Origin of the sequence: Tsukamurella sp. 8F (genome assembly GCF_029167375.1) — a bacterium.
GTDB lineage: Bacteria > Actinomycetota > Actinomycetes > Mycobacteriales > Mycobacteriaceae > Tsukamurella.
Genome location: NZ_JARFTP010000015.1, coordinates 56,853 through 108,472, shown reverse-complemented (window position 1 = coordinate 108,472; position 51,620 = coordinate 56,853). Strand labels below are relative to the sequence as shown.

The 51,620-nt window shown below is 66.9% G+C and carries 56 protein-coding genes (1 of these 56 only partly in view); 21 read left to right on the top strand and 35 right to left on the bottom strand.

What is annotated here, in order from left to right:
* The first annotated feature begins 363 nt into the window (after positions 1–363).
* A complete protein-coding gene (locus P0W64_RS13515; protein ID WP_275480642.1) occupies positions 364–1,053 on the top strand; it encodes a class I SAM-dependent methyltransferase in 690 nt (229 codons plus the stop codon).
* Between the two features lie 151 nt (positions 1,054–1,204).
* Positions 1,205–2,002, top strand: a complete 798-nt coding sequence (locus P0W64_RS13510; protein WP_275480641.1) for an alpha/beta hydrolase — start codon at positions 1,205–1,207, stop codon at positions 2,000–2,002.
* Between the two features lie 149 nt (positions 2,003–2,151).
* Here the strand turns inward: P0W64_RS13510 and P0W64_RS13505 are convergent, their stop codons facing one another.
* Positions 2,152–2,775, bottom strand: a complete 624-nt coding sequence (locus P0W64_RS13505; RefSeq protein WP_275480640.1) for a TetR/AcrR family transcriptional regulator — start codon at positions 2,773–2,775, stop codon at positions 2,152–2,154.
* A gap of 47 nt (positions 2,776–2,822) precedes the next feature.
* Here P0W64_RS13505 and P0W64_RS13500 point away from each other — a divergent pair, with 47 nt between their 5' ends.
* Entirely contained in the window at positions 2,823–3,227 is a 405-nt protein-coding gene (locus tag P0W64_RS13500) for a hypothetical protein (protein ID WP_275480639.1), read from the top strand.
* Between the two features lie 216 nt (positions 3,228–3,443).
* Here the strand turns inward: P0W64_RS13500 and P0W64_RS13495 are convergent, their stop codons facing one another.
* The gene (locus P0W64_RS13495) at positions 3,444–3,995 is read right to left on the bottom strand and encodes a PadR family transcriptional regulator (RefSeq protein WP_275480638.1); all 552 of its coding nucleotides are present in this window, start codon (positions 3,993–3,995) and stop codon (positions 3,444–3,446) included.
* Between the two features lie 106 nt (positions 3,996–4,101).
* Between P0W64_RS13495 and P0W64_RS13490 the strand changes: the two genes are divergently transcribed.
* The 3 genes from P0W64_RS13490 (at position 4,102) to P0W64_RS13480 (ending at position 5,726) form a co-directional block, all read left to right on the top strand.
* A complete protein-coding gene (locus P0W64_RS13490) occupies positions 4,102–4,497 on the top strand; it encodes a nuclear transport factor 2 family protein (RefSeq protein WP_275480650.1) in 396 nt (131 codons plus the stop codon).
* Between the two features lie 67 nt (positions 4,498–4,564).
* The gene (locus P0W64_RS13485) at positions 4,565–5,182 is read left to right on the top strand and encodes a class I SAM-dependent methyltransferase (RefSeq protein ID WP_275480637.1); all 618 of its coding nucleotides are present in this window, start codon (positions 4,565–4,567) and stop codon (positions 5,180–5,182) included.
* Positions 5,183–5,312: 130 nt separating this feature from the next.
* Positions 5,313–5,726, top strand: coding sequence for a VOC family protein (locus P0W64_RS13480; protein WP_275480636.1), 414 nt, complete (start codon positions 5,313–5,315; stop codon positions 5,724–5,726).
* Between the two features lie 106 nt (positions 5,727–5,832).
* Here the strand turns inward: P0W64_RS13480 and P0W64_RS13475 are convergent, their stop codons facing one another.
* The 5 genes from P0W64_RS13475 to P0W64_RS13455 all read right to left on the bottom strand — a co-directional run bounded on the left by P0W64_RS13475 (position 5,833) and on the right by P0W64_RS13455 (position 10,545).
* The gene (locus P0W64_RS13475; protein ID WP_275480635.1) at positions 5,833–6,453 is read right to left on the bottom strand and encodes a TetR/AcrR family transcriptional regulator; all 621 of its coding nucleotides are present in this window, start codon (positions 6,451–6,453) and stop codon (positions 5,833–5,835) included.
* A gap of 85 nt (positions 6,454–6,538) precedes the next feature.
* Positions 6,539–8,461, bottom strand: coding sequence for an alkyl sulfatase dimerization domain-containing protein (locus P0W64_RS13470; RefSeq protein ID WP_275480634.1), 1,923 nt, complete (start codon positions 8,459–8,461; stop codon positions 6,539–6,541).
* A 69-nt stretch (positions 8,462–8,530) separates the two neighbouring features.
* Complete coding sequence (locus tag P0W64_RS13465; protein ID WP_275480633.1) at positions 8,531–8,839, bottom strand: DUF202 domain-containing protein; 309 nt, start codon at positions 8,837–8,839, stop codon at positions 8,531–8,533.
* Positions 8,836–9,192: a DUF202 domain-containing protein gene (locus tag P0W64_RS13460; RefSeq protein ID WP_275480632.1), complete on the bottom strand. Its 357-nt coding sequence runs from the start codon at positions 9,190–9,192 to the stop codon at positions 8,836–8,838. Before P0W64_RS13460 ends, P0W64_RS13465 begins: the two co-directional genes overlap by 4 nt.
* Before the next feature lie 171 nt (positions 9,193–9,363).
* Positions 9,364–10,545, bottom strand: a complete 1,182-nt coding sequence (locus tag P0W64_RS13455) for a helix-turn-helix domain-containing protein (protein ID WP_275480631.1) — start codon at positions 10,543–10,545, stop codon at positions 9,364–9,366.
* A gap of 180 nt (positions 10,546–10,725) precedes the next feature.
* Here P0W64_RS13455 and P0W64_RS13450 point away from each other — a divergent pair, with 180 nt between their 5' ends.
* From P0W64_RS13450 to P0W64_RS13440, 3 genes are all read left to right on the top strand, one after another.
* On the top strand, positions 10,726–11,319 hold the full coding sequence (locus tag P0W64_RS13450; RefSeq protein WP_275480630.1) for an HdeD family acid-resistance protein: 594 nt from the start codon (positions 10,726–10,728) through the stop codon (positions 11,317–11,319).
* 49 nt (positions 11,320–11,368) lie between these two features.
* On the top strand, positions 11,369–12,247 hold the full coding sequence (locus P0W64_RS13445; protein WP_275480629.1) for a 3-hydroxyacyl-CoA dehydrogenase family protein: 879 nt from the start codon (positions 11,369–11,371) through the stop codon (positions 12,245–12,247).
* Between the two features lie 108 nt (positions 12,248–12,355).
* Positions 12,356–13,648, top strand: a complete 1,293-nt coding sequence (locus P0W64_RS13440) for an amidohydrolase (RefSeq protein ID WP_275480628.1) — start codon at positions 12,356–12,358, stop codon at positions 13,646–13,648.
* An 89-nt stretch (positions 13,649–13,737) separates the two neighbouring features.
* Here P0W64_RS13440 and P0W64_RS13435 read toward each other — a convergent pair whose 3' ends face one another.
* The 3 genes from P0W64_RS13435 to P0W64_RS13425 all read right to left on the bottom strand — a co-directional run bounded on the left by P0W64_RS13435 (position 13,738) and on the right by P0W64_RS13425 (position 16,958).
* Positions 13,738–14,769 (bottom strand): iron-siderophore ABC transporter substrate-binding protein, encoded by a 1,032-nt coding sequence (locus P0W64_RS13435; RefSeq protein ID WP_275480627.1) that lies wholly within the window; start codon positions 14,767–14,769, stop codon positions 13,738–13,740.
* A gap of 268 nt (positions 14,770–15,037) precedes the next feature.
* A complete protein-coding gene (locus P0W64_RS13430; RefSeq protein ID WP_275480626.1) occupies positions 15,038–15,697 on the bottom strand; it encodes an alpha/beta fold hydrolase in 660 nt (219 codons plus the stop codon).
* A 349-nt stretch (positions 15,698–16,046) separates the two neighbouring features.
* On the bottom strand, positions 16,047–16,958 hold the full coding sequence (locus P0W64_RS13425) for a MerR family transcriptional regulator (protein WP_275480625.1): 912 nt from the start codon (positions 16,956–16,958) through the stop codon (positions 16,047–16,049).
* A gap of 104 nt (positions 16,959–17,062) precedes the next feature.
* Between P0W64_RS13425 and P0W64_RS13420 the strand changes: the two genes are divergently transcribed.
* A complete protein-coding gene (locus P0W64_RS13420; protein WP_275480624.1) occupies positions 17,063–17,605 on the top strand; it encodes a PaaI family thioesterase in 543 nt (180 codons plus the stop codon).
* Positions 17,606–17,677: 72 nt separating this feature from the next.
* On the top strand, positions 17,678–18,190 hold the full coding sequence (locus P0W64_RS13415; RefSeq protein ID WP_275480623.1) for a hypothetical protein: 513 nt from the start codon (positions 17,678–17,680) through the stop codon (positions 18,188–18,190).
* Between the two features lie 489 nt (positions 18,191–18,679).
* Here the strand turns inward: P0W64_RS13415 and P0W64_RS13410 are convergent, their stop codons facing one another.
* The 5 genes from P0W64_RS13410 to P0W64_RS13390 form a co-directional block, all read right to left on the bottom strand.
* Positions 18,680–18,904, bottom strand: coding sequence for a hypothetical protein (locus P0W64_RS13410; RefSeq protein ID WP_275480622.1), 225 nt, complete (start codon positions 18,902–18,904; stop codon positions 18,680–18,682).
* A gap of 784 nt (positions 18,905–19,688) precedes the next feature.
* Positions 19,689–20,651, bottom strand: a complete 963-nt coding sequence (locus P0W64_RS13405; protein ID WP_275480621.1) for a DUF1254 domain-containing protein — start codon at positions 20,649–20,651, stop codon at positions 19,689–19,691.
* 77 nt (positions 20,652–20,728) lie between these two features.
* On the bottom strand, positions 20,729–22,036 hold the full coding sequence (locus tag P0W64_RS13400) for an MFS transporter (protein ID WP_275480620.1): 1,308 nt from the start codon (positions 22,034–22,036) through the stop codon (positions 20,729–20,731).
* A gap of 368 nt (positions 22,037–22,404) precedes the next feature.
* Positions 22,405–23,643 (bottom strand): fatty acid desaturase, encoded by a 1,239-nt coding sequence (locus P0W64_RS13395; RefSeq protein WP_275480619.1) that lies wholly within the window; start codon positions 23,641–23,643, stop codon positions 22,405–22,407.
* Positions 23,644–23,651: 8 nt separating this feature from the next.
* On the bottom strand, positions 23,652–24,764 hold the full coding sequence (locus tag P0W64_RS13390; protein ID WP_275480618.1) for a ferredoxin reductase: 1,113 nt from the start codon (positions 24,762–24,764) through the stop codon (positions 23,652–23,654).
* 330 nt (positions 24,765–25,094) lie between these two features.
* On the opposite strand from P0W64_RS13390, the gene P0W64_RS13385 reads away from it, so the two are divergent.
* Positions 25,095–26,054, top strand: coding sequence for an aldo/keto reductase (locus tag P0W64_RS13385; protein ID WP_275480617.1), 960 nt, complete (start codon positions 25,095–25,097; stop codon positions 26,052–26,054).
* Complete coding sequence (locus P0W64_RS13380) at positions 26,051–26,425, top strand: MerR family transcriptional regulator (protein ID WP_275480616.1); 375 nt, start codon at positions 26,051–26,053, stop codon at positions 26,423–26,425. Before P0W64_RS13385 ends, P0W64_RS13380 begins: the two co-directional genes overlap by 4 nt.
* Before the next feature lie 23 nt (positions 26,426–26,448).
* Here P0W64_RS13380 and P0W64_RS13375 read toward each other — a convergent pair whose 3' ends face one another.
* The 14 genes from P0W64_RS13375 to P0W64_RS13310 all read right to left on the bottom strand — a co-directional run bounded on the left by P0W64_RS13375 (position 26,449) and on the right by P0W64_RS13310 (position 40,979).
* Entirely contained in the window at positions 26,449–26,745 is a 297-nt protein-coding gene (locus tag P0W64_RS13375) for a GlsB/YeaQ/YmgE family stress response membrane protein (protein ID WP_275480615.1), read from the bottom strand.
* A 232-nt stretch (positions 26,746–26,977) separates the two neighbouring features.
* Positions 26,978–27,424 carry a GNAT family N-acetyltransferase gene (locus P0W64_RS13370; protein ID WP_275480614.1) on the bottom strand — a complete coding sequence of 149 codons (447 nt, stop codon included), beginning with the start codon at positions 27,422–27,424 and terminating at the stop codon, positions 26,978–26,980.
* Between the two features lie 37 nt (positions 27,425–27,461).
* Complete coding sequence (locus P0W64_RS13365) at positions 27,462–28,073, bottom strand: response regulator transcription factor (RefSeq protein ID WP_275480613.1); 612 nt, start codon at positions 28,071–28,073, stop codon at positions 27,462–27,464.
* Positions 28,070–29,191, bottom strand: a complete 1,122-nt coding sequence (locus tag P0W64_RS13360) for a sensor histidine kinase (RefSeq protein WP_275480612.1) — start codon at positions 29,189–29,191, stop codon at positions 28,070–28,072. Before P0W64_RS13360 ends, P0W64_RS13365 begins: the two co-directional genes overlap by 4 nt.
* A 25-nt stretch (positions 29,192–29,216) precedes the next feature.
* Positions 29,217–30,005, bottom strand: coding sequence for an ABC transporter permease (locus tag P0W64_RS13355; RefSeq protein WP_275480611.1), 789 nt, complete (start codon positions 30,003–30,005; stop codon positions 29,217–29,219).
* Complete coding sequence (locus P0W64_RS13350; protein ID WP_275480610.1) at positions 30,002–30,958, bottom strand: ABC transporter ATP-binding protein; 957 nt, start codon at positions 30,956–30,958, stop codon at positions 30,002–30,004. Before P0W64_RS13350 ends, P0W64_RS13355 begins: the two co-directional genes overlap by 4 nt.
* Before the next feature lie 81 nt (positions 30,959–31,039).
* Positions 31,040–32,530: a glycosyltransferase family 39 protein gene (locus P0W64_RS13345; protein ID WP_275480609.1), complete on the bottom strand. Its 1,491-nt coding sequence runs from the start codon at positions 32,528–32,530 to the stop codon at positions 31,040–31,042.
* A gap of 23 nt (positions 32,531–32,553) precedes the next feature.
* A complete protein-coding gene (locus tag P0W64_RS13340) occupies positions 32,554–33,342 on the bottom strand; it encodes an SDR family oxidoreductase (protein WP_275480608.1) in 789 nt (262 codons plus the stop codon).
* Between the two features lie 81 nt (positions 33,343–33,423).
* Positions 33,424–33,999 carry a TetR/AcrR family transcriptional regulator gene (locus P0W64_RS13335; RefSeq protein WP_275480607.1) on the bottom strand — a complete coding sequence of 192 codons (576 nt, stop codon included), beginning with the start codon at positions 33,997–33,999 and terminating at the stop codon, positions 33,424–33,426.
* A gap of 80 nt (positions 34,000–34,079) precedes the next feature.
* Positions 34,080–34,808, bottom strand: a complete 729-nt coding sequence (locus P0W64_RS13330; protein WP_275480606.1) for a beta-phosphoglucomutase family hydrolase — start codon at positions 34,806–34,808, stop codon at positions 34,080–34,082.
* Entirely contained in the window at positions 34,805–37,162 is a 2,358-nt protein-coding gene (locus P0W64_RS13325; RefSeq protein ID WP_275480605.1) for a glycosyl hydrolase family 65 protein, read from the bottom strand. The genes P0W64_RS13330 and P0W64_RS13325 overlap by 4 nt, the downstream gene beginning before the upstream one ends.
* Positions 37,159–38,160 (bottom strand): PfkB family carbohydrate kinase, encoded by a 1,002-nt coding sequence (locus P0W64_RS13320; RefSeq protein WP_275480604.1) that lies wholly within the window; start codon positions 38,158–38,160, stop codon positions 37,159–37,161. The genes P0W64_RS13325 and P0W64_RS13320 overlap by 4 nt, the downstream gene beginning before the upstream one ends.
* Positions 38,161–38,184: 24 nt before the next feature.
* On the bottom strand, positions 38,185–39,678 hold the full coding sequence (locus tag P0W64_RS13315) for a sugar porter family MFS transporter (protein WP_275480603.1): 1,494 nt from the start codon (positions 39,676–39,678) through the stop codon (positions 38,185–38,187).
* Between the two features lie 119 nt (positions 39,679–39,797).
* Positions 39,798–40,979, bottom strand: coding sequence for an ROK family transcriptional regulator (locus P0W64_RS13310; protein WP_275480602.1), 1,182 nt, complete (start codon positions 40,977–40,979; stop codon positions 39,798–39,800).
* A gap of 258 nt (positions 40,980–41,237) precedes the next feature.
* Between P0W64_RS13310 and P0W64_RS13305 the strand changes: the two genes are divergently transcribed.
* The 3 genes from P0W64_RS13305 to P0W64_RS13295 all read left to right on the top strand — a co-directional run bounded on the left by P0W64_RS13305 (position 41,238) and on the right by P0W64_RS13295 (position 42,319).
* Entirely contained in the window at positions 41,238–41,441 is a 204-nt protein-coding gene (locus P0W64_RS13305; protein WP_275480601.1) for a cold-shock protein, read from the top strand.
* A 331-nt stretch (positions 41,442–41,772) separates the two neighbouring features.
* Positions 41,773–41,958, top strand: coding sequence for a hypothetical protein (locus tag P0W64_RS13300; protein WP_275480600.1), 186 nt, complete (start codon positions 41,773–41,775; stop codon positions 41,956–41,958).
* A 145-nt stretch (positions 41,959–42,103) separates the two neighbouring features.
* The gene (locus tag P0W64_RS13295) at positions 42,104–42,319 is read left to right on the top strand and encodes a hypothetical protein (protein WP_275480599.1); all 216 of its coding nucleotides are present in this window, start codon (positions 42,104–42,106) and stop codon (positions 42,317–42,319) included.
* A gap of 3 nt (positions 42,320–42,322) precedes the next feature.
* Here the strand turns inward: P0W64_RS13295 and P0W64_RS13290 are convergent, their stop codons facing one another.
* Together P0W64_RS13290 and P0W64_RS13285 are read right to left on the bottom strand one after the other, a co-directional pair.
* Positions 42,323–42,730 (bottom strand): DUF5313 domain-containing protein, encoded by a 408-nt coding sequence (locus P0W64_RS13290; protein ID WP_275480598.1) that lies wholly within the window; start codon positions 42,728–42,730, stop codon positions 42,323–42,325.
* Positions 42,731–42,788: 58 nt separating this feature from the next.
* Positions 42,789–43,103 carry a metalloregulator ArsR/SmtB family transcription factor gene (locus P0W64_RS13285; protein ID WP_275480649.1) on the bottom strand — a complete coding sequence of 105 codons (315 nt, stop codon included), beginning with the start codon at positions 43,101–43,103 and terminating at the stop codon, positions 42,789–42,791.
* Positions 43,104–43,226: 123 nt separating this feature from the next.
* Here P0W64_RS13285 and P0W64_RS13280 point away from each other — a divergent pair, with 123 nt between their 5' ends.
* The 5 genes from P0W64_RS13280 to P0W64_RS22540 all read left to right on the top strand — a co-directional run bounded on the left by P0W64_RS13280 (position 43,227) and on the right by P0W64_RS22540 (position 47,619).
* The gene (locus P0W64_RS13280) at positions 43,227–43,898 is read left to right on the top strand and encodes a YoaK family protein (protein ID WP_275480597.1); all 672 of its coding nucleotides are present in this window, start codon (positions 43,227–43,229) and stop codon (positions 43,896–43,898) included.
* 67 nt (positions 43,899–43,965) lie between these two features.
* Complete coding sequence (locus P0W64_RS13275) at positions 43,966–45,171, top strand: CoA transferase (RefSeq protein WP_275480596.1); 1,206 nt, start codon at positions 43,966–43,968, stop codon at positions 45,169–45,171.
* On the top strand, positions 45,168–46,112 hold the full coding sequence (locus P0W64_RS13270; RefSeq protein WP_275480595.1) for a hydroxymethylglutaryl-CoA lyase: 945 nt from the start codon (positions 45,168–45,170) through the stop codon (positions 46,110–46,112). Before P0W64_RS13275 ends, P0W64_RS13270 begins: the two co-directional genes overlap by 4 nt.
* Positions 46,109–47,095, top strand: a complete 987-nt coding sequence (locus P0W64_RS13265; RefSeq protein WP_275480594.1) for a D-glycerate dehydrogenase — start codon at positions 46,109–46,111, stop codon at positions 47,093–47,095. Before P0W64_RS13270 ends, P0W64_RS13265 begins: the two co-directional genes overlap by 4 nt.
* A gap of 290 nt (positions 47,096–47,385) precedes the next feature.
* Complete coding sequence (locus P0W64_RS22540) at positions 47,386–47,619, top strand: excalibur calcium-binding domain-containing protein (protein ID WP_343232858.1); 234 nt, start codon at positions 47,386–47,388, stop codon at positions 47,617–47,619.
* Between the two features lie 98 nt (positions 47,620–47,717).
* Here P0W64_RS22540 and P0W64_RS13255 read toward each other — a convergent pair whose 3' ends face one another.
* The 4 genes in view from P0W64_RS13255 to P0W64_RS13240 are tightly spaced (each overlapping or abutting the next) and all read right to left on the bottom strand, a layout consistent with a single transcriptional unit that may run on beyond the window.
* The gene (locus P0W64_RS13255) at positions 47,718–49,079 is read right to left on the bottom strand and encodes a TerD family protein (protein ID WP_275480593.1); all 1,362 of its coding nucleotides are present in this window, start codon (positions 49,077–49,079) and stop codon (positions 47,718–47,720) included.
* On the bottom strand, positions 49,067–49,912 hold the full coding sequence (locus P0W64_RS13250) for an HAD family hydrolase (RefSeq protein ID WP_275480592.1): 846 nt from the start codon (positions 49,910–49,912) through the stop codon (positions 49,067–49,069). Before P0W64_RS13250 ends, P0W64_RS13255 begins: the two co-directional genes overlap by 13 nt.
* Positions 49,909–51,021 carry a cysteine protease StiP family protein gene (locus tag P0W64_RS13245; RefSeq protein WP_275480591.1) on the bottom strand — a complete coding sequence of 371 codons (1,113 nt, stop codon included), beginning with the start codon at positions 51,019–51,021 and terminating at the stop codon, positions 49,909–49,911. The genes P0W64_RS13250 and P0W64_RS13245 overlap by 4 nt, the downstream gene beginning before the upstream one ends.
* Positions 51,018–51,620: the 3' portion of a phosphoribosyltransferase family protein gene (locus tag P0W64_RS13240; RefSeq protein WP_275480590.1), read on the bottom strand. 576 nt of this gene lie beyond the right edge of the window; the window shows 603 of its 1,179 coding nt (coding positions 577–1,179); its start codon lies off the right edge, out of view; the stop codon is at positions 51,018–51,020. The genes P0W64_RS13245 and P0W64_RS13240 overlap by 4 nt, the downstream gene beginning before the upstream one ends.

Below are 51,620 nucleotides of genomic sequence, written 5' to 3'. Positions count from 1 at the left end.
GCGATCGCTACTTCTGCTCACGGTCGTCGCCCTTCCGATCGATGGGTCGACCTCATGGTCGAGGACCTGACTCGACGCTATTGCACAGCAGTAAAATAGTCAACGGAGCCGTACCAGGGGCCGTATCATCGGCATAAGGCGACACAGGCGGCGACCGCGCCGACCAGCGACGACATAGCGGCCGGTACCGCGGATCTGCCCGCCGTCTGTGGCGTATCGGTCGACGACGCCCGCCGTAACCAGCCGAGACCTCAGTATCCGGCCGTGCATGAGAGCGTGCCGTAGGAGAGGAACGAGATGAGCCCGCATATCGCAATCAATGCCCGTGGCACCGACATCTTGGATGGTCGCCAAGTCCGCGCAATGGCCTTTGCTCCCGCCCGTAGGCAGCTGCTCGATCAGACCATGCACGACCGCGGCCTCGACGGCGCGGGAAGCCGCGCACTGGTCGTCGGTGGCGGATACTCACCGATCGCCGCCGACCTGCGCGATCGCGGTTTCGACGTCACGGCGGTCGACCCCTCCCCAGCCGCCACCGAGATCGCCCGCGCGGATACCCCCGGCGTTACGTTCCGCACCGCGCCTCCAACCGCTCTGGGCGTCGACTCGACATCCTTCGATCTCGTTTACGCGGCCGACACGCTGGAGATCACCGACGACCTCGACACCGTCCTGGCTCAGCTCTCCGACGCCGCCCGACCCGGTAGCACCGTCGTGCTGGATACCGTCACCGACACGGTCATCGCGAAACTGGTCTACCTGATCGCCTTCCCGAGATTGCCTTTCACTCGCATCATGCCCGCGGACCGGTATGTCTCGTCACGGCTGCGCAACCCGCGCGACCTTAAGCGGGCCTGCCGGCGTGCAGGCATGAACGTGGACAGCATCATTGGTTTCGAGCCGGCATCTCTCGCATCTCTCGTGCGCGCTGTGCTAGGCCGCCGCGCAGGCAGAATCACCGACGATGACCTCCCCGGCGTGGCCGGCTTCCATCTCGGGGAACGCGACCACGCACCCGTCGTAACCTACTTCGCTATCGCTACTGCGAGCTGATATCGATTGGGGCGCTGCGATACTCAAGGCGGCTCGACTCCGACGAATGTAACGCCACCTCGGTTCGTCCTCTCGGAATCGACGTCCTTGACCGCGCTATTTTACATGTGTCAAGCTAGTTGTGAGTTCAGTCGAGGCGAGGGAGTCGGCCGTGATCGCAACTATCGAGCGGGGAGAACCCAGCCCCGATCTTCCACCGCTGCTGTTCGTGCATGGCGCCATGCACGGAGCATGGGCGTGGGACGAACACATCCTGCCGTACTTCGCCGAACGTGGCTGGCACACGGTCGCGCTCGACCTGCGGGGGCATGGTGGCAGCCCCTCCGACAAGCCGGTGACGTGGGTGAGTATCGAGGAGTACCTCGCGGACATCGCGGAGGTGGCGGACCGACTCGAGCGGCCGCCCGTCCTTGTCGGACATTCGTTGGGCGGGTTCGTTGTTCAGCGCTATCTGGAAAGTCACCACTCGGTCCCGGCCGCTGTTCTGATCGGATCGACACCGCCGACCGGGGCGATGCGCCTGACGCTCCGTGCCACCCGGCGCGACCCGCTGAGAGCGGCGCGGGTGTTCACGACTTTCAAACTGCTACCGCTGTTCGGTCGGCCCGAGGCGGCGAGCTATTGGTTCTTCTCCGATGCCGCACCAAGCGACGAGATGAGCGGCTACATCGATCGGCTGCAGGAGGAGAGCTTTCGCGCGGTGCTCGACACCCTGGTGCGGCCGGTCCGCACCGGCCGTGTGGCAGCACCGCTGCTGTTGGTCGTCGGGTCGGACGATCGCACGGTTCCTCCCTCGGATCAGGAGATCGCAGCACGTAAGTACGGCCTCACCCCCGTCGTCATCGACGGTCTACCGCACGACCTGATGCTCGTTCCAGGCTGGGAACGGGCGGCCTCATGCATCCTCGACTGGCTCGAGACCGTGTGCGCCGGCGATCGGCGCGGCTGACAGTATCGACGGGCCGGTCAAGGATGCCGGAGTCGGCCGATCCAGTAACCTCTCCGCACGGCTCACGGACGGCGCCGCGGCAAGTCGCGGGCGTGAGCGATCGTGCCGCCCTGCGCGGTGCACCGACGCACGTTCTGCTGTTGCGCCCCTTATTCGGAGCTGGAGATGGCGTGCGCCACCCGTGCGATGGCTCTGCGGTGAGCCTCGGTGAGTTCCTCGGTGCGCCCGGTGGCTAGCCACTCGAGCTGGAGTCCACGGTGGATGGCGACGATCTCCGATGCGGTGAAGTCGGCGTTCGTGGCGTCCACCCCGGCGCGCTCGAGCGCGTCGCGGATCGCCTGTTGCGCCTCGGCGGACAGCTGGTCGAGGAGCTGTCGGAAAGTGTCAGGCTTGCGCAGGCTCATGACGTACGCCTCGTAGAACAGCAGCAGGAACGGCCTCGCCGTATCTGCGAGCGACGTCTGCCAGAGCGCGGCGGCGAGTCCTTCGACGAGCTCGCCGATAGATCCGCTTCCGCTGTCGCGCGCCTCGTCGCCGCCAGTCCCCGTCAGCAACGCCGCGACGTCGGCCAGGCCCCGCTCTCGTGAGCGGCGGATAACCGCGATGATCAGTTCCTCGCGAGAACCGAAGTGGTACAGCAGCGTACGCGGCGACACCCCGACCCCTTCGGCCATCGGCCGCAGCGTCAGGTCGCCGAGTCCAGTGCGCTCGACATAGTCACAGCACGCGTCGAGCAGTTCCCTCGTGCGATCGGGGTCCTTCGTACGGGCCATCCACACGTCCTCTTTCTTGACACGATCGTTTCAAGTATTCTCGGGTCATGACTACACGCACCATCAAAGCCCTCGCCACCGGTGTTGCGGTGTGGGTCGCCGCGACCGCCCTGCTGATCGTTCTCGGCGACACTCTCGTCCCCGCGGCCGGCACCCTACCGGTCCCGCTGTTCGTGGTCGCCGCAGCCGTTGCCGCATGCGTCGGCGCATGGCAGCTGTCGATCCTGTTCCAGAGAGCACACGACACCACACTCACGACGCGCCTTCTGTTCGGGGTCTGCGTCACCGGTATCGGCCTGCTGCTCGACGGCATTCTCATCGGAGCGTTCGGGGCGCACTACCCCCGGCTCGACCAGGCGCGGCAGGGCGTCCTCAGCACCGGACTCTACGTCGCCTACGCCGGCCTCCTCGCCGGAGCGCTCATCCCTGCGCAACGGAGTCACACCGAATAAGCGGTCCCCTACACCATCATCGACAGGTCTAGTGACGATGGCGCCGTTCGTCGTGGCGGGCTGCGGTCGTTGCTCGTGGTCCCCACTCGACGAGCCGATCCGGATGCGCGAGTTGGCGACGCAGCTGGGTTGCGACAACTCCTACGTGACGCTGGTCGTCACTCGGCTGGTCCTGCCGAGACGTCCACTGAACGTCCGGTAGGGCTCGGGTCGAGTTCAGGAGCGTTGATCGAGGATGCGGAGTGCGAGTGTGCACCAGCGGATGTTCTCGTGTTCGAAGGCGATGCCGCGGAGCAGGGTCAAGTAGGGGCCGATCCGATCGGAGCGCTCGAAGTAGGTGTCCTCGTCGCGGCCATCGAGCAGAACATCGCGGATGCGTTCGTATCTGTGGAGCTTGCCGCGGGCCAGGGTCGATCGTTCGTCGATAGCGTGCCGCACGGCGGCCGCGTTGCCTGCGTCGAGAGCCTGGACCATCACGAGGAGTTCGTCGCGGATGGCGGTCGGCCTGGGTGTGCCTTCGGTGAACGTGGCCAAGGCCTGCCCACCGCGAGGGGTGAGCCGGAAGACCCGCTTGTTGGGGCGCCTCTCCTGCTCGACCACCCGGGCCTCGATCAACCCGTCCGCCTCCAGCTTGTCCAACTCCTTGTAGAGCTGTTGGGGGGTGGCCACCCAGAAGTTCGCGACCGAGGAGTCGAAGCCTTTCGCGAGGTCGTAGCCCGATGACTCACCCTCGAGGAGAGCCGCGAGGATCGCGTTCTTCAAAGCCACCCACGCAGCATATTCGCAAGGTCCGGCACCAGTTTCTGGACATCGTCAGCCCCACCGGCACATACTCAACCACGCACCTATTCAACTATTTGATTATGGAGAGATGATGCGCGAGTTCCGAGAGGCCGTCGAATCCGGCGACCACGCACGGATCGAGGCCCTGCTCGCCGACGACGTCCGGTTCACCAGTCCCGTGGCCTTCAAGCCCTACGAGGGCAAGGCGATCACGGCCGCGATCCTGCGTGGTGTGACCCGTGTGTTCGAGGACTTCCACTACGTCCGCGAGATCGTGGACGGCCCCGAGTCCGCGCTGATCTTCAAGGCCACGATCGACGGCCGCGAGGTCAACGGCTGTGATTTCCTCCGCCTCGACGAGGACGGCCGGATCGAGGACTTCCTCGTCATGGTCCGGCCGTTGTCGGCCGCCAATGCACTGGCGGCAGCCATGGGCGCTCAGTTCGACCGGATCGCCGAAGAGGCGCGGGAGGCGATGGGCGCATGAACGACGGCCCCAGCGCATCCGTGCGCGGTAGGTAGGGCCGAACGCCCGGCCATGCGAGAGTGTTGGTATGACGCCGCAGCAGGGTTATGACGCGATGGCGGACCTCTACGCCGAGGCGGTGCCGACGGCCTACCAGTACCCCGTAGAGCGGCATGCGGTGGAGGCGTTTGCGGAGCGTGTGCTGACCAGTGGGTCCATGGGGGTCGTCGTCGATGTGGGCTGCGGAACGGGGCACGTCGCTGCCGACCTGACCTCGCGAGGACTCGACGTGATCGGTATCGATCCCAGCGTGTCGATGCTCGGCTATGCCCGCAGTGCCTATCCCGGCGTCGCCTTCGCAGAGGGCGATGCGTCCCTGACCGCCCTGCCCGATGGGACGGACATCGCCGCGATCATCGCTCGGTTCAGTCTGATCCACATCAGCCCAGAGCAGGTCATGGAGACTTTGCGGATCTGGGCTGCTCGCACGCACCCTGACACCCCCGTTCTCGTCGCCGCGCAAGCCAGCGACGCGCCCGGTGTGCCGTTGCCGTTCGACCATGCGGTTGCTCCCGCCTGGCGTTGGCACCCAGACGAACTGTCCCGTGTGCTCGACACGAACGGCTTCGCGGAGGAATGGCGAATCGTCTACCGCGACCAGAGCTATCGATTCCCGATGGTGCAGTTGCTCACCCATCGGCGGTGAGCATGCAGGTGCGGCAGCGCCGACTGGGCGTGACGGCGTGGCCGGGTCGTCGACCGTGCACATCGGCGGCTTGTAACGCGATCTCCCAGACCCTTGACCTCAATCGCGGTTGATGCCCCAGGCTGTCGCCATGACCTGCCGAATCTCGCCCACCGCCGCGCTGCGGATAGCGCGCCCGGTCCGTGACCTTGCCGTATCCGAACGGTTCTGGGTAGATGGCGTGGGAATGCTCGTCCAGTGCCGCATCGCCCCCGAGGCCGAGGGCGATCACGCGTTGTCGATGGTAGGGCTGCCTGGCGCGTCATGGCATCTCGAACTCGTCCACGACCCCGAGGCGGCGGAGGCGAACCCGCCCGGACCGGAGGACCTGCTCGTGCTCTACCTCGACGGCGCGGTATCTGATGAGCTGGTGGATCGGATCGTCGCGGCGGGCGGCACCGCGGTCGAGGCACGAAACCCGTACTGGAACCGTTGGGGCGTCACCATCGCAGACCCGGACGGATGCCTGCTGGTACTGAGCCTCCGCGGCTGGAGTGTCGATTAGCGGGCGCGCGGGCGGAGGCAACCGGTGGCCCGTAGGGGCCGCCGTACTCGGTGACGTGTACGTCACGGATGTCGGGGTGCCGGCTCTGTGGCGTCTGCTATTCGCTTCAAGCGCTCCCGTCGTCGGGTTGTGGCGGCCCGAGGAGAGACATGAGTATGCGGGTGATGGTCGCGTGTGTCGCGGCACGCGAGAGGCGTCGGCGTTCCTCCAGGTAGTGATGCGTGGACCATCCGATGGCCACGTCTATGCAGTCGAGTAGCTGGCTGTCGACGCCACGGTCGCTGGCGAGTTCCGCGGCGAACGTCCGTGTCAGTGCATCGCGGATCTTGTTCTCGCTGACGCGCATCCGCTGGTCTATCGCTGTCAGCCGGTGCATCTCGATCAGGCCCGCGAGGCGCGGGTTGCGCTGCAGCTCGAATATGTCGGCGCTCTGCCGGACCACGGCGTCGACCCGTTGGGGGAGGGGCAGGCTGGGGTCGATGTCACGGATCGTCCGTTCCACGCGTGTCGCCTGCTCGTCTGCGACCGCTGTCCGCAGATCGTCCAGAGTCGGGAAGTGAACGAAGACGCTGCGTTCGGATGTGCCGGCCCGAGCCGCGATTTCCTTGGTGGTCGGTGCGATCCGCCCTTCGCCTACGCGGCCTTCGGACAGCGCGTCGAGTGCGGCCGTTATTATCGCTCGGCGGGTCGCAACCGGATCACGTCGACGCGTGGCCCCGGGGCTCATTGCACCTCCATTTGGACGTCGTCGAGTCGAGTCTAGCGGTGGCACATACCGCTTCCGCCACGGGCGGACGGCCTCCTCGCGTCCGTTACGTCTCGGGCAGGGGCTGCCTCGGGGTGACGATGTCGAACGCGCGGTCGGGCCGGTCGAGCATGCTGAGCAGGTGCGGCAGTGTCGCCTCGTCTCCGTCGATCCGGATCTCGCCGGACTCCGTCGCCGCTGCGAGATCGGGCCCGGGGCGCAGGGCGCCGAACAGCGCCGGGCGGGTGCCGGTGACGGTTGTGTCCGGGCTCGGGAGGCCGTCGTCGTCGAATCGGTCGTGGTGGATCAGTACGCCGTTGCGCAACTCTGTGCGGTACGTCCGGTCGGCATCGGTGAAATGCCAGTCGATGACGATGTGTGAATGCCATGAGCGTGGGCCGTCGATATTGAGCGCGAGCGCGTCGAAGGTCTGCTCGACGGTCAGTGCCGATACGAAGGCGGTCGAGTTGCCCTGCGTCGGTGTCCCGCCGTTCCCGTGTCGGAGTTCGTGGGCACCAGTGAGGTAGAAGTTGCGCCAGGTGGCGTTCTCGGCGCCGTATCCGAGCTGTTCGAAGGTATTGGCCTGCAACGCTTTCGCGTCGGCGTTGGTGGGATCTGCGTACACGACGTAGTCGACGACCTGCGCGACCCAGCGATAGTCGCCTGCGTCGTACGCGGTGCGGGCCTTGCGCAGCACCTCGTCGGCGCCGCCCATGAATTCCACATGCCGCCGTGCGGATTCGATCGGTGGGTGTTGCCAGAGGTGTGCGGGGTTGCCGTCGAACCAGCCCATGTAGCGCTGGTAGATCGCTTTGACGTTGTGGTTGACCGAGCCGTAGTACCCGCGCGCGTGCCAGGCGGACTCGATCGCCGGCGGTAGCTGTATCGTCTCGGCGATCTCGATGCCGGTGTATCCCTGGTTCAAGCGACGCAGGGTCTGGTCGTGGAGGTACGCGTAGAGGTCGCGCTGGACGGACAGGTATTCGACGAGTCGGTCGGTGCCCCAGGTGGGCCAGTGATGCGAGGCGAACGCGACCTCCGACCGGCGCCCGAAGAGGTTGATCGCCTCGGTCAGGTACGTCGACCACACGTGTGGGTCGCGGACCAGCGCGCCGCGCAGGGTCAGCAGGTTGTGCAGAGTGTGAGTCGCGTTCTCGGCCACGCACAGTGCGCGGCGGTCGGGGAAATAGAAGTTCATCTCCGCGGGTGCCTCGGTGCCGGGGGTGATCTGGAAGACGATGCGGACTCCGTCGAGGGTCTCCTCTTGACCGGTGTGCGTGATATGGAGTGTCGGCGGGAGGAGACTGACGGTGCCGACCGACGTCGTCTGTCCGAGCCCAGCGCCGACCTGGCCCTTCGGCCCTCGCGGCAGGGCGGCGCCGTACATGTACCCGGATCGTCGTGCCATCGCGGTGCCGGCGTACACGTTCTCGGCTACTGCGTGCTCGAGGAAGCCGGTGGGGGCGAGGACAGGGCACCTGCCGGATTCGACGTCGTCGCGGGTGGTGACTCCCAGCGCTCCACCGAAGTGGTCGACGTGCGAATGGGTGTAGATCAGGCCGGTCACCGGCCGATCGCCGCGGTGCGTGCGGTACAGGGCCAGCGCGGCGGCCGCGGTCTCGGTGGAGATCAGCGGGTCGATCACCACGATGCCGGCGTCGCCCTCGACGATGGTCATGTTCGACAGGTCCAGTCCGCGTACCTGGTAGATGCCGTCGGTCACCTCGTAGAGACCCTGCTCGATCACCAACCCGCACTGCCGCCACAGGCTCGGGTGCACAGACGAGGGACAGGCATCCCGGAGGAACGCGTATGAGTCGTTGTCCCACACGGTGTTCCCGTTGCCGTCGACGACGGTGCCGGGTTCGAGTGCGGCGACGAACCCACGCCGAGCGTCGTCGGCGTCGCGGGTGTCGTCGAACGGCAGGGACGCCTTGGCGGCTTCAGCGGCTGCAACGACGTGCTCGCTCGGCTCGGTCGAACCTGTCATGTTCATAACTCCTTCGTCTTCTCGATGAGTTCTCGGTACGGGTAGGCAGATAGTCGGCAGGAGCTGCGGTCAGACTCCCGGCGCACGCAGGGTGACTGCTGCCGCGATCAGACAGACGAACACCGTCACCGCGCTGGTGATCCGTGTCGCGTTCCGCGCCGAGACCAGCTCGGCACGACGCAGATGCGTGCTTCGTCGAAGTCCCACGACGGCCACGGTCAGCAGGAGGACACCGCCGGCGAGCACGGCCGCCGATGCGGATGACCACCTGGCGTTCGCGACGTGGTTCACGAGGAGCAGAGCCGCGCCGGTCGCCGACAACACGGTCCGGCGCCATGCCAAAGCGGTGCGCTGCGCCGCCTCGAACGTGGCCGTCATCGGAAGATCACCGCGATCGCCGCGAACACGGAGACCACGGCCACACCGACCGTCAGCACACGCATCAGAGGGGTGCGCGGAAGGGGACGATCAGCCTCCATCGCTGCCTCCGTCCGGCTCCAGTGCCGGTAGGCGCCGCCAGCGACCGCCGCCGCCAGTATCACGCAGGTCACCGCTATCGCCCGCCGCAGGCCGCCGAGGTGCAGGGAGCCGACCAAGGTGTGCACCGCCACACCGCCTGCAAGCAGCGTCAGCGACGTTCGGATCCACGACAGGAACGTTCTCTCATTCGCCAGCGAGTACCGATAGTCGACGTGTGTGCGCGACTCACGGCCTTCCGCCTCGTCCGACAAGCCTGCGCTCCTTCGCTGGGGGCAACCGTTCGCCGCGCTGAATGGGGCCCCACCACATCGGTCCGATCGACGGTATGCGGCCGACGCACTATTGCATAGCCACTGTAATAGCGTGTGCCCCGTCGCCACAACACTTCGGGGTTCGCGCCCCTGCGGGGGCCGCCGAATCGGTCAGGTTTGCGGCAGACGCCTGTGGGCCTCGACCGCAAGAAGCAACTCGGCAAGGTCTCGTGGTCGGTGGATGTCGCGGTGGGTGTAGTCGGTGATGCGCCGGAGTCTGTACCTGATGGTGTTCGGGTGGCAGCGCAGTGCCTGAGCAGTCGAGGGGACCGACCCCGCATGTGCCGTCCACTGCTCGAGGGTGTCCAGAAGCACCTGTTGCGCGGGAGAACTCAATTCAAGGAGCTCGCCGAGCACCTGCTCGACGTAGCGATGCAGGACCGGAGGAGCGCTGACAGCGACGACTGCGTACGGAGAGGTGTCGAAGGCGATCACGCGATCGTTCGATGTGGTCGCACGTAGAGCCATGCCGGCGTAGTACAGCCCATCGGTGCCGGGGAGCGGACTCTGATAGATGGGGCTGACGCCGACGCGGCCGGTGGTGTGCCGTGTGAAGGCCCGGGTGACGGTCTCGACATCGGCGCCCGGGCAGAGAGCGACGATCCCCAGACTCGTGTCGCCGTCCGCACACCATGCGGTCGCGAGACCCTCGGTCCTCATGCGCCGTTCCCAAATCCACGGTTCGGGGCCGCCTGAAGCCGAGGCGACGACGAAGGGACCGTCGTGGGGTAGGCCAAGGGACTCGGCTGCGGACACGGGTGTGACCTCGGGTGGGAGCCTACCGTCGAGGAGCGCGCGTACCAGAGCTTCGCGCCGGTGCCGGTCACGCATGAGCATCTCGGTCGCCGATTCCGTGTACCCCTCGGTCATCGCGTCGGTGTACAGGGCCTGGTTCTGCCATGCTTCATCGGCTGCGCGTAAGAGGCCGTCGCGAGCTATATCGGTGTCGACGACCGCGGCGGCGATGCGATCCCACCAGAACCGGCTTCCCGTTCGGTAAGCCGCCATCACATCCGCGAGTGGCACGCCCTGCTCCGCTCGCCTACGACCCACGTCGTACGCCGGCGAAGTGTCGGGCAGGCCGGTGCCCATCGCTATCAGCGTGAATTCGGCTTGAGCTTTGCAGGATTGGAACAGGTCTGCGTCGGGTATCAATGCGCGGTTGCGATACACCGGCAGTACATCGCGGATGAGGGCCGCCTGGTCTGCGCAGAGCTGATCGAGCCGGGCGAGTAGTCGTGTTCCGATAGCGGCGAGCTTCTCCGACGAGGAGGCTGATCGCGGTGACGTCACCCGGGTGAGCGTAGAGGAGGCAGATGAGACCTGAGCGAATTGTTCGCAGGGACAGTCCCGCGTCGCCGGATTTTGTGTGTACGGACGTAGACCCGGAGCCGCCGCCCGCGGAATAGTGACGTTCGGATCCCGGCCGTCCGTGTCGGGTGTTCTGTAACCACCGAGCCAGGAGATCCGCATATGACCACTCCCCAGCAATTGTTCGAAGGCGGACGGCGTGCCGCTCCGGCACTCACTCGATTGGCCGCATCCGGATGGAAATGGCTATTGGCCCTGGGAATCGTCAGCGTACTCACCGGAGTGTTGGCACTCGTATGGCCCGGCGTGACGATCTTGGTGGTAGCGACGTTCTTCGGCGCCTACCTGCTGGTCAGCGGGATCCTTCAGTTGGTGTGGACATTTGCACCGCATCTATCCGCTGGTACCCGGCTTCTGTCGCTGGTAGCCGGTCTTCTTTCCATCGTTCTGGGCGTTATCTGCTTTCGCGACGTCCTACAGTCGATCGTCCTGCTGTCGATCTGGATCGGTGCGGGCTGGCTGGTCACAGGGATCTCACGGATAGTGCTCGCAGCGGACACGCCTCCCGGCACGCCCGGTAGAGGATGGGCCGCCGCGTTCGGGGTCATAGTGGCCCTCGGGGGATTGACGCTTATCACGGTCCCGCTGAATTCTATCGTGACACTCACCGTGGTCAGCGCTTGTTTCCTCGTCGCCGGCGGAGTCGTCGAGATCATCGAAGCATTCCATGTGCGCAAGATATCGTCGGCGCTATAACCGAGTGGCAGCGGCGGGGATCGTCTGACACAGAAGGGAGTCTCGAAACATGAAGTACGTACACACCTTCGACCGGATCGCCCGCCGGCCGGTGGCGGTGTTCGGCGCCGGGACACTCGGCCGCCGCATCGCGCTGATGTTCGCGACCCGCGGCGGCGAGGTCCGGATCTACGATCCCGATAAAGCGCAGGCCGAGTCGGCCGTCGAGTACGTCGCCGCCACATTGCCAGAGGTGATCTCCCAGCGTGGATCCGGTGAGCCGGGCGGTGCCGTGGCACACGACTCCATCGCCGACGCGGTCGCCGGCGCGTGGCTTGCGGTCGAGGCCGTGCCTGAACGCCTGGACATCAAGATCCCGCTGTGGGGTCGGATCGATTCCGTCGCACCGCCGGACACGATCTTCGCGACCAACTCGTCGTCCTATGCATCGCGGCTGATGGACGAGAACATCGAGGACAAGTCGAGGTTCTGCAACATGCACTTCTACATGCCGCCGGGTTCCAACGCTGTGGACCTGATGTCCGACGGTGAGACCGCGCGGGAGGCGGTGGATTCGTTGCTGACCATCTTGCCGGAATTCGGTGTCTACCCGTTCGAGGCGCGGAAGGAGAGCACCGGTTTCATCTTCAATCGGGTCTGGGCCGCGATCAAGCGTGAATCCCTGGAGGTGGTCGCCGAGGGCGTCGCTCGGCCCGAGGACGTCGACGCGATGTTCAGGATCAACTGGCATATGCCCGTGGGCCCGTTCCAGATGATGGACTCCGTCGGCCTGGACGTGGTGCTCGATATCGAGAACCACTACGCCGCCGAGAACCCGGACCTACCCGAGGGGCCGCGGCGGTTGCTGCGCCAGTACGTCGACGCAGGCGAACTCGGCCGTAAGTCCGGCCGGGGCTTCTACACCTACGATGAACCGAGTTCGACTTGATCATCAACATCGTTGGCGGAGAGGGCCTGCCAGCATTCATCGACTGGGACCAGCGACGGGACGGGCCACTACCGCTGCAAGCTCGAATCGTGAGAAGGGCGGTACCCAGTGACTGATCAGAGCATCTACGACGCGTTCGATGAGGCCGCGCGCGCCACCGCCGACCAGGTGATCGCGTGGCGCCATCAAATCCATCAGAACCCGGAACTGTCCAACCGCGAGGAGCAGACCTCGGCGTTGATCGCGGACCACCTGCGCTCTCTAGGGCTCGACGAGGTGCGTACGGGTATCGCCGGCCATGGTGTCGTGGGGGTGTTGAGAGGCGGGCAGTCGGGCGAGCGTGTCATCGCCCTGCGTGCCGACATCGATGCCCTGCCGGTCACCGACGAATCGGGTGTGTCGTTCGCCTCCACCGTGGTCGACGAGGACTACCCGGGAGGCCCGTTCCCGGTCGCGCACGCGTGCGGCCACGACTGCCACGCCGCCACGCTGATGGGCGCCGCGACGGTCCTCGCCGGACGGCGCGCAGGCCTGCCCGGCACCGTGCTGTTCGTGTTTCAGCCGGCCGAGGAGGGACCGCCGGTCGGCGAGCCGGGTGGCGCGCAACAGATGCTGGTCGAGGGCGCGCTCGACGACCCGCGGCCCACGATGGCGTTCGGTTTCCACGTCACGCCGTATCCCAAGGGCTCCATCGGCTACCGCGCGGGCAACCAGTTCGGTGCATCGTGTCTGATCAAGATCGTCGTCACGGGCATGCAGGTACACGGGTCTACGCCGTGGATGGGTGTGGACACCATGCCGGCCGTCGGTGCGATCCTCACCGGAATCGGCCAGCTCTACCGACAGATCAACGGCTTCGACCCGATCACCGTCAGCATCGGGCATATCGAAGACGTCGGGCGGTTCAACATCATCGGCGAGACCACTACGCTCTGGGGCACCATCCGCTGCGCGGTCGAATCGGACATGCCCGAGGTGCAGCGCCGTCTCACGACCCTGGCAGAGCACACCGCGCAGGCATACAACTGCACAGCCACCGCCGAGTACCTGCAGGACGTGCCCGCCGTGCACAACGCACCCGAGTGGGTCGAGGCCGGCCTCCCCACCTTCGAGCGCGTCGTCGGCGCCGACAGGGTGGCCCAGACCAGCGCGACCCTCGGCTACGACGACGTATCCGAATTCGTCAACAAGTACGGCGGGCTGTACGTGACGCTCGGTGTGCAGGACACCACGCTCGACGAGAACGGCAACCCGGTCCCGATCGACGGCGGCCGGGGCCTGGCGTTCAACCACAACCCCCGCTTCTACGCCGACGACGAAACTCTCGTCGAGGGCGTCCGGTTGCACTGCCACGTCGCCTACGACCACCTGAGCGGCATCCTCACGCCCGCTTCGCAGTGATCGCGTTGTCGCTCCCAGCCCACCGCAGGGGTCATCTCTGCGGTGCGGCCCCGAGCGTCGGTGACCTCATCGCAGGCCGAATCGCTCTGTCAGCCTTCGTTCTTTGCCGCCGCAGACAGCTGGGGCACGTACCTGTCCAGCAGCCACGACATGTCGAGTACGTTCGGCGAGCTGACCGCGATCACCATTGCCTTGTCAGTGATGGGGACGAACGCCTTTCGTCGCACCGAGCGAAGTGCGGTGAACGCGGTGCTCGCCTCTGTCGCTTGTAGTTTCGCCGTGTTGGGAAACCATGCGGTCAACACATCGGGGTCGTAGCCTGAGATGTTCTCCCACGACACGAGGGATGAGAACTTGCCGGGACCGGCGGATTCTCCGAGCTTTGCCACGGCGGGAAGAAGTGTGAACCCCAGACTCGTCAAGATCCGCACGCGGGAGTCCTCGCCGAAGTAGTAGCCCAGCCCGCCGTCTGCGATGCCGGTAGCGACTGCAACGGTCTTGCCGGTGAATTCGGGATGCTTGGCCTTGGTTTCGGCGACGAGCGCGTGCGTGCTGTCGACCAGGCCCTTCGCCTCGGTCTCCTTGCCGAGGGCTTTGCCGACCAAGGTGGCCTGGTCCTCCCACGACGTCAGCCAGTCCTTCCCCGGCTGCGCAACCGTGGGGGCGATCTTCGATAGCCGCTCATACTGTTCGGTCGTCAATCCGGAATTGACCGCCAAGATCACGTCCGGCTGCAACGCCGCGATCTTCTCCATGGGTATCGCATTGGAGTTGCGTGCCAACATCTCGGGTTTCGAGTCGCCGAGCTTGGACTTGACCCATGGGGTGATGCCGTCCGGGTCGTCTACGTCCGCATCCGGCATGCCGACGGGAATCGTTCCGAGGGCGATCGCCGCCTCGGTGCTGCCGGCTCCCAGGGTGACTACCCGCCGCGGCTTACTCTTGATCTCCGCTACGCCGCGTACCGACTTGATAGACACCGGAAAACCCGGGTCGGCGCCTGCCGATTCGGCAGCACCGCCGGGGTCGCTGGAACCGCAGGCGGTGGCGACCAAGGCTGTCGCGGCAACAGTGGCGATGAAAGCGACCGAGCCTCGCGCTCGACGGAGACGGGGTGTCACGGTTCATTCCCTTTCTCGAGTCCGCTGGACGGCGAACTCACTCCGCGAACCCTACTAGTGTGGTTAGGCTATCCGATCCGATAGCGGATAGGAGAGGCGCACCGCGATCGATTCCTGAGCGGGAAAAACGCTTCCGGTCACACGCCTTGAACGCCAGCACGGGTAGGACCACCGGGGGTGCAAGTCCTTCGCCTCAATCGCACGGGGATTCTGTGATCGGCAGGTCGAGTCGGCCGGAGGTGGTGGCCGGGGTAAGCGCCCCGGGTCGTCATAGGTCCGCGATCAGCCCCAGCACACGGTCCGGGCCGTCGTGCATGACGTTGTGGCGGGTCCGCCACGCGAGGTGCTCGATATGCGGGTCGGTGACGGCGCGGTCGATGGAGGTGCGCATCGGCGTGGGCGTCGGCCACTCGGTGGCCTCGACGTAGATCGCGCGGGGGACTCGGCGCCAGGCGCCGGTGAGTCGGACCGACTGGAACAGGGTGCCGAGCGGGTGCGGTCGTGCTCGGTCGTCGAAGAAGGGGAGCGGATCGACCACGTCTCCGCCGCGAGTGGCGGCGCCCGCGTACCAGTCGCGCTGTTCGTCGTTGGCGAGCGACCAGGCGTTGTCGCCGTCTTCGGGGAGGAAGGCGTCGAGGTAGACCAGGCAGCCGACCGCCTCTGGGCGCGCGTCGGCGGCGGCCGTGATCAGGAGGCCGGCGTAGCTGTGTCCGACCAACACCACGCCGGACGAGGCCGCGTCTACGGCCGCGACCACTTGGTCGATGTGGGTGTCGAGCACGATCCGCCGGTTCAGCACGGGTTCGTTCTCCAAACCGGCCGGTGTTATCGCGGTCGCCCGATGGCCACGGTCCTCGAGCGCCTCTACCAGCGGGTCGTACCACCATCCGCCGTGATTCATTCCCGGGACCAGGACGTAGTCGGTCACTGTGATGCTCCTTATCGCATTGCCTGAGTGCCTCCAGCGTGTGCAGTCCGCGCGCAGAAGTCCAACAGCTGGAGCGCATGGCGGTCAGAAGCAACGGTGATACTCGGCTCGGCTGTTCTACGCGCCGTAGACGTTCCTCGGGGAGCGACGGGCGCGTGTCTCGCCTGGTCCGATGGCCATCGATGCGCCGGCGCGACCACCTTTGGGGAACCGAACGAAGACGAGGTTCCGTTGCGCTTCGCGAGTCGAGGTCGCGACGTCCGCATCGCGGAGCCGGCGTTGCTCGCCTTTCTGGGTGGCGTGGGTCCCGAGAGTGATTGCAGAGGAGGATGTGTCTCCCCGCGAGCGATCAGGTCGGTGAACTCAGTGCGGTGAGGATCCATTCGTGGGTCTGGTGGGCCGTGATCGTGGATCCGAGTAGCCGCCGAGTGAGGATCCAGTACCGCCGTGCATCGCGGTCGAGGGCTGGTTGTTCGGCGAGGTGTTTCCGGAACGCGGGCGTGTCTCGTACCCCGCGCGCGTGGGCATGAGCATCCACGAACATGTCGAGTTCCGGACCGGGCGACGGAGCATTGCCTGCGAGTACGCGCGCGGCAGCCCGGTCGCAGGCATCCGCGATCCCGGTGATCAGAGCCGTCTTGTCTCGGACCGATTGTAGGTCTGAGCGCCAAATCCGCTGCGATGCAGTGGTTATCACCGCGGGGCGTGCGGCGAGTTCGACGAGTTCGGCGAAGTCGAGCACCGTTACCGGTGCGGCATCGACGGGCAGCGTCGGTACGTTCGCAGCAAGGAACCGTGCGAACACGGAGGGTGGTATCGCGGGCAGAACTCGCTGCCAACAGCCGGTCAGGGTGGTGTGGGCCGAGCGGTTGTCACGCACGGTGGCGAGAGCGGCCAGTCGCGTCGAGGACTCGACGGCCGGGGCCTGCTCCGCGGCGAGCAGGAGTGCGCGTCGCCACACCATGGTGTCGATGTCGGCGTCCACCGCCGCGCGCTGCTCGGTGATCGCCTCCGCGAGAGGACGTTCGCCGCGGACTACCGGCACGATCGCCGCCAGGCCGAGCCCTAGCGCTCGTAGGTGACGCACAAGCAGGAGTTGGTCCACGGCAACGGTCGGGTCGAACACCCGGTGGCCGCCGGACGTTCTGCTTGACTGCAGGATTTCGGTATCGCAGTAGAAGCGGATCGTTCGCACGGACGTGCCCGTTCGGCGTGCGAGGTCGCCGATCCCGATCGTCGCAGGTGGTGTGATGTCAGTCACAGTACGTTGAATCTCCACTCGACTGGAGCTCCTACGGTACCGGGCGGAGGATCGCCGTCCGGCGATTTCGGAACACGAGATATCAGACGGTTGAGAGGTACATGATGGGCGAGTACGTCGATGCTGTGGTGGACTTTGCCGATGGTTCGCGCGGTGTGGAGGTCCGTTGGCTACCTCCGATGGGTGCCGGCGGCATCGCGCGGATGAGCCCAGAGGAGAGGATCGCCGCATTGTCTTCCGGCGCCGTTCCGAATGCGCCGTTCCCGCAACTGCTCAATCTGCGCGTGACCGATGCCGGAGTGGGTACGGCAGTCGTAGAGCTGTGCCCGGACGAGCGACACACCAGTCCGGTCGGCCTGGTGCACGGTGGAGCGATCGCAACGATTCTCGACTCGGCGATGTGGTGCGCTGTTCAGCTGGCCGTAGACGACGACTCGGTGCTGTCCACAGTGTCGATCAACATCACCTTCCTCCGACCCATCGGAGTCGGACTCGGCGCAGTCCGCGCCACCGCTGAGACGATCCGGGTCGGGCGATCCGTCGCCGCGGCGCAGGCGCGGCTCGCCGACGCTCGTGGCCGTCTGTGCGCGCATGCTACTGCGAGTTTCGTGCGCTCGAATCACTTGCGGCGCTATCCATTCGGCTGACCTGACTAACACACCGCCGCGGCTCGAACGAACTCGCCGCGGCACTGGCGTGCTTCCACAGATGCTTGGTCTGTGGACGTGGACAGGTCGGCGATAGCGGCGGCGGCGAGTCGGGCCCTGGGCCTGCCCGAAGCGATCGAGGGCGGCTCCGGTTGGCTGGACAAGTACCTGTTGCAAACGGACCCGGTCGTGCTTGCCGGAATCGCGGAACTCATCGCAGCGCGGCTCCCGACCGATACCGAGGTCATCGCCGGAGTGGAGGTGGGCGGCATCGGTGTCGCCGCCGCGCTGGCGCTGCGGACCGGCCTGCCGTGGTCCGTCGCCCGACGGGGTAGCGGTGAGATCGGGATCTCCCGGGTGGTCGGGACCCCTGTGTCGGGCCGGCGCACCGTAATGGTCAAGGATGGCGTTCTCGGTGGCGGGTCGTTGCCGCCGTTCGCCCGGTCGCTCGCGGGTCTAGGTGCGGTTGTCACGCACGTAGCTGTCGGACTGTCGTGTCGACCGGATCTCGAGGAGGTCCTAGCGGTGCGGGGCGTCGCATCGATCGTCGCGTTGACCATGGAGGACCTGCGCGCTAGCTGGTGACGTGCGCCGGTGGGGTTACAAGCGTCCGCATGAGGGTGTTGACGCGATCGAGTCTTGCTCGAAGCTTGTGCGCGATGTCGAGGACTCCGAGTCGGAGGCGGCGCACAAGGCACGTCCGGCGTCGTGTTGGTCTCGGGGTGCAGATCATGGTGAATCGCGACTCGGCGCCACTGTGTTCTGCGCGCTCGGCGCGCTACTGGTGTTCTATGTTCTTTGCTTGGACAGCCCGCGCGTAGGTAGCTTCGGCGTCGCGTCCTCGCGGAGCGTGACGCCCCTCCCGTTGAGGGGACGAGGCGGCGGTGGCATTAGGTCGTGATCAGGTCTGGCTGGGGACGGTGGGCGGGCAAGCGGTATGAGGATCGTTGTCTTGTGGATTGGCGGCCTTACCGATGCTTATCCGCCCCCGACGCGAACTTTCGTGAACACGCCTGAATAACTATCACGCCGTACGTGGCAGGGTCTGCTGTCGCGGGGCCGCAGGCCGAGCCGTCAATTCCAACTCCCGCCGACGCCGCCGTCGATGTTGGTCGGGCCGACGTCCACGGAGCCGCTATATTCCGGCTCAAATCTGCGGCGCCACCGCCACTTCCGGCCGTGCCGTCGTCGGTCGATCTCCGCGAGCAGGAAACCGATCGGTACCACGACAGCGCCTGCGGCCAGAACCTGCGCACCGTACTCCGCGATCCTCAGCAAGTCGATCAGCAGGGTGTGCATGGCGCAACCTCCTCGGCGTCGGCCCGTAGCGCCGCTCCGGGCCCAGCTTAGACCGCCGCTTCGCCGTGGGCGACCGTCACGTCGTCTACCTAGCAGTCGGCGCGGATGATCGCGAGACGTTTCGTGCGCTCGATCCGGTGATGAGGTTATCGCCGGTGGGGTACCGACATACCGGGATCCTCGTTGTGACGTACGACGTCGACGGAGCCGTCGGGACCGCTCCTGACGGGAACCTGGCCGCCGACGGCGTAGATCCGCGAAGGTGTATCGACGAAGAAGTGCGCCCAACCCGGTCGTGGCGATATAGGCGCGCGCGGAGTAATCGGTCCCGTATGTGCCCGTCGGCGCGGTGGTCCAGCCGTCGACGGACACCGCATTCGGGTTCCACCCAGCTTTGCGACGACACGAGAGGGATTGGATCCGCGCTGCGACGCGTTCATCACGACGCTCTCCTCCGTGGCAGCGCGGTCGGCTCGCCACGCACTCAGTGGCGCCAGTGTCACCTCGTTCTGGATCGCGCGTACCGACGCCACGCCCTCGGGTCCCGTTCGCTGGTGCGGTCGAGCCATGCGCTCGTATACAAGGTGTCGACGTTCAATCGGAGCACGACGGTCGGCCGCCGATGGCAGCCGTCCGGCGTGGACCAGACGATTGCCTGGGCCGCTCGCCTGTCGCGTCGCGTCCATGAGCACAAGCGGATAGCCGACGAACACGTAGGCGTCGGCGGCGATCGACACCGTGATGGCATCGGGGCGGTCGTTCTCGTGTCGGTCGGTTCGCGTGCTCACGTTGCGGGCGGCTGTGCTCGGGTGTCGGTATCGACGGCCGGGAAGCTCCAGGTGCCGTCGAGGATCTCCGCGCGGGGCCGGTAATAGCGGATCAGGTAGTTCCAGCCTTCGGTCAGGGCCAGTCGGTTGGGCTGGTCGGGCGGCCCGCCGAATACGACGGTGACCGTGCCGTCTGAGTCGGGTACCGCTGTGACGCTGTTGACGGTGACAGGACCGTCGGAGTCCGGGTCGAAGTATCCGTCGGGCTGGTAGACGGAGACCGACCAGAATGCGTCCACCGGTACGTCGCGGACGCTCAGCGTGTACCGGCCGATCGGCAGATTCGGGTAGACGGCCTCGTAGAACGCCTCCTGTTCGGGCAGGCCACCCCATCCGACGGCCGCGCCTAGCAGGTGGCGTACCGGATCGACGGCATCGTGGCTACCGAATGCTCCACGTGAGCCGCCGCGACCGTACCTGGCGAGTTCGAGCAACGCGTTGCGGACGGCGTCGAGTGATTGCTGCTCGTAGTCGGGGCTGGTGAACGGACGGGCTGAGTCGGCCCGGATGCGCAGCCGATCCTGCAACGCGTTTGCTGCGGCGACGTCGTCGGGGTCGCCTGGATCGACGAAGATCCGCGCGAGCACCGCCGCGAACCGGCTGCCGACCTGGTCTTCGGTGATGGTGTATTCGCCGCCGTCGTGGTAGAGCCCGACGATGTAGTGGTCCTGGCTGATCACGGCGACGGACAGGTATCTCCCGCCACTGCCTGGCAGCGTCAGCGTGGCACCGTCGGAGACGTCGATGATCGCCGAACTGTAGAGGGTGTCGCGGTTGGTCCTGATGACCCGCTGGTCGTCGAGTGCAGCGAGCCCACGCCGGTGAACCCAGCTGTTGATGCCGGCCCCGACGAGCTTGTTCGCGAAGTAGCGGTCGCTTTCCGCTCGAACGAAGTTGTCGAGGTGAACGGGCACGGTCATATTCGCCTCCTGCATCTGTTGCCGTGCGATTCTCGGTCGCGTTGCGATGTCGATGTGCTTGCTTGGCCGCGCCGGTCTCACCGTTGTAGATCGAACCGTCGGGCGTCCGCATCGGGGTGTAGGGCGGCGGCACTGACTGCACCGCACACTATGAGGATCACCCCGGCGATCAGGAAGACCCGGGTGAAGGCCGCTTCGGGGCCTCCTGCCGCGTCTATCACCCGACCGGTGACGACCGGCGCCACGACTCCGGTGAGGGTCGTCACCGCGGTTGCGGTAGCCATCACCGCACCGCGCTGCCGCACCGGGCTTATCCGCCCGCACATGAGGAACGACAGGGGATAGAAGGCGCTGGGCAGACCGAAAGCGATCGCGACGAGGACGATCAGGAGCGGCCCGCTCGTGTGGCCGGCCGCGATTGCAGCGACGCCCGCGATCAGCACCGTCACTCCCGCCGTGACACCGAGTGCCAGCCGTGCGCTGATTCCGCGCCGAATGAGCCGCTCGGACACGAAGGGCACCGCAAGGATCGCCACGGCAGCAAAGACGCTCGGGACCGCCACGAGCAGTGCGGTCTTGCTGGTCGAGTACCCCCGGCCGCGCTCGAGAAGGGTCGGCAGCCACGCGGTGGCCACGGCAAGCGCCCAGTAGGCGCCCATTCCCCCGATGAGACCGCCCAGCCACGTACGTGACGTGAACAGGCGTCGGTGGCTGACGACGTGTTCGTCGATCGGATCGGTTGTGAGACCCACGGCCCCTGACCGATATGTGCGGTACGGTCCCTCTTTCCCGATGACAGACCATGCGGCGGCCCAGAGCAGTCCTGCGACCGCCAAGACGGCGAAGGCCGACCGCCAACCGTGATTCGTGATGAAGTACGTCAGCGTCGGTGCGGTGACGGCCAGCCCCAGGGCGCCGCCCATCGTCGTGAGCGCCGTGGGTACTGCCCGGGACTGCTCCGGGAACCACTTCTGGACGGCGTGTGCCGCTATGGGTGCGGTCGGGCCTTCGGCGCCACCGAGTGTGATGCGGCTCAGATAGAGCATCGGCACGGCGGCGAGGATCAGGATCGGGAGGGTCGCCAACGACCACAGCAATGCGATCACACCCAGGATCGTGGTCGTCGAGACCCGATTCGAGACGAAGCCGACTACGAGGGCCGACAGGCTGAACAGAAGGTAGAAGCTCGACGAGACAGCCCCGAACCGCGTCGCATCGAGCCCCATCTCCTCCATCAAGGGTTTCGCGGCGAGCCCCATGACCGCCTTGTCTCCGAAGTTGATCATCATCAACAGGACGATCATCGCGACGATGGCCCACGCTCTGCCGCGTGAGCCCAGCTGCGACCCCGGAATGGCGGGTTCGCTCCGCGGAATCGTCGTCATCTCGGTCATCCTCCCGGCCTGCGGTCTGCGAGGGGCGCTCCGGCCGAACAATCATGGACCAGCGCGCCGACATCTCGCCCTATTCCACTCATGGTGATCGCCTCGGCGGCTCGGGAGCGATGAAGTTCGACGCGCACGACCACTCGAGCCCTGTCCGCCGCCGCCGCTGCCGCGGCCGTAGGCGTCACCTTTATGGCCGGAAGTGGAACCGACTCTGCGGCAATGCCCTTCCGGCTCAACAGCTAGGTGACTACGCCGACCTTGCCTTCATCGCGGACGTCGGTCGCGGCCGCGTCAACGTACCGACGTGCCGCTCCTGCCGGCCTCATGAACGGAGCCGATGAGCGCTCCCGTCGCCGCTCCGGCGCTCAGGCGCTGCGGACCGGAGCGGTGCGCAGCTCGCGCAGCGCCGTCCGTAGCCCCCGTCGGTGACCGGTCACCGGGTCGTTACCGAAGTGCCGTTGCATGCCCTCCCGGATGCTGAACCGGAGCTCCGAGGCGGTCTCCGGCGCATCATCTGATGTGGCCTTCAGTAGGGCGTTGGGCACCGAGAGCTTCAGGATCGTGCGGAACGACTGGAAGTATTGGTGCAGCAGCGATCCCGTGGTGTACGGCAGGTCGTACTTCTCGCACAGCGCGCGCACCCGGACCCCTATCTCCTCGTAGCGGTTACTCGGCAGATCGGGGAACATGTGGTGCTCGATCTGATGGCTGAGGTTGCCGCTCATGAAGCGCATGACCGGGCCGGCGCGGAAGTTCGCCGATCCAAGCATCTGCCGCAGGTACCAGCGAGGCTGATCCTCGCTCTCGTACTCGTCGACGGTGAACTTCTCCGCCCCATCGGGGAAGTGACCGCAGAAGATCACCATGTAGGCCCAGTAGTTGCGGATGATATTGGAGGTGAAGTTCGCCGTAAGCGTGGTGCGCCACCGCGGTCCGGCCAGCGCGGGGAAGATCGCGTAGTCCTTGACGGCCTGCTTGCCGACCTTGCGGCCGATGATCCGCAGATCCTTGGCTGCCTGCGCGTGTGTCTTCTCCTTGTTGCGCAGCTTCTCGGTCTCGATGTGGTGCAGGGCTACACCGACTTCGAAGAAGGTCCCGAGAAGCAGGTTGTAGACGGTGTTGCCCACGTTCCACCATTCCCAGTCCTGGTCGCGGGTCACGCGCAGGATGCCGTAGCCCACGTCGTCGTCCATGCCGACGATGTTGGTGAACTTGTGGTGCACGAAGTTGTGGGAGTGCTTCCACTGTGCACTTGGGCAGGTGTTGTCCCACTCCCAGGCAGACGAATGGATCTCGGGGTCGTTCATCCAATCCCACTGGCCGTGCATGACGTTGTGGCCCAGCTCCATGTTCTCCACGATCTTGGCCAACGAGAGTGCGGCAGTACCCAGCAACCACATCGGGCGGCGGTCGGAGAACATCAGTGCCACACGGCCGCCGGCCGCCATGGCACGTTGGAAGGCGATGGTCCGACGGACGTAGCGGGCATCCCGCTCCCCCCGCGAGTCCTCGATGTCCCGACGGATCTCATCCAATTCCGCACCGAGCGCTTCGATGTCGGCGTCGGTCAGGTGGGCGTACGCATCGATATCAGTGATTGCCACGTTCTCTCCTACAGGTCGATGGAGCATTCGCCGGAGACGCTGCTGACACAGGTCTGGATTCGGTCGCCTTCTCGTCGTTCCTCTCCGGTTCTCAGGTCTCGCACGTAACCGCCGGCGAGCTGCACCACGCACGTCTGACAGATACCCATGCGGCACCCGAAGGGCATCTGTACTCCCAGCTCCTCGCCTGCTTCGAGAAGCGTTGTGGCACCGTCGATCTGTGTCGTCTTGTTCGACTTCACAAAGGCGACTTCGCCGCCCTCACCGCCACGGTCGGTGCGCGCGATGGCAAACCGCTCGATGTGCAGGTTCCCTCGCACGCCCGCGTCGTCGAACGTCTTTTCCGCATCGTCGAGCATCGCCACGGGGCCGCAGGCCCAGCACTGCCGTTCGCGCCAGTCCGGAACCATGTGGTCGAGGTCTGCGAGGTCGAACTTGCCGTTTTCGCGGGTCAGCTGCATCTTCACCGAATACATCGAAAGGTCCTGTGCGAGCTGTTCGATCTCGTCGGCGAAGATCACATCGTCGCGAGTAGGGGCGGAGTGGATATGCACGACATCAGTGGCGGCGTTCTTCCTCGACAGCGAGCGGAGCATCGACATCACCGGGGTGATGCCGCTGCCGGCCGTGAGGAACAGGATCTTCGCTGGGAGTGGTTCGGGCAGGTAGAAGTCGCCCTTCGGAGCCGCGAGTCGGATGACGGTCCCAGGCTCGACACCGTCGACGAGGTGGGACGACAGGAACCCATCCGGGTTCGCCTTGACGGTGATGGCGATGGCCTTGTCTCGAGTATCACCGAACGACGTCAAAGAGTATGAGCGCCAGTGCCATCGCCCGGCGACCTGTAGGCCGATGCCGACATACTGGCCCGGCTTGTAGGAGGCGGGAAACCCCCAACCGGGGTGGATGACGACGGTGGCCGAGTCCTCTGTCTCCCGCTTGACGTCGATGACCCGGCCGCGGAGCTCGCGGGCGGACCAGAGGGGATTGATCAGATGTAGATAGTCGTCGGGCAGCAGCGGGGTCGTCGCACGGGCCACCAGGCCGCGCACGACGTTGACCTCCGGACTGCGGGCATGCACCTGGGCTGCAGGTCGCTTGCTCCATTTGAGCAGATCCACTGGATCTCCTTAGCTGAGTCATCGGCTGTAGTGAACAACTGTACACCGACCGGCTGTGGCTAAGGTCACGTCCGTCGGTTGGCATGATGTGCGATGGACGCACCGTTCTCCAGTTTCTCGCTGGTAGACCGGGTATCCGGTGTGCGCGGAACCGCGCTGACCGCAGCTCGACGGCGCAGTCGTGCGACGGTTTGCCGTTCTCCGGTTGTCGTTCACACTCGTCCTCGACCCCGCGGTCGACCGATGGTGACGAGAGCGCGGGATTCAGGCCGAACATCGATGGGCAGTCGGGTTGACTTGGACCACGGTCCAGGTCCGAGCATGGTTCGCGTGACGAGCGACGATCAGGTCACCCGCGGTGCGCAACCTCGCATGACCCTGGGGACCATGTACTTCGGAACGACTGTGCCGCAGGACGTTGCCGAACGCATCCTCGACGAGGCGTACGACTCCGGCGTCAGGTCGTGGGACACGGCCAACAACTATGCGTTCTGGGTCCGCGGCGGGTCGGGCGACGAATCCGAGCAGTGTCTGGGGCGGTGGTTTCGGCGGCATCCCGAGCGGCGCGATGAGATTTCGTTGGCAACGAAGGTGGGTGCCCGCCCTCGTCCCGGCGCCCGGGATCTCGACGAAGCGCTCGGCTTGTCACCCGCTGCGATCGATTCCCAGCTGCGCGCCAGTCTCCGGAGATCGGCCGCCGATCACGTCGACCTCCTGTACGCCCACATCGACGACACCACGGTCCCGTTGGCCGACACGCTCGGGGCGATGGAAGAACTCCGGCAGGCCGGGCTCGTCCGCCGTATCGGCGCGAGCAACCTGACCGCGTCGAGGCTCCGCACCGCAATCGAGGTGGGCGGTCATGGGGGAGGCTACCGATTCCTCCAGCAGCGGTTCAGCTACCTGTGGCCGGCCGCGGACGCGGACATCGCCCCTCACGTGTTGCTCGACGAGGCGGTGGTCGCGGAGTGCAGCGCGGCCGGAATAGCCATGCTCGGCTACTCCCCGCTGCTGTCCGGCGCATACACGCGGGCGGACAGGCCGCTCCCATCCGGATACGCGACACAGCACTGCAACGCGATGCTGCAGTCCCTCGCCGATGTCGCCGCCTGGGTGGGTCTCGACATGGGCCAGACGGTGCTGGCCTGGATGGGGCAGCGGAGCACGCCCGTCTGGCCCGTCGTCGGGGTCTCGACACCCGAGCAGCTGAGGTCCGCCGTCACGGCGGTGGAGACCAGACTGCCGGACGATGCGCTCGCGGCCCTCGACGCTGCCAGGATGGAGCAATGAGCGATGGCCATCCCATCGGTGCAGTCGCGGAGAGAGTCGGACTGGACTCCGACACCCTCCGCGACTACGAGCGGCGCGGCATCCTGCCGTGTCCTGCACGCGACGGGACCGGGCGACGACGGTACACCGACAGCGACATCCACCTCATCGAGGTGCTCCTGCATCTGAAGGAGACGGGCATGCCGCTCGCGGACATCGCGGACTTCACCCGGTATGCCGCGGCGGACCCGGACGGAGTTCCCGAACGCCTGCGTATCCTGCGCGAGCACCGTCTACGCATACGCGCCAAGCGCCGCGAACTCGACGACGCGCTCGTCCTCGTCGATCGCAAGATCAGCGACTACATGCGCAGGCCGCCCGCGGCGCCCTGAGCAGCGCTCATCGCAAGTGGGACTTAATCTATGTCGCGGGCCGACGCGCGCTTGAGTTGCCTGCCTGCGGCGAAACGGACGTACACGCCGATCAGGATAACGGCGATAACGATGCCGACGATGAAGGGAATTACTTCCCATCCGCCGTTGGAATTCTTATATCCCAGTTGGTAGGTGAGCCACGAGCCGACGAACGAACCCACTATGCCCAAGAGCGCGGTCATGATCAGGCCGATCTTCTGCTGCCCCGGCATGATCAGACGGGCCAGCCCGCCGATTATCAATCCAACGACGATAGTGCTGATAATCGTCCAGATCATCGTTCCTCCGATTCGTTGCGGTATACGTTGTCACTGCATTCTGCACCATCGAACCCTGCGACCACCGCCGTAGCGGCAGACCACACCACGGTCCCCGAAGCAGGGACACATGATCGGCAGACATACCCACTGGACCTGGACCTAAACATGCGGCGTTGGACGGCCCTACGCCACCGTCGTCCATCAAGTGGCCATGCAGATCGCCTGCCGGGCCCGACACCGCTCGCCTGGGCTACTGCGTGGCCCCGACCGTGTAGCGGTACACGTTCGATTCGCGGCGCTCGAATCCGAGGCGGGCATAGAGCCGGTTCGCGGCGACGCGGTCAGGACGGGACGTCAGTTCCACCGTGCGAGCGCCGTGTTGATGTGCGCGAGCCAGGGCCGCCCGGACGAGAGCGGAGCCGACACCGCGACCGCGTGCTGATTCGTCGGTCACCACATCCTCGATCCACGCCCGCACGCCGGTCGGCGTCGGAAAGCAGGCGAGAGTCAGCATGCCGACGATCGTGTCGTCGACCCGGGCTGTGAACAAGGTGACCGCATCGTGTGTCAGCATCCCGTGGATGGTCTCGGCGGTGAGGGGAGCCGCCGTGGTCGAGACCTGTCGCATGAGTCGCGCCAGCTCCTCGGTCGTCTTCTCGGATACCGCGCGGGGAGCGTCGACTCGAACGTCCGTCACGAGCCGCACGCTACCCGGTCGGGCGTCGCGAGACCGCTCAGATCCATCCACGCAGACGGGCGGTCGTCGCAGCTTCGGCCCGGGTCACGGCGCCGGTCTTGCCGATCGCGCTGGACAGGTAGTTGCGCACGGTGCCCGGGGAGAGGTGGACTTCGGCGGCGATCACTGCGACCGTCACCCCGCCGAGCGCGGCGCGTAGTACCTGCCGTTCCCGCTCGGTCAGAGGACTCTCGCCGGTGGTGAGACTCTCGGTGGCGAGGGTCGGGTCGATGACGCGCAGTCCCGCATGCACCCGGCGCACCGCGTCGGCCAACTCGGCTGCGGGCGTGTCCTTGACGACGAAGCCCGACGCCCCGGCCCGCACGGCCCGGCGCAGGTAGCCCGGCCGACCGAAAGTGGTCACGATCAGCGACTTCACGTGCGGTAGTTCGGCAGTCAGCGCTGCGGCCACCTCGATCCCGTCTGCCCCAGGCATCTCGATGTCTAAAAGGCACACGTCCACCTGGTGCTCGCGAGCGGCGTCGACCACGGCTGTTCCCTCACCTACCTGCGCCACGACGGACAGGTCGTATTCGAGCTCCAGCAGCGCCGCCAGTGCGCCCCGCACCAGCGCTTGATCATCGGCGAGCAGCACGCGGATCTCTGTCATGGCAGCGATGCCCGCACTCGTGTTCCGGGTCCGCCCGGCGACGAGACCTCCAATACGCCGCCTGCGTCGCGCACGCGCTCATCGAGCCCCCGCAGGCCGTGACCGAAGCCGCCGCGCAGCCCGCAACCGTCGTCGATGATTTCGATGCTGTTGTGCCCCAGCTCGATCCGGCAACTGGCAGCACCGCTGTGTCGCACCACGTTGGTCACCGCCTCGCGCAGGACCCACGCGAGCACGGAACTGTCGTCCGGCACGGTGTCGTCAGACGCATCGTCGGCCTCGGACACCTCGGCTCGGATCTCGGCCGCGTCCAGGGCGGTCCTGGCCGAGCGCAGCTCGTCACGCAGGTCCGGCGCACGCAGGTTGCCGACGGTCGCCCGTACCTCGCTGAGCGCTGCACGCGACAGGGTGTGCAACTCGATGATCTCCGCCTTTGCTCGTTCGGGATGTTCGTCGACCAGGCGCGCTGCCAGCTCGGACTTGAGAGCCATCACGGTGAGTGAATGACCCAGGATGTCGTGCACGTCGCGGGCGACCCGCTCCCGCTCGGCGATCACTGCGAGCTGCTCCTGCAACGCTCGTCGCCGTTCGACGGCCGCTTCGCGGTCCTGCTCGCGCGCCTGCATGGTCCGTGTCACCAGCAGCACCACACCGATCGTCACCAACAGGATCGTCGTCGACGGGTCGGGGGACCATCCGGGCACGACCTCGGGGAGGAGTGCGACGGCCCCGAGCATGGCCAGGACGAGAACCGCGGCGGTCAGTGGTGGGAACTGAAAGATGATGAGCGCCATCAGATACCCGCCCATGCCCATCACCGACTGCCCCAGGATGGGGATCAACCCGGCTGCGATCGCGACGAGCGGGAGCGACCAGGCGGCGATCCGGGCGGGTGGGAAACGGACTCCGCGCATGGCGGGCATCATGACGTGCACACACATCGCGGCGTACCCGAGTGCGAACGCGAGTAGCAGCGTCACACCGGCCCACCTGGCCGGCCGCGACAGTGAATGGGAGCCCAGCACGGCCGCGAGCGGGGATGCCAGGAACATCAGCCACACAGCACCGAAGACCCAGCGCGGATCGCGCCAGGCCTTCAGGTACTCCGTCACCGTCACGGCTTCCATTCTGTACCCGCGTGGTTCACTGCCGTTCGCCGCTGCGGCGGTAGAAGAACACGGCGGTCGCGCCGAAGATCACGGCCCACGCCACCACATTGAGAAGCGCGACCCACACCGACGTGTGCTCGCCGTAGGCGGATTCGCCGCCCGTGAGCGGATACATCGCCAGGGCGTTGACTCCGAACATAGGCGTGAACTGGGAGAACGTATACATCGCGCCTTTCAGCGGTACGAACACGTTGCCGGCGAATGCGAGCAGCGTGAGCGCGCCGCCAGCGAGTTGCATAGCCGCCTCGGTGCGCAGCGCGCTGCCGATAGCCATCCCGAACGCCGCGAAGATCGATGCGCCGAGCCAGCCCAGCAACACCGAGCCGGCCCACAGACCGATAGGTGCGCTCGCGCCGGTGAGTGCGCCCGCGAGGGACAGGAGGAGCAGAGGCAGCAGCGCCATGACGAGCGCTACGCAGGTCTTCGCCGTTACGTAGGACAGGGGTGTCAGGGGGGTGAGCCGCAGCGTCCGAGTCCATCCCGCCTGCTGCTCCAGGGCGACGGACGCCGCGTTGGTGGTTGTTGCGATCACCGCACCGTAGACGGCCATGTGCACCATGACGTACGCCGCGATGTTCGCGTGGCCGATCCTGTCGTTCGTCGAACCCTGCGTGGATCCGAAGATGACGTACATCAGCGTGGGCATCACGAGCGTGAAGATGACCGCACGGCGATTACGTAGAACCCGTCGCAGGTCGGTGACTACGTAGGTGGGGGAGAACCCGCCGAGGGGGCGCGATGTGGTGGTCAGGGTGGCGGTCATGCCGGGACCTCCTCGGAACCGGGCTGGCGGGTCAGGGAGATGAAGGCGTCCTCGAGATTCGGTGCCGCGATCTCGACGTCGCGCGCCGAGGTCTGCGTGAACAGGTACCTGCCCACGGCGTCGGAGTCGCTGGAGGTCAGGAACGCCCGGCCACCGCGAACGGTCACGTCGGTGATCGCTGGAATCGCGGCTCGAACCCGCGAGAGTTCCTCGCGACCGAGCACCGCGGAGACCACCCGGCCGGACGCCTGCGCACGGATCTCCGCGGTGGTCCCATCTGCCACCACACGCCCTGCAGCCATCATTATGATGCGGTCGGCGAAATCGTCGGCCTCCTCGAGATAGTGGGTGGCGAAGAGCACGGTCCGTCCCTCGCCGGCGTCCGCGCGCATCGTCGCCCAGAAGGCCCGACGGGACTCCACATCCATTCCGGCGGTGGGTTCGTCGAGCACGATCAGGTCGGGATCGGGAAGGAGCGCGAGTGCGAACTTGAGCCTCTGCTGTTCGCCACCAGAGCATTTCGAGACTTTGCGCCCGGCGATCGAGGAGATCGATGCTCGCGCCATGACGTCGTCGACGGTGTCGGTCACTCCGAACGTGGAGGCGACGACGCGCACCGTCTCCTCCACGGTGAACTCGGGGAGCAGCCCGCCGGACTGCATCACCGCGGATACCCGCCCGCCGCGTGCGGCCTGCTCGGGGCTGGTCCCGAATACCTCGATCCCGCCGCCCACGGGTCTGGTCAGGCCGAGGAGCATGTCGATGGTGGTGGTCTTTCCTGCGCCGTTCGGTCCGAGGAAGGCTACGACCTCGCCGGCTCCGATGGTCAGATTGATGCCGTCGACCGCTGTGACCGCCGCCCCGTGCGGGCCGCGGAAGGTCTTGCGTAGGTCGCGGACCGATATCGCAGGCGCTTGGTCGAGCCTCGTCGCGCCTATGGCTGTCGTGTTCATGTACGTCACGTTTCCGCATCCGCGCGCCCGAGACCCCATGCGCATGTCACGTATTCGCGATGACATCTGTCATCTCGGCCATCAGTCGTAGTGCTGGAAGTCCGGCCACAGCTCGGGCAGCGGCCGCGTCGGCTGTCGGCAGATCGCGATCGGTAGGCCCTGCTCCTCGTTGTCGACACCGACGCGGTTGTCCAGTCTTCCGACGACGGTGCACGTGCCGAACAGCCCCTGCACGGTGGCCAGCTGCGCCTCCACCATGATCACGGTCGTCGTACCGGCCGGCGGTGCCGTGTCGAAGTACAGCTGGTTCTGCCCGCTGTACGGGAGAGGAAGCCCCAGCGCCGGGCCGTACCGGACGAGGGCACCAGCCTCGCCGTAGTTGCTCGCGATGACCACGGCACGCGCACGCTCGTTGTCGGGAATGGAGCGATACGCCGTCGCGATCTGCTCGGCATATGTCGGCCAGCCGATCTGGTCTCTCGCGGTCTGAGCGATCGCCGGAATCGGGGTGCGGCCCACCACGGATACCGGAACCAACGGCAGCCCGATCACCGCGGAGATCACCGCGTTGACCGCGATGGACGTTACGGCGGCGACACGCCACGGCCGAGACCTGCGCAGAAACTCCGCCGTCGGTACACAGCCGACCGCGAACACCACCGCGAGTAGGCCGAACGGGTAATAGATCTGGCCCGCGGCGAGGAAGGTCTCGACCAGAATGATCACGAATGCCACCGCGACGAAGCGCATAGGGCGCCAGGCGGGGCGTCGAAGCAGCGAGACGAGGCCGGCGACCCAGACCGGCACCAGAGGTGGGCCTAGGAGCAGTAACAGAAACGGCCACATGGTGATTCGGACTTCGGAACCGTTGTGTGCGCTCAGCGCCCGTCCCATGGTGAATTGCGGCCAGTCGTGCGTGGCCTGGTAGGCCAGATTCGGCAGAACCAGCACAAGTGCCGCAACCATCCCGACTACGAACCATCGGTTGAAGAGCGCACGGCGCGGACCGACCAGCAGGACACCGAGTACGAGGGCTACTACCACCATCGCGATCAGCAGCTTGTTGTAACCAGCCAGACCGGCGACGGTCCCCGCGGCCAGCCACCATCGGGGCCGTCGCCTCCGCACCACCATGATCACGAACAGTGCGATCAGCGGTGAGAAGACGAGATCCGGTGTCGCGGTGAGGAGTACGTGCCCCATCAGTAGTGGGAACGAGGCGAAGGCGTATGCCCACGCACAGAGCGTCTGCGCACACCGCCCACCGCCGAACTCGCGAGTGATGAGCACGGCCACCGACACCGAGCCGGCGGCGAACACCGTCGCTGGAACGCGCAGCACCCACGCGTCGTCCGAGAGGGTGGCGGCAAGGTGCGAGAGCAGCGGGGTCAACGGTGGCTGATCCACGTAGCCCCATGCGGGGTGCAGCATACGGAAGTACAACTCGTCGCGCTCGAAGCCGTACCCATTGCTGCACAACGTGAGCAGCAGGACCATGCAGCCGATCGGCGGCAGCACTCTCGGCCACTCGAGGGGCGGCCGCTGCGGCCCCTCGTCGGCGGTGACCGTCATGTGGCCACGGTACTCGAGCCTGGTCAGATCGTCTTGACGACGCCTCCATCGATGAGGACGTCGGCCCCGACGATGCTCGCGGCTACCGGGGACACGAGGAAAGCGATCAGTGCCGCGACCTCCTCCGGCTCGGCGATGCGTCCGGACGCCGTCCCGAACGTCTCGGGCATCGCGGCCAGGAAGTCGGCGTGGTCCACTCCCGCGCTCTCCGCTACCTTGGCGCCGAAGCCGCCGGGACTGCGCCACAACCCGGTGCCGACGGGCCCCGGCGAGACCGTGTTCACTCGCACGCCGCGGGGCCCGAACTCCTCGCTCAGCCGCTTACCGAACGCTGCCATGGCCGCCTTGGCCTCGCTGTAGCCGACCGGTCCCGTCGCCGGTACGCGGGCGTTGATGGACGAGACGTTGATGATCGTTCCGCGGCGCTCGATGAGGCTCGGCAATGCCGCACGCGAGGCCCACACCGCACTGAACAGGTTGAGGTCGAACAGGTCCCCCCACTGTGCGTCGTCGGTCTCCAGGAAGCCGCCGAGCTTCAACCGGTCGACGTCGCCCGCGCCGACATTGTTCACCAGGATGTCGACGCCGCCGGTCTCGGCGAGCGCTGCGTTGACGACGCTGCGCGCGCCATCGGGTGTCGACAGATCGGCCGGGACGGCGGCGACGCTCGCGGACCTCAACTCCGGCGTGATCGTCCGTGCAGCGCCTATCACGCGTACGCCCTCCCGTGTCAGAGCTTCGGCGACGGCGAGGCCGATGCCGCGGCTCGCGCCGGTGACCACCGCGGTCCTACCCTCGAGCTGCAGATCCATTTGATCCAACCTTTCTTGAACTGTGGGTCTAAAATGTGGGCAGAAGAAGGTCCGGGTTTGACCACGTGGTCAAACCCTTTGTCAGAGAACGGATACGGCCGTATCGATGATGCGGTAGAGCGCGGATGCCTCGTGCGTCATGGCCGTGACGCGCAGCCCGGCGAGTGTGTTGGCCAGATGCTCACCGACAGCGCGGGGGTCGAGCTCTGGCGATACGTCCCCCTCCCGCTGTCCGCGTTCGATCCGCGCGACGAACCAGCCGGTCGATTCGTCCTGCATGCGACGGAGCTTCTGTGCGATGACCGGATCCTGGCCGGCCAGTTCGACGGCGGTGTTCCCGACCAGGCAACCCCGGCGCTGGGGCTGGCCGATATCGGAGTCGACGATCGAACGGAGAACTCCCGCGAGGCATTCCCGGGTGGAACCGGGAGTGTCCATGAGCTCGTACGCCGTGTGGCTGATCTGTTGGTGATACAGATCGAGGCACCGCTCGAAGAGCTCACGCTTGTTATGAAAAGCGTTGTACAGACTGCCCTTCGCGATGCCCGTGGCCTCGGCGAGCCGGGCCGGGGACGTGCTCGTGTAGCCGTTCGTCCAGAACGTCTCCATCGCTCGGGACAACACCACGTCGTCCTCGAAGCCCCTCGGTCGGCCCACGTCGACGACGGTACACGGTTCTAGACCTACTGGTCAATAACTGTTGTGGCTCGTCTCCGGCGGTCACGCATGGACGCTGGTCAGGACAGGAGTTCGGCGACATCGCGAACCACCTGATCCGCACCGGCGCGAACCAGTTCCTCGTATCCGGCGCCGCGGTCGACGCCGACCACCCAAAGACCCCCGCGGTGCGCGGCAGCGACGCCGGACACCGCGTCCTCGACTCCGATGGTGCGGGTGGCGTCGGCCCCCAGTGCGTCGGCGGCGGTGAGGAACATCGCGGGGTGGGGCTTGCCGGGCAGTCGATCTCGCGCGGCGACCTCGCCGTCGACGATCACGTCGAAGTCGGTCAGGAGGCCGGCGCGTTCGAGGACCGCGCGGGCGTTACGTGAGCTCGAGACGACGCCGGTGGGGACATGTGCGCGGCGCAGCGCCTGAACGACGCGCAGCGACCCGTCGAACACCCGCACCCCATCGGCGCGGAGGATCTCGGCGAATGCGGCGTTCTTCCGGTTGCCGAGACCCGCCGCCGTGTCGGCCGAGGGCGGGTCGTCGGGTGACCCGGGGGGCAGGTCCAGGCCGCGCGAGGACAGCACGTTCTCGACCCCCGCCGCCCTCGGCCGGCCATCGATCAGCCGGTAGTAGTCGTCGTCCGTGAACGGTGCGGCACGGTGGGTTTCGAGGTACGGACCGAACAGATCCGCCCACGCGCGACGGTGGACCGCGGCAGTGTCGGTGAGTACCCCGTCGAGATCGAACAGGACCGCGTCGGCCGCGAGTAGCGGTATCCGCGTGCGCGTCTCACTCATGCGTGACCGACACCGACAGTATCGCCGCTCGCGGCGACCGTCACAGCCCGGCCGGCCGGCAACGTGACGGGTGCGCCCCAGACGGACACCGTTTCGTCGGGTCCCGCGCCCACGAGCTCGAGCACCACGTCCTCGTGCCCGAGGTCTGCACGCACGGTCCGGCCGCGCCAGTGCACCGAGAAGCGGAGCCGCCGCCATGTTCTAGGCAGCGCCGGCGAGAATGCGAGGCCGTCCACGGTGGCGAGGAATCCACCGAAGCCGTGGATGGCGATCTGCCATGTGCCACCGGCGGACGCGATATGCATCCCCTCTTCGGTGTTGCCCTGGTTGTCGTCCAGGTCTACGAATGCCGACCGCGCGAAGTACCTCTCGGCGGTCGTGTCGTCGCCGACCTGGAGCCCGACGATCGCATGGATCGACGGGCTGAGAGACGATTTGTGCAGTGTGCGGGGCTCGTAGAAGCGATAGTTGGCGCGACGGGTCTGGAGCGAATATGCCTGCGGTAGTAGGAACATCAGCATCACGACGTCCGGCTGCTTGAGGAGTGTCGTGTCCTCGCAGTTGAAATGGTTGTAGCCGGGCGGATAGCAGGGCATGTCGTTCTCGTCCCACTGTGTGACCGGCACGGGTGTCCGCGAGAAGTAGCCTTCGAACTGCTCGATCACCCCGGCGTCCGGATCGACGGGGGCCGTGATCCTGCCTGCCGCGTCGGACCACGCGCGTGGCTCGTCTGCCTCCAGCCCGATCCGCTCGGCGAGGAGCGCGAGGCCCTCCGGCCGGGCATCGGCCATCTCCGCGTACACCCTCGCCGCGCCCTCGAGGTGCCATCGGACGAGCCGGTTGGTGAACGCGTTGTCGTCGATGTGCGAATGGAATTCGTCGGGCCCCATCACGGTCCTGAGTGCTAGTCGCTCGCCGTCGTCGGCGCATCGGTCCACCCAGAATCGTGCCGTCTCGAACAGGATCTGCGCTCCTTCGCCGTACAGGTAGTCGAGATCCCCGGTGACCTCCGCGTACCGCAGTACCGCGTACGCGACGTCCGCTGTGACGTGCAGCTCCTCTTCTCGGGTATAGAAGCGGTTGCGCCCGTCGGGGGTGAAGCGGGGACACTCCTCCAGTCCAGTGTCCGCAGACTCCCATGGGTACCGGGCGCCGCCGGTCCCGTTGTCGCGGGACACTTCTCGCGCGCCGGGGAGTGTGTGGAACCGGTAGCCGAGCAACGAGCGCGCGGCCGGCGGCTGGGTGAAGAGGAAGAACGGCAGCATCATGATCTCGGTGTCCCAGAAGACGTGACCGCGATATCCCTCACCGGACAGGGATTTGGCACCGATGTTGACGGTCGGGTCGTCGGGGTTCGCCGCGATCAAGAGGTGGTAGATCGAGAACCTGACGGCCAGGGCCGCCCGGTCGTCGCCCACTATCTCGCAGTCGGAGTCGTGCCAGAGCCGCGCCCACGCCTCCTCGGAGGCTGCGCGCGCCTCGTCGAATGTGCGGGTGCGCAGCACCGTCGACTCGGCTCGGGAGACGGGGTCGGCGTCGGCCTCCGGATCCCGGTCCGTTGCGATACCTACGAGTTTGTCGACGGTCACCGTCGTCCCCGCGGCGGTCTGGTCGAACTCGAACTCCTCGCCGATCCGCTCGTACCCGCGCCGGCGTCGGGTCCTGGTGGCTGCGGGTGCGGAGCCGGCGGTGAAGGCGTACGCGATGTCGACGTCGGAAGCGATGGTCCGGCATCCGATCCACCCGACCTCCCCGTGGAAGCCGCTGCCCGTCGAACGCAGGTGGGTCGAGCGAGCCCACTTGTCCCACTTGCGATCCGGTCCGAAGGTGGTTCCCTCGGGATAGGCGGGTAGTCGCTCCAGGTTGCGCTTGTGAGCGTCGATCCCGGTGCGGATGACGACGGAGGCTCCGCGCTCCAGCGGGGTGACCTGCACGCGCAGGGCACAGAGGTCCCGGTCGGACATGCTGGCGAGGCGTTCGGTGCGCACGCGCACCGGGGCGCCGTCGACTACGAATACGGTCTCCCGGCTCAGGATGCCGGTCCGCAAGTCCAGTTCGCGGCGGTGGGAGGCGACTGCCGCCGACTCCGGGTCGAGTCGTACGCCTTCGATGTATATCTCGGTGTCCAGCCAGTCGGGCGCGTTCACCAGATCGGTCACCGGCGCGTCGTGCGCATCGTAGACACCTGCCAAGAACGTGCCCGGAAGGGCGCCGGTGTGGCGCTCCTCGAGCGATCCGCGGGTGCCGAGCCGTCCATTGCCGACTGTGAAGATCGTTTCGAAGTAGTTGGCGCGCTGCGGGTCCCATCCGGACTCGGTCACCGTCCAGAGCGCGGTGTCGGTGGGTGCGGTCATGACGACGCCACTGCGGGACCGTACGCCGCGGCGATCTGTGCGTCGGTGGCGTCGAGGGGTAGGTAGACCGAGAGATCGCTGCCCGAACAGCGTTGTGCGCCCATGGCGTTGCCGTAGCGGGCCGCAGTCACGAGGTCACCGGACTGTAGATAGCCGAACGCCATTCCGGCGGCGAACGAATCGCCGCAGCCGGTCGTGTCCACGACGTCGTGCACTTCGATCCGCGGTACCAGCTCCTCGCAGAGCTCGCCCGACGGGCCGCGGAAGTACAGCGCGCACCCCTCCTCGTCGAGCGTCACGCATACGGCGGTGACGCCGCGATCGAGGCAGTGTTGCGCGAACTCGCCGAGTTGCTCTCGTGGGAGAGGCGCGCCGAGCATGGCCGGATCTCCCCCGGGCGGCGGGAACCAAGCGCAGCCGGCCTCTTCGAGGTTCATCTTCATGATGTCGATCGTGGGGAGCCATGCATCGCGGTCGATCCACAGCCGGCTGATGCGATGGCCCGCAGCAGTGAGCGCCACGGTGGGACCGTGACAGTCGAGCAGGATGGTCGCATCGCTGTGCGCCCGGATGTAAGCGAGCGTCGGCTGCGCGACCTCGTAGTCGGTGATCGGCACGCACACGAAAGCGTCGGAGTCCAAGGCGAATCGGACGTCCTCGGGCTGAATCGGATGCATGAACCCGGTCTGGCGCTCGTCGCGGAAGTTCTGGTCCCGGAACGTCAACTCGACGACGTCGCCGCGGTCGCTGTCTGCGCGGATGCCGGTCAGGTCGACGTTACGGAACGGGGCGAGACGCTCTCTGATCGCATCCAGGTCGTCGTGCCGCACGTGCACGATGGGGCGGACCAGGTCGTCGGGACCGAGCAGCGACGAGAGCGCCGCAACGGTGTAGAGGACGCAGCCGTACTTGTCGAATACCTCGCCTCGATGGGTGACGATGTGGTCGCGGGGAATCGGGCCGAGAACCGCGATCCTGCGTGGAGTGTTGGCAGTCATGATGTGGGTTCCTGTCGATCGCCGCTACGCGGTGGCCTCGCGGCCAGGGGTCTCGTGGGTGATGCCGGCACTGGCATCCATGTCTTCGAGGGACATCCCCTTCGTCTCCTTGACGAAGCGGGTGACGAAGAGCAGCGACAGCAGGGCGAACAGCGCGTACATGCCGTACGCGAATCCGAGGGAGAAGGACTTCAGGCTCGGAAAGCTGACGGTGATCGCCCAGTTCGCGGCCCACTGTCCCGCGGCGGCAAGGGACAGCGCCGCACCCCGGATCCGGTTCGGGAACATCTCCCCGAGGAGGACCCAGACGACAGGTCCCCAGCTCAGCGCGAAGCACACGACGAACAGGTTGGCGGCGACGAGGGCGATCGGCCCGGCGGCGCCTGTCAGATGAGGCTCGAGTACTCCCGAGGAGTTGGCCACCTGCGGGGCGCCGCCGAAGCAGACGGCCATCACTGCGAGCGTGACCGTCATACCGACCGAGCCGACGATCAACAACGGCTTGCGGCCGATCCGATCCACCAGCATGATCGCGACGAACGTCGACACGATGTTGACCACCGACGTGAAGACGCTGGTCTGGAACGCTTGGGATTCCTTGAACCCCACAGCCTCCCAGAGCACATTGGAGTAGTAGAAGATGACGTTGATGCCGACTGCCTGCTGGAAGACGGACAGGAGCAGGCCCACCCAGACGATCGGATAGATGCCGCCGGTCGGACGCCGTAGATCCTTCCAGGACGGCTGCTCGTCGCCTGCCAGGCTCTGCTGGATGCGAGTGATGGTCAACTCGAGGTTCTTCTCGCCGAACAGCAGGGTGAGGACGCGCCGGGCCTCAGGGAGGCGATGTGTCGCAACCAGGTAGCGCGGCGACTCCGGGATGGTGGACGCGAGTACTCCGTACACCACAGCGGGGATGGCCATCGCCAGGAACATCCAACGCCAGGCGTCCATGCCCAGCGCGAGTTCCTGGTTGGCGCCGCCTGCCACCTGTGCCAACACGTAGTCGACGAGCAGGGAGAGGAAGATGCCGAGCACGATGGCCAACTGCTGGAGGGATCCCAGGCGCCCGCGGATGCGAGCCGGCGAGGTCTCGGCGATGTAGGCGGGCGCGATCACCGAGGCGACGCCGACTCCGACACCTCCGATGACTCGGAAGATCACGAGCGTCCAGATCTCGGGCGCGAATGCCGCTCCCACAGCGCTGATGAAGAACAGCACGGCGCCGATCTTCATGACCTTCAGACGTCCGATGCGGTCGGCGATGCGGCCCGCGCTCATCGCGCCCGCGGCTGCGCCGAGGAGTGCTGATGCGACTGCGAAGCCCAGAGTCGTGTCGGCAACGTGGAAATCGTCTTGGATCGACGAGACGGCGCCGTTGATGACCGCGCTGTCGTAGCCGAAAAGCAGACCGCCGATGGCGGCTACCGAGGCGATGCGGACGACCCGGTTACCCGAGGTCTCCACGTCCTCTCCGAACACCGACGGGCCGTCGGGGATAGCCCCGCCTTCGCTCATGTGCGTGTCCTCTCCGATGCGGGCGCGTCGACGAGCCCGCGGGTTGATGTGATGCCAGTCACATGCAACCCGTGTGGCGGAGATACTTCAAGAGATCGCGACCGACACGGTCTATACGTTCAAGAGTTGAACAACGCTGCCGAGGCGGATTCGCGCCGGGCGAGGGCCACGGCCCCGAGTACGTGTGTCCGGGCGCCGAGCGCGCCGCGCCGGATGTGCACCGCGCCTGCCGCGGCGGGCACGCCGCAACGGCCGATCACGCGCTCCATCGCGGGGATGAGAAGTGTCGATGCCTGTGCCAGTTCCCCGCCGATCAGCACCATCTGCGGATTCAGCAGGCTGCACAGGTCGGCAAGCGACCGGCCCACCTGTAGTCCGACATCGGTGAGCAGCCGTTCGCACGCCCGTGACCCGGCCTCCGCCCGCTGCACGATCTCGAGGATGGTCAGATGCTCGCCGACGATCGGCTCGAGGATCGACGTGACCCGGCGCGCGGACACGACGGTCTCTAGGCAGCCTCGGTTGCCGCACCGACAGAGGTCGCCGTACTCGTCGAGAGTCGTGTGGCCGATCTCGCCCGCCGTGCCGGTGACGCCGCCGTACAGGTGCCCGCCGATGATGAGGCCGGCTCCTACGCCATCGGACAGCTTGAGGTACACCACATCGGAGTATCCGGCACCCGCGCCCCACCACCACTCGGCCAACGCTCCGAGGTTGGCATCGTTGTCAACGGCGACACGCACGGGAAGCCCCAGGGCGTCCGAGGCGAGGTCACCGGCATCGACTCCCACCCACCCCGGCAGGATCGACGGCGACCCCACCCGTCCCGTCGTGCGATCGATAGGAGCGGGCAGGCCCATCGCAGCGGCGACCACCTCCGTGCGGTCCACGCCCGCCGTGGCGAGGACATGCTGCGCGAGGCGGGCCGCCTCGGCCATGCCGTCTCGTGCGGACATGTCGGGGGCCAGGTCCACGCGCCGCTCGGTCAGCACCTCGTGGTCGAGATCGGCGACGGCGACGCTGATATGCCGGTGGCCGTAGTCGACGCCGACCACGAAACCCGGTCCGGGCGCCAGCCGGATCGACTTCCGTCGGCCCGCCCCGTCGGTCGTCACGACGTCGCCTGCTGCGCGCAGGTGCCGGACGATGTTCGACACGGTCGCAGGCGCGAGTCCGGTCTTGCGCGCGAGCTCGGCCTGGGAGAGGTCTCCATACTCGCGCAGCGCCTCGAGTACCCGGCCGCGGTTGAGATCGCGCAGGGCCCGCGGCGACCCGGGCCGGCTCATGATCGTCCGAACCACATGTCGACTCCCACTTCCCGGTCCGCGCCACTGCCCGACCCGATCATCCCTACACCGTTGCGGCCCGTCGCACAGGGGAACGGCCCCTACATGGCGACGCCCCACAAAAGCTGATAAGGTAAGTGACGGTTGTTTTCTTAGTGACGTGCTCGCGAAGATTTCACGCGGCAGACACGCACCGATCTCCTTTGATTCTCGCGTTCCTCCGCAGACCCGGGGTCGAACGTCGACCCCGTCCCATACGAGGAGAGTAAATACATGGCTCAAGGCACTGTGAAGTGGTTCAACGCGGAGAAGGGGTTCGGCTTCATCACCCCCGACAGCGGTGACAAGGATCTGTTCGTCCACTTCAGCGGTATCGCCGGCAACGGCTTCCGCAGCCTGAACGAGAACGATCGCGTCAGCTTCGAGGAAGAGGCCGGCGCGCGTGGCCCGCAGGCCGTCTCGGTGCAGACGGTCTAGTCACACCGCTCGAACAGAACGGCTGGTGGTCGAATCGACCACCAGCCGTTCTGTTCTAGTTGCAGTCGAGTTCTGTTGGGTGCCAGGGTGTTCGGCCTCGGCCCGGCAGGGCCCGGCCGCGGTCTTTCTGCGTGCGGTATGGACCCCTACACCGATCGATCGGCGCGGCGATCCGGGCTGCTTGCACCACGTGGCTTGTGATGCAGCGCAACATCGTTCGTGATGCGAGGCCTGGCACGGGGTCGGATCCAGTGTTAGCCTCGGTGGTGCACAGTCGGCGTGTCGCCCGCTGAGCGAGTGGGCGACCTCGGATCAACGGGAGGTGTGGGTAATGCTTCTCCAAGGACCCCATGCGCACAAGCTGCACAATCGTTTTCACGGCGAGGTGATACCCAGCGGTGACTCCGCGGACATCGCCGAACAGGCGCTCTCCGTAGAAGCGACGTTCGATGAGGACGAGCATCCGCGTGAGCCGGCCGATGAGGTGATCGTCACCGGACACCGCATCGTGGCCTGATCTCCGCGACCCGACGAGAGTAACGCGACCGGCGCGGCCGAATCCTCGGCTGCGCCGGCACTCTCGTACCCGGAGCACATGCGCCCGCTGACACGCCGTCCGCAGGTCCCCCACTCGGCTGCCCGTCGGGTGGATCATAAGACCCATGTTGGGGATCCGCACACGGGACCGGACGCGCCGCACGGAGGGCGCAGGGCACGCGACCAGCGACCTCGCGGCCGAGCGCGACCTCTTGCTGCACCAGCCGGCGACGTTCCTGGACGAGGCGAAACTGGCACGCATCGACGAGATCGCCGACGCCCTGATCGACCGCGCCGACCACGGCGATCGAGTGGCCCGCGACTACCTGATGCACCGCTAGGGTTCAGCGGCCGTCGCGCGGCAGAGGCCGGCCATGCTTGGCCGCGTACTCGGCATGCATGGCGGCGTCGCGGATCCGGGCGCGCTCGTCGACCAGATCCGGGTCGAGCCCGTGCCGCTTCAGCCGCGACCGACGGTAGATCTTGTTGAGCGCGATGGCGAAGTAGACGAACGGGATCAGGATCGGCAGCGTCATGCTCATGTGCACGTACAGCGTGGTGGGAATGAACAGGAACGGCACGAGCATGAGCACGCACGGGATGCTCGCGCGGACGACGGTGCGAAGCGCGGCACCGCGGCCTGCCAGGTCGTTCCGCACCCAGTCGTTCATCTCCGGCGGCAGGGTGTAGCCGTAGCTGTACGCCACGTACTGCAGGGGATTCGGTTTGGTGCGGCGCTGGGCGTCGGACATCAGGTGTCCCTTCTGTGTCGGGGATTCGCGGGAGGCCGCGGTCGAGAGGTAGGTGCGGTCACGCTCCGTGGTCGGTCGCAGCGAATTCGAGGATCTCGGCCTGCCCCGCGACCACCCCGGTGAGGATCGACTTGGCGCACGCGAGAAGCTCCGCCACGCGAGGTGAGGTGAGGGAGTACCGGACGTTCGATGCCTCACGCCACGAGATGACGAGACCCGCGCGGCGCAGTACCGCGAGGTGCTGCGACATGTTGGTGGCGCCGACGCCTACCTCGGGAAGCATGTCGGCCACGGATCGATCGCCGTCGCTGAGCAGTTCGAGGATGCGGATCCGGGCCGGGTGCCCCAACGTGCGAAAGAAGTCCGCCTTCATCCGATAGAGCGGTGGTGCCGCATCCTGCACGACGAGCTCCCTCCGGGGTGGTGATCAATTGATGATATGCCAGTATATGCAAGTCAGATGATCAGAGGCGGCCCAGCCGAGGGGGTAGGAGCGGTGGTGGTCGCGATTCGCAGGCGCGAACTGGCGCTCGCCACTGTTCTCGCGTCCACATCGGGGTTTCTCGACGCGGTCGGGTACATCTCGCTGGGTGGATACTTCGTCTCCTTCATCAGCGGCAATTCGACCACGATGGCCGCGGAGGCAGCGGGCGGGATGTGGCCCGGTGCAGGACGTGCGCTGGGACTGATCGGTCTCTTCTTCGTCGGCGTGATCGCGGGTTCGGTGCTGTCTCGCATGGGCGACGGGCGGACCAGCGTGCTGTGGGCGGCTGTCTGCGTGGTGACCGTGTCGGCATTCGCGCACTCGGTCGGCGGCGGGGTGCCGGCGGTGCTGCTCGTCGCTGTCGCGATGGGGGTGCTCAACTCCACTTTCCAGCGCGACGGAGAGGTGTCGGTCGGGCTCACATACATGACAGGCACGCTGGTCAAAGCTGGACAACGTCTGGTCGACGCGTTCTGGGGAGGCCCGCGGTGGGTATGGGCTCGGCACGCGCTGCTGTGGGTGGCATTGACGGCCGGCGCACTGGCGGGGGCATTCGCATACTCGCAGTGGCACCTGGCGTCGCTGTGGATCGCGGATGGGTTCCTGTTCGCCGCCGCCGCGGTCACCGGGATGGTGCGTGGGAGGGGCGGCCGCCGATCGGATCGTGCAGGCGTCCGACCCTGAGCGCTCTCGAACTCTGGCCGCCATCGTGACCGGTCTGCTATCACCGAGAAGGAACCGAAGGAGGACCATGGCCGCCGATGCCCTGCCGCTCGACGGAGTGCGCGTGCTCGAGCTCGGAAACTACATCGCGGCGCCGACCGCAGGGCGGTTGCTCGCAGACTTCGGCGCCGAGGTGATCAAGGTGGAGCGCCCCGTCACCGGCGACGAGTTGCGGAACTGGCGCCTCTACGCAGGCGATACCTCGATGCTGTACCGCACCATCAACCGCAACAAGAAGTCGATCGTCCTGGATCTGCGGACCGAGCGCGGCCGTGAGCTCGTGCTAGAGCTGGCCGCGAGGTGCGACGTGCTTCTGGAGAACTTCCGCCCCGGCACGCTGGAGAAATGGGGGATCGGCCCGGCGGCGCTGAACGCGGTCAATCCGGACCTCGTCGTCACGCGGATCTCTGCGTTCGGGCAGACCGGTCCCCTCGCGGAGCGTCCGGGTTTCGCGGCGGTCGCCGAGGCTGTCGGCGGTATGCGTGAGCTGGTCGGTGATCCCGACCGGCCGCCGGTGCGCGTCGGGGTGTCGATCGGCGACTCGATCGCCGGTATCTACGCCGCGTTCGGCACCGTCATGTCCCTCTTCCAGCGTGAGTCCTATCGCAACCGGGACGCGGGCCGGGTCGCGCTCGACCAGCGGGTCATCGATGTAGCGCTCAACGAGGCGATCCTTTCCGTCATGGAATCCCTCGTCCCCGACTACCTCGCCTACGGGGTGCAGCGTGAGCGGGTCGGCGGCCGGATGGAGGGCATCGCCCCGTCGAACGCGTACCCGACGGCGGACGGCCGCAGCATCATCATCGGTGGCAACGGCGACGCGATCTACGGGCGCTACATGCGGACGATCGGCCGCCCAGACCTCGCGGAAGACCCTGGGCTGCAGACGAATGCGGGACGCTGGGATCGTCGGGAGGAGCTCGACACGGCCATCGGCGCGTGGTCGCGCACACTCACCGCCGACGAGGCCCTGCGCATCCTCGACGAGGCGGGCGTCCCGTCCGGCCCCATCTATTCCGCCTCGGACATCGTCGCAGACGAACAGTACAAGGCTCGCAACATGATCCAGGAGTTCGAGGTCGACGTGGGCGGGGACGCTCCTGTTTCCGTGGGCTTCCCGGGCATCGTTCCGGTTCTGGGCGGACGATCGCTGTCCATCCGCAACGTCGGGCCGGACCTCGGCGAGCACACCGCCGAGGTGCTCCGTGATCTGCTCGGAACGGAGGAGCCGTGAGCCGCACGTTCAGCCCGGTCGCTGAGCTCCGCGACGTCACCCTGCGCGACGGCCTGCAGCTGACCGGGAAGCTGCTCCGGACGGAGCGCAAGGTCGAGATCGCGAGACACCTTCTCGCGTTGGGCATCCCGTATCTCGAGGTGGGATCGATGGCGCGCGGCGATCTGGTGCCCCCGATGGCGGACACCCTCGACGTGATCGCTGCGCTGACCCCGGAAGAACTGGCGCGCTGCTACGTGTGGGTCGCGACGCCGCGCCATGTCGAGAAGGCCGCCGCAGCGGGCGTGCGGAACTTCCAGTACTGCCTGTCCGCCACCGACGCCCACAATCGCGCCAACATCGGGCGCACCACAGAGGCCAGTGTCGCCGCGTTCCCCGAGGCCGCCGCGCGCGCCGCCGACGTGGGCGGGACCATCCAGCTGTGCGTCGCGACAGCGCTCACATGCCCGTTCGAGGGATACGTCGATCCGTCGCGGGTGACCGCGATCGCCGCCGATGACCGCACTGCCGCGGCGACCGACATCGTCCTCGCGGACACCCTCGGACAGGCGGTGCCTACGCAGGTGGCGGAGCTGTTCGAGACGGTGCGGTCGGAATCGCCGCCGCGGCGCATGATCTTCCACGGCCACGACACCTGGGGCATGGGCGTGGCGAACAGCCTCGCTGCGGTGGCGGCGGGTGCGTCCGTGGTCGACGGTGCCCTCGGCGGCCTGGGAGGCTGTCCGTTCGCACCCGGCGCGAGCGGTAACGCATCGACGGAGGATCTGTTGTTCGCGCTGCGTCCGCCCTGGTTCACGCCCGCCGTGCTGACGGAGCTGGTGGGGATAGCCGATGCGCTACTCGCCGATGTCGGCGAGCCAGGACGGTCGAAGGCCGCCCAGGGGGCGCGCTCGGAGGCCACCGCGTTCGAATGGGTGGTGCGCGGAGTGAGGACGGAATGAGCGACTTCCTGGTCACTACAGAGCTTCCCGGCGATGGGATGCGGCGTCTCGCCGCCGCTGGCAGCGTTCGGCTGGCCGAGCGGCCTTTCGGTGCAACGGAACTGGCGGAGGCGTGCCGGTCCGGCGATTACCGCGTGGTCGTCGCCCAGCTGGCCGACCACTTCGACGCACAGTTACTGGGCGACGCCAGGATATCCGGCATCAGCAACTACGCCGTCGGGTTCAACAACATCGACATCGACGCTGCGACAGACAATTCCATCATCGTCGGGAACACGCCGGGTGTGCTCACCGACTCGACCGCGGACATCGCGATGCTACTGATCCTGGGTGTCGCGCGCCGCGCGGTCGAATCCGATGCCTTCGTCCGCCGAGGCGCCTTCAAGGGCTGGGAACCGGACCTGCTGCTCGGGCACGATGTGACCGGAAGACGCCTGGGCATGGCTGGGTTCGGTCGAATCGGTAAGGCGACCGCTCGCCGGGCGCTCGCATTCGGTATGGAGGTCGCCTTCTGTCCACGCCCGCCCGCGGATCGCGCGGTGACGGACGACGAACTCGGGGATCTCGCGGGTCGCGTCACCCACGTCGCGTGGGACGAGTTGGTCGAGACGAGCGACTTCCTCTCCGTACACGTGCCGCTCGCCGCCGAGACTCGGCATCTCGTCGACGCACGAGTGCTGCGCCGCATGAAGCCCACCGCGATCCTCGTCAACACCGCGCGTGGCCCCGTAGTCGATGAGGCGGCGCTGGTCGAGGCGCTACGCGACGGCGAGATCGCGGGCGCCGGCCTGGACGTGTACGAGGACGAACCGCGGCTCGCCTCCGGTTTGACCGAGCAGCCGAACACGGTCCTGCTACCCCATATCGGGAGTGCCACGCTTGCCGTCCGGGCCGCGATGTCGCGGCTGTGCGCGGACAACGCCGTTGCCATGCTGCGCGGCGAGATCCCGCCGCACCCAGTCAATCCCGAGGCGTGGCGATAGGTCACACAGGTCAGTCGGCGATCCGGCGATCCGGCGATTCGGCGGTACCGGTTGCCGTTCCGCGTGCAGGTGACGTGCCGGCTCTTGTACGTGCCCGATTCCCTGCGGTCCGCCTTCTCGCAGTAGCGGCCCGGGGCTGCGGCGGCATGGGCGACGGTGGTGGGCGCGAATGTGAAAGGCAGTGGCCGCGGTGACGGCGGCTCTGGTGAAGGCGGCTGATCGGTGGGGCCTTCCTGTGGCGGCGCTCGAGCTGGAAGGTCGCGGCCCGGTCGCCGTGGTGGCTCTGGTCGGTGGCGGCATCGACCGTAACCCTGTGCCCGGTCGTCTCGCCGCCCACCAGCGAGGTCATGTCGCCGCAGACCACCGACTACACCACGCCGGCCACGACGCACGACAGTGGCGGAAGCGCCTACTACCGGAACTGTGCGGCGGCGCGAGCCGCCGGGGTCGCGCCGCTCCATGTGAGCGACCCGGGGTACAGGCGGAAGCTGGACCGGGACGGAGACGGCGTCGCCTGCGAGTGATGCGGTCACGAACCACAGCCGGAGGGCGCTTATACCGGTATATAGCGGGATAGGCGCTCTCAGGGCATGGTTCGTGACGGGCCGGGCGAGGGAGGGGGCTAGGCGGGAAGGAAGCGGCCGAGGCCGGGGAGTGCCTGCTTGGCGGTCTTCGCGTCCAGACACTCGCCGACGGCCTGCATCTTCCACTCGCCGCCCTGTCGGTGCAGTGTGCACATGACCATCGCGGTGTAAGGCATGCCGCCCTGTAAGGCGTAGCGAGCGAGCTCGATGTTCGTGGTCGAATCGACGAGGCGGCAGAAAGCGTTCGCGATCTGGTCGAACTTCTGGCCGCGGTACGAGGTCACAATGAACAGCAGCGTGGTCACCTGCGGCGGGATCCGGTGCAGATCCACGCGGATCGCCTCGTCATCGCCCTCTCCCTCCCCGGTGAGGTTGTCGCCGGAATGGACGACGGAACCGTCGCGGGAGGACAGCTGGCCGAAGTACACGATGTCCACGGGCTTCGGGCCCGAGTAGAGGATCGCCGACGCGTCCAGGTCGATATCGGACGATCGGCCGCCGCCGAAGAGTCCGCCGCGCCGCTGCACCGGATCCCATCCGAGGCCCATCATGATCGACGTCAGGGCCACGCCACCGTCCTTGCGCAGAACCACCTTCTGGCCTTTGCGGAGATCCACCCGACGGTTCTTCGTCAGGCTCACCTCGCCACCGTGCTGCGGTGCCTGAGGCGCCGGTGCAGACGGCTGTTGCGATGGCTGGTGAGCGTGCTGCTGCGGCGGCGTGTAGGACGGCGAGAAGTAGTCGGTCGGTGCGGAGCCGGCAGCGGGTGCGTAGTCGCCCTGTGGCCCAGGTGCCGATGGTGGCGCCGGGGGTGGCGTGTACGTGCCCTGCTGTGGCACAGGGTCGTACGGCGCCGCAGGCGTCGTGGGTGCGGGTGGCGCAGCAGGGGCTGTCGGTGCAGCGGGTGCCGCGGGCTCGTCGTCGACGGACACCCCGTGGTCGCGGACGAGGTCGGCGAAACCTCCGGCGTAGCCCTGCCCGACGGCGCGCACCTTCCACGCCCCCTGACGCCGGTAAACCTCTAGCGCGATGACCACGGACTCGCTACCGAGACCGTCCATCGTGTAGTCGTACAGCGGATTACCCGCGCCGTCGGAGACCCGCGCGACCGGCCGACCGAACTGCCCGAAGCTGCTGGAGGCGTCGTGGAGGGTGATGACGACGCGAACCTGCTCGATGTCGGCGGGAACCGCCGACGGGTCGATTCGGACCAGCCCGTTCTGCAGCTGCACCCCCGGCCCGTCGGGCTGGTTGAAGAACACGAAGTCCGCATCGGTGCGCACCTTCCCGGCGGCGGTGACGAGTAGAGCGGATAGATCGGCGGGCGCCGGGAGGTCGACCGTGACCGCCACGGGTCCGGGGGCGAGGGGGCCGTTCTGGCCTTTGGTCAGAGAGGACATGCGCGGACTCCTTCATCGGGAAGTACGGTCGTGCAATTGATCTGGAACCAGCGGGCGATCTCCTCGCCCGCACCGAGCCCGGCCCCGGCGGTCACCGCGAGACCGTCGTAGGTGACGCCCGCGGCCTCGAGTTCGCCGTGGCGGGGGCGGATGGCGGCATCGGCGGCCCGCAGCATACCGAGATCCAGCATGCCGTCACCCGCGGCGAGCACTCGTGCGTCGGCGGCCAGTCGGCCCTCAGAGATCAGCCGACGCCGGACCTCTGCGATGGCTGCCTCTTTGGTCGCCGGCCGCGGAACCGTATAGATCTTGCGGCCCTGTTGCGACACGTCCCAGCCGAGAGGGACGCAGTGCCCGCGCCAGCGGTCGACGAAGTGGGCGGGCGGATGATCGGCGACCAGGTAGCAGAACAGCCCGTCCGCCACTCGCAGTCGCGCCCATCCTTCGGTGAGCGGTCCGAGCCGGTCGACGATGTCTTCGAGCGAGGCGGGAAGCTCGGCGACCAGTGCATCCACCGCGCCGCGCCACACGGGGTCGCGTTCACCGTCGACGAGGACGGCGCCACCGTTGCTGGCGATGGCGTAGCGGGATCCCGAGCCCGGCAGCACGACCCGGCCGTACTGTTCGGGCGTGCGGGTCGTGACCGGCACGAGCTCTGCGTGCTCCTGCAGAGCGGCGAGGATCTCCCGGCTTCGAAGGGTCATGTGCGACAGAGGCGATCCGTCGTACATCTCGACGCAAACGGTCTCGTGCCGAGCGAATGCCTCGCCGCCCGCACTGCGGCTGTAGATGAGCGTCCGGTCGAGGTCCGACGTCACGAGCGTGTTCTTCACGCGCCCTCCTTGACCAAGCCCATACATGCGTATGTGAGCTCCGGCACGACATCGACGGGTACGCCGCGTTCCTCGGCCAGCCGGCGGATGTGCCGGTGCTCGGGGGCCTCCGCGTCGCGCACGAGTACGCGCCACGGGACCCGCCGCAGCAGAACGCGGGTGGTCTCGCCGATCCCCGGCTTCACCAGGTTCGCGGACGAGATGCCGTACTCCAGCCGGACGTCTTCGACCGAGCGCCAGCCCGCCCACGTCGGCGTGCGGTCGGCGGCGCCGAGCTCGGTAGCCCGGGTTCGCGCCGCGTCGGACGAGTCGGCGAAGTGCCCGGACACCGTATCCAGCAACAGGTTCGACACGTCATGCGGTGCGAGGTCCACATAGAACTTCGCACCGTGGAAGTCGCGGGGCCCGATGTACTGCGCATTCAGAACGGTCCTCGACACGAGTCCGGACACCGTCGAGTTGAGGCATGCCGATGCGATCAGGAAGTCGTCGCGGGTACCGTAGGTGCGCGCACACGCGCCCGGGTCCGCAAGGACTGCGAGGTCGGGATTCAGAGCGGGCCCGTCGTATTCATCGAGTGCTGCCGTCAGTTCGCGGGTGATCGCGCCCTTGCCGGTCCATCCGTCCACGAACACGATCGATCCCGGGTCATGTCGCGCCACCAGGTGGTTCAGTGCCACCTCGTCGATGCCGCGGTCGCGGACGATGGAGATCGAGTAGTGCGGGAGTTCGAGCCCGTGGAACCGAGCGGCCCACCGTCGTATGAGTACGCCGATCGGTGTGCCGGCGCGGGCGAGGGATACGAGCGTCAAATCGCGTCCGCGTTCGGCGAGCAGCAGCTCCGTCACCGCGCCGACCGCCTCTGCGAGGCGGGGAGCGGACTCCGTGAGTGCCACGTCGAACAGCGCCCGATACGCTGCGGTCGGCTGATACTCGACTGGCAGTGACTCGGCGTAATGCGCAGTACCGGACTGGATCCCGTGCTCGCGTTCGTCGACAGCGGCCTCCAGGGGGACGGTCGACAGGTCCTTGAGCAGCCAGATGACCTCGTCCGGACGGTACGAGCCGAATGTCGGACCCCGGAGCGGCGGGGTGGCGATCGCGCTCACCGCTGCGCCGCCCGGTGGCTGAGCGGGCGGCGGGCCTGCGCGAGATCCTCCTGGCGCGACGCTGGTACTACTGCGACGGTGACGTCATGCCCAGCGGCCGTGAGGACGTCCAGCAGACCGCCGGGCGCACGGAGCCTGTCGGTGTCGGCGCGTGAATCGGCGACGAAGAGGATCTGAGTCGGTCGGTCCGTGCCCGGCAGTTCTGCGTTGTAGAGATGCCTGTAGGGGGCCGGATCCGGCTCCGGAGAGATGAAGCGGAAGCCGCGACGCAGCGGATAGTCCGGTGAGTCAAACACGTAAGCAGGTGACCGCGTTGTGGTTTGGTAGTGCACATCGAAGCCGATCTCGCCGAGGGATTCGGCGACGCATAGCGGCAGGTACATGAGCTCTTCGTGTCCTACAACCAGTAGTCGTCGGCCGGGGTCGAGATGTGGAGATACCGCGAGAGCGACGTCGCCGGCCGCCGAGCGGATTCGGTCGTGCTCCTGGCGCAGCACCCCGTGCCGACCGCCGTCGGGCACGTCGCTCGGCCAGGGGACCTGCAGGATGCGGGTCGCGCCTGCGCGCGGGGAGATCGGATTCCACTCAGCGGAAGGCAG

Excerpts from the sequence above, each read along its gene's own strand:
- P0W64_RS13305 (WP_275480601.1), top strand. The coding sequence starts at position 41,238 with ATGGCTCAAGGCACTGTGAAGTGGTTCAACGCGGAGAAGGGGTTCGGC.
- P0W64_RS13470 (WP_275480634.1), bottom strand. The coding sequence starts at position 8,461 with ATGACAGGTTCGACCGAGCCGAGCGAGCACGTCGTTGCAGCCGCTGAA.
- P0W64_RS13345 (WP_275480609.1), bottom strand. The coding sequence starts at position 32,530 with ATGACGGTCACCGCCGACGAGGGGCCGCAGCGGCCGCCCCTCGAGTGG.
- P0W64_RS13375 (WP_275480615.1), bottom strand. The coding sequence starts at position 26,745 with ATGATCTGGACGATTATCAGCACTATCGTCGTTGGATTGATAATCGGC.
- P0W64_RS13485 (WP_275480637.1), top strand. The coding sequence starts at position 4,565 with ATGACGCCGCAGCAGGGTTATGACGCGATGGCGGACCTCTACGCCGAG.
- P0W64_RS13380 (WP_275480616.1), top strand. The coding sequence starts at position 26,051 with ATGAGCGATGGCCATCCCATCGGTGCAGTCGCGGAGAGAGTCGGACTG.
- P0W64_RS13320 (WP_275480604.1), bottom strand. The coding sequence starts at position 38,160 with ATGACTGCCAACACTCCACGCAGGATCGCGGTTCTCGGCCCGATTCCC.
- P0W64_RS13500 (WP_275480639.1), top strand. The coding sequence starts at position 2,823 with ATGACTACACGCACCATCAAAGCCCTCGCCACCGGTGTTGCGGTGTGG.
- P0W64_RS13490 (WP_275480650.1), top strand. The coding sequence starts at position 4,102 with ATGCGCGAGTTCCGAGAGGCCGTCGAATCCGGCGACCACGCACGGATC.
- P0W64_RS13290 (WP_275480598.1), bottom strand. The coding sequence starts at position 42,730 with ATGTCCGACGCCCAGCGCCGCACCAAACCGAATCCCCTGCAGTACGTG.
- P0W64_RS13410 (WP_275480622.1), bottom strand. The coding sequence starts at position 18,904 with ATGCACACCCTGCTGATCGACTTGCTGAGGATCGCGGAGTACGGTGCG.
- P0W64_RS13450 (WP_275480630.1), top strand. The coding sequence starts at position 10,726 with ATGACCACTCCCCAGCAATTGTTCGAAGGCGGACGGCGTGCCGCTCCG.
- P0W64_RS13515 (WP_275480642.1), top strand. The coding sequence starts at position 364 with ATGGCCTTTGCTCCCGCCCGTAGGCAGCTGCTCGATCAGACCATGCAC.
- P0W64_RS13275 (WP_275480596.1), top strand. The coding sequence starts at position 43,966 with ATGGCCGCCGATGCCCTGCCGCTCGACGGAGTGCGCGTGCTCGAGCTC.
- P0W64_RS13465 (WP_275480633.1), bottom strand. The coding sequence starts at position 8,839 with ATGACGGCCACGTTCGAGGCGGCGCAGCGCACCGCTTTGGCATGGCGC.
- P0W64_RS13330 (WP_275480606.1), bottom strand. The coding sequence starts at position 34,808 with ATGAGTGAGACGCGCACGCGGATACCGCTACTCGCGGCCGACGCGGTC.
- P0W64_RS13265 (WP_275480594.1), top strand. The coding sequence starts at position 46,109 with ATGAGCGACTTCCTGGTCACTACAGAGCTTCCCGGCGATGGGATGCGG.
- P0W64_RS13350 (WP_275480610.1), bottom strand. The coding sequence starts at position 30,958 with ATGAACACGACAGCCATAGGCGCGACGAGGCTCGACCAAGCGCCTGCG.
- P0W64_RS13295 (WP_275480599.1), top strand. The coding sequence starts at position 42,104 with ATGTTGGGGATCCGCACACGGGACCGGACGCGCCGCACGGAGGGCGCA.
- P0W64_RS13405 (WP_275480621.1), bottom strand. The coding sequence starts at position 20,651 with ATGACCGTGCCCGTTCACCTCGACAACTTCGTTCGAGCGGAAAGCGAC.
- P0W64_RS13300 (WP_275480600.1), top strand. The coding sequence starts at position 41,773 with ATGCTTCTCCAAGGACCCCATGCGCACAAGCTGCACAATCGTTTTCAC.
- P0W64_RS13315 (WP_275480603.1), bottom strand. The coding sequence starts at position 39,678 with ATGAGCGAAGGCGGGGCTATCCCCGACGGCCCGTCGGTGTTCGGAGAG.
- P0W64_RS13365 (WP_275480613.1), bottom strand. The coding sequence starts at position 28,073 with ATGACAGAGATCCGCGTGCTGCTCGCCGATGATCAAGCGCTGGTGCGG.
- P0W64_RS13355 (WP_275480611.1), bottom strand. The coding sequence starts at position 30,005 with ATGACCGCCACCCTGACCACCACATCGCGCCCCCTCGGCGGGTTCTCC.
- P0W64_RS13340 (WP_275480608.1), bottom strand. The coding sequence starts at position 33,342 with ATGGATCTGCAGCTCGAGGGTAGGACCGCGGTGGTCACCGGCGCGAGC.
- P0W64_RS13255 (WP_275480593.1), bottom strand. The coding sequence starts at position 49,079 with ATGTCCTCTCTGACCAAAGGCCAGAACGGCCCCCTCGCCCCCGGACCC.
- P0W64_RS13505 (WP_275480640.1), bottom strand. The coding sequence starts at position 2,775 with ATGGCCCGTACGAAGGACCCCGATCGCACGAGGGAACTGCTCGACGCG.
- P0W64_RS13325 (WP_275480605.1), bottom strand. The coding sequence starts at position 37,162 with ATGACCGCACCCACCGACACCGCGCTCTGGACGGTGACCGAGTCCGGA.
- P0W64_RS13480 (WP_275480636.1), top strand. The coding sequence starts at position 5,313 with ATGACCTGCCGAATCTCGCCCACCGCCGCGCTGCGGATAGCGCGCCCG.
- P0W64_RS13445 (WP_275480629.1), top strand. The coding sequence starts at position 11,369 with ATGAAGTACGTACACACCTTCGACCGGATCGCCCGCCGGCCGGTGGCG.
- P0W64_RS13420 (WP_275480624.1), top strand. The coding sequence starts at position 17,063 with ATGGGCGAGTACGTCGATGCTGTGGTGGACTTTGCCGATGGTTCGCGC.
- P0W64_RS13475 (WP_275480635.1), bottom strand. The coding sequence starts at position 6,453 with ATGAGCCCCGGGGCCACGCGTCGACGTGATCCGGTTGCGACCCGCCGA.
- P0W64_RS13285 (WP_275480649.1), bottom strand. The coding sequence starts at position 43,103 with ATGAAGGCGGACTTCTTTCGCACGTTGGGGCACCCGGCCCGGATCCGC.
- P0W64_RS13400 (WP_275480620.1), bottom strand. The coding sequence starts at position 22,036 with ATGACGACGATTCCGCGGAGCGAACCCGCCATTCCGGGGTCGCAGCTG.